We start from the raw sequence: 57,671 nt of genomic DNA, 5'->3' as shown, positions 1-57,671 counted from the left end.
CGTTTCGGTGAGGAGGTGAGAGGCACTGGCCATGCGCCGCGTTTAGCTCGCCTGTTCCGTCATTGCGAGCTTGGCAAAGCAATCGCAGCGCGCTTTCTGGATTGCGGCGCCGCTTAACCGCTCGCAATGACGAAGCATGGGAGACAACGGACTGTACCGGCGCGGCGTCGGGGTGATGCTGCTCAATGGCGAGGGCAAGGCGTGGGTCGGAGCGCGGATCGATAATCCCGCCGACGCCTGGCAGATGCCGCAGGGCGGGATCGATGACGGTGAAGATCCGTGGGCGGCTGCTTTGCGCGAGACCGAAGAGGAAACCGGGATCGCTCCGCACCTGATCGAACCCATTGCCACTGCGCCCGAGCGGCTGCGGTATGACTTGCCCGAGGAATGGCGGGCCAAGCTGTGGGGCGGCAAGTGGCTGGGGCAGGAGCAGGACTGGTACCTGTGCCGCTTCCTTGGCCGCGAGAGCGACGTGAACATCGCCACCAAGCACCCCGAGTTCCGCGAGTGGAAGTGGGTCGAGCCGGAGCGGCTCCCCGAGCTGATCGTGCCGTTCAAGCGCGAGCTTTACGTGGCTGTGCTGGAGGCGTTTGCTTCGTACCTGTGACGGTGTGGCGTTCGCGCTGACAGGCCGCTAGGAGCCTCCTGATGGGGGAATTGTCGTCCACTGAACGCGAGGCGGTCGAACGCATCGACGGCGCAGTCATGCTCGATCAGGTGCTTGCCTGGTCGGCGATCAACAGCGGCTCGCGCAACCTCGCGGGGCTGGAGCGGATCGGGACCAAGCTTGCCGACGCGTTCGCCGCGCTTCCGGGCGAACTGCGGTTCGAAGAGCCTGCAGCAGTCGAGAGCGTCGACAATTCGGGGCGCACGTTCGCGATCGAGCATGGCAAGCACCTTCACCTGACCGTCCGGGCGGACGCGCCTGTCCAGCTGCTTTTCACCGGCCACATGGACACGGTGTTCGGTGCCGATCACGCCTTCCAGCAAACCGAGTGGCTCGAAGATGGCGTGCTTGGCGGTCCGGGGGTTGCAGACATGAAGGGCGGCATCGCGGTCATGCTCGCGGCACTCCAGGCTGTCGAGGCAAGCTCGCTCGCCGAGCGCATCGGCTATGAAGTCGTGATCAACAGTGATGAGGAGGTTGGCTCGCCCGCGTCGGCGGACCTGTTGGCGCGAGCGGCTCAGGGCAAACGGGCCGCGCTGACCTACGAGCCGGCGGCGCTTCCCGACGGGACCCTTGCGGGTGCGCGGCCCGGCAGCGGCAATTTTTCGATCGTCGTACATGGACGATCCGCCCATGCAGGACGCAATCCCGAGGACGGGCGGAACGCATTGCTTGCGGCGGCGGAGATCGCGCTGCAACTCGCGGAAGCCAAGTACCCGGGCCTGAGCGTCAACCCTTCGAAGATCGACGGCGGCGGACCGACCAATGTCGTTCCGGACCTCGCCATCCTGCGCGTCAACATGCGGCCGCGCACGCCCGAGGACGAGGAGCGTGCCCGCGCGATCGTGCGCGACACGGTCGCCGAGGTCGCAAGCGCGCGCGACGTTCGGATCGAGGTGCATGGCGGTTTCGGACGCCCGCCCAAGCCACTGACCGCCGAAGCCGAAGCGCTGTTCGCACTCGTGAAGAACGCCGGCGCCGATCTCGGCCAGGCGATCGCATGGCAAGCGTCGGGCGGCGTTTGCGATGGTAACAACATCGCCGCCTGCGGCGTGCCTGTCGTCGACACGATGGGTGTGCGCGGCGGCAAGATCCACAGCATGGAGGAATTTCTGATCGTCGACAGCCTCAAGGAGCGCGCGGCCCTGTCCGCCGTCACGATCCTGCGGCTGGTGGGAGAAGCCGCATGAGCTTCCGCGTACGCGCCGCCGGGGCGGACGACTTCGCGGCGATCTACGAGATGGCCAAGCTCACGGGCGGTGGCTTCACCAACCTGCCTGCCGACCGCGGCACGCTGGTCGAGAAGCTCGCCAAATCGGACCGCTCCTTCAGCCGGACCGAGGAAACCCAGGCCGGCGAGCTTTACATGTTCGTGCTCGAGGACCCGAGGGCCGGCATCGTCCGCGGCACCTGCCAGGTGTTCGGGCAGGTCGGCACCGATCACGCCTTTTACAGCTATCACCTCAGCACGCTCACGCAGACGAGCCCGGAGCTCGGCAAGACCTTCCGCAACCAGATGCTCAGCCTGACCACCGACCTCGAAGGGTCATCGGAGGTCGGCGGGCTGTTCCTTCACCCGGCGGTCCGCGCCGGCGGCTGGGGCTCGCTGCTCGCGCGCAGCCGCTATCTCTTCATCAAGCAGCACCGCGCGCGCTTCGGCGACCGCACGCTCGCCGAACTGCGCGGCGTGATGGACCAGGGCGGCAACTCGCCCTTCTGGGACGGCCTCGCCGGCCGCTTCTTCGGGATGAGCTTCCCGGAGGCCGACGAGTTCAACGCGGTTCATGGCACCAAATTCATCGCCGACCTGATGCCGAGGACGCCCATCTATCTGTCGATGCTTGCCGAGCCCGCCCAGGCGGTGATCGGTCAGCCGCACCCCACCGGCCGCGCTGCGCTGCGCATGCTTGAGGAAGAGGGGTTCGTCTACGACCGCTACGTCGACATCTTCGATGGCGGACCGACCGTGACTGCACCGACCGACCGCATCCGCACCATTCGCGAGTCCACGACCGAGACGATCTGCGAGATCGGCAACGCCGGCCGCACCAAGATGCTGCTTGCCGCGGGCCGCCTCAAGGAATTCCGCGCCTGCTGCGCGTCGGTGAAGCGACTGCCGAAGAAGGGCCTCGGGATCGATGCCGCGACCGCCGAGCTGCTGGGCGTCGGCGTCGGTGACGAAGTGCTGGCGGTGGCGCGCTGATGCTCGGCGAGATCAACTTCGATGGCATCGTAGGGCCAAGCCACAATTACGCCGGACTGAGCTTCGGCAACTTGGCGTCGACGCGCAACGCCGGACAGGTATCGCAGCCACGCGCCGCAGCGCTGCAGGGCCTCGACAAGATGCGCGCCAACCTGGCGCTTGGCCTGGCTCAGGGCATCTTCCTTCCCCACCGCCGCCCGAACCGCGCCTGGCTGGACGAGCTTGGCACGACGATCGAGCAAGCCGACGCTGCACTCGCAGCCAATGCGATGTCCGCCTCCCCCATGTGGGCAGCCAATGCGGCCACGGTGTCACCGGCGCCCGACTCCGCCGACGGGCGCTGCCACCTGACGGTCGCGAACCTTCGCACCATGCCGCACCGGAGCCACGAATGGGCCGGGACACTGGACCAGCTGGAAGTCGCATTCGTGGATGCCGCCGCATTTGCCGTGCATGGCCCCGTGCCTCCGGCATTCGGTGACGAGGGCGCCGCGAACCACATGCGGCTGGCGCCGGCCCATGGCGAGCTAGGTATCGAGGTCTTCGTCTATGGCGTGACGGGCGGCGCCTTCCCGGCGCGGCAGCACGTCGAAGCATCCCGTGCGATCGCCCGGCGTCACGCCCTCGATCCCGCCCGGACGATCTTCGTCGAGCAGTCGGAAGAAGCGATCGCTGCCGGTGCCTTCCACAATGACGTTGTCGCGGTTGCAAACGAGCGGGTGCTGTTCGCCCACGAAAAGGCATTCGCCGAGCGCGAAGCGCTGGTTGCGCGGTGCGCGGAGCTGGTGCCAGGCTTCGAATATGTCGAGGTGAGCGACGCCGAGGTGCCGCTTGCCGATGCGATCAGGTCCTACCTGTTCAACGCGCAACTGGTGAGTCCTCCCGACGGGGCGATGACGCTGGTCGTGCCCGGCGAGTGCCGCGAGGCGCCGACCGTCTGGCGCTGGCTTGAGCGGCATGTGGAGGGCAACGGCCCGATCCGCCGCGTCGAGGTCGTCGACGTGCGGCAGTCGATGGCGAATGGCGGCGGCCCCGCTTGCCTTCGCCTTCGCGTGGTCGCCGATCCTGCGACTGTCGATCCACGCTTCATGGTGGACGCTACGAAGCTGGACCGGATCAGCGAAGTGGTTGCCGCAAGCTGGCCAGAGCAGATCCACACCGATGACCTGCAGAACGCCGCGCTGATCAGCGATGTCGAGCGCGCGCGGGCTGCCCTGCTGGATTTGTTAGATTTGAACGAACTTCTGTAAGGTTAATTTACGGTTTACCAGATTTCTTGACGCAAGAATGGCTCTAATCCGCCGCTGGCACGTTCCCTGCTTAAGGAATGACGATGCTAAAGCGCGTAGGACGCCTGTTCGTGATCAAGACCCGCACCGAGGCGTGGCTGGTCATCTATGCCATCGCGGTCGGCGCCATCGAGCGCGGCCGCCATTATCTTGAAATGTACCCGGGATACGGCGGCTGGATGCTTGCGGTCGCCTGCACCGGCGTGGTGTTCCTGGCGGGTGCGAGGCTTCTCGATTCCGTGCGCCCTCCCGCACCTACAGTGGTCGCCGGCCCGTTCGGAGCAGAGGCTCGCCGGCGCCTGCCGCTGAGCCGCAGCCGGCCGCGGCACCTTCCGGTCAGCCGCGCATCGGCGCGCTTCTCTTCAAGACGACGCGACTAGCCAGTCCGCGAGCGCGAGCCGCAAAAAACAAATGCGCGGGGCGTGAACCCCGCGCATTCGCTTACGCAGTACAACTCACAAACTAGGTCAGGCGGCGCTGAGCTCGCCGTAGTTGGGGCGGCTCCCACTCCAGAACACGCGCGTGGCGGCCGAACCGTGGGTGTAGGCTTCCTTGAGCGGCATGGCCGTCGAGCAGAACGCGCACTCGGCAGAGACGCGGCCGATCAGCCAGTGGGTACGGCCGCAGCCGGGGCAATGGTTGACTTCGCCCTCGTGATAAACAGCGTGATACCCACGGTCGCCAGGATTAAACGGTGCGCGGCGGGCGTTGGTCGAACTCAGCATGATCTTCGTCCTTCGAGCCTTAATTGCAGCTTCCAACGAGCCGCGAGTCGTTAGGTTTCCCTGGATATCCGCTTCACCCTCGCCCCTGTCACCCCGACGCAACAGGGGTGTGCCGTGCCGGGACAGTTCGTCCCGCCTGTGGATAGTAACCCTTCGTTAGCCAATGCCCTGCAAAGTCGATTCGGGGACAGCCTGAGTGGAAAGGGCCGGGGGACATGGAGTCGGACGCGCGTTACTACCGCCGCAGGGCCGTCGAGGAACGGATGGCCGCGCAACGGGCCGTTACCGACGCCGCCCGCGCCTGGCACGCCAAGCTTGCCGCCGAATATGCGCAACGCGCGACGATTTCACCGACGCCGATGGTTACGGCCTGACTGGCACGCCCTCGGGTTAGTCCGCCGTTTCGCTTTCCTTGATGGCGTCGAGCACCGCCTCGGGCGCGACCATCCGCTTCATCTCCTCAACCTCAGGTTGCCGCGCCGGCTCGATGTCCATGCGGGCGGCGATCTCGGAGACCAGCTGAATCAGCTTCGTGATCTCGGCCTCGGCAAGCAGGCTGATCTGCACGTCGAGCTCGGCACGGCGGTCTGCCGCCGCTGCCATCCGGTTCTGCGTGATCAGGATGAAGGTGGAGAGGAAGATCGCCTCGACCGAAGCAATCATCGCCAGGACCACGAAGCTCGGGTCCCAAGCGTGGACGCCGGGAATGGCGCCGACATTGGCGACGATCCAGAGCCCGTAGAGTGCCGCGTGAAGGTAGACGAAACCCATGGTGCCGCTGAAGCGCGTGATGGCGCTGGCCACCCGCTCCTGGACTCCAGCCCCGTCCTCCTCGTCGCGCCGCCGGCGCCGCATCGCTTCGATGTTGCGCAGGAGCGAGCTGTTGAGGTTTTCCGGGCCCGGCGGTGGAATGGTCGGCGCTTCGCTCATGCCGCGAAAGAACGTGCCGGCAACGAGCGGCGTTCCGGAACCACGAACGGAAAATGGCGCGCCCGGAACGATTCGAACGTCCGACCCTCAGATTCGTAGTCTGATGCTCTATCCAGCTGAGCTACGGGCGCGCACTGCCTTGAGGCAGGGGCGCGACATAAGGGCCGCCGCCGAAACGCGCAACCCGCGCAATTGCGACTTGGGCACGCGCTGCCTACAGGTTTCGAGCAATGCGCAAAGCCCCTGCCCTGCTCCTGCTCACGCTTCTCTCCGGCGGCTGCGCCGCGCCCGGAGGGCCCTTCCCGTCGCTGCAGCCACGGGCTGCTGAAGCGATCGATCCGCGCGTCCCCGTGGAACGGCCGATGAACCCGAGGCCCGCCGATGCTACTCTGGCCTCAAGGCTCGCAGCGCTGGTCAGCCAGGCACATTCGGGGGAGGCCGCCTTCGCGCCGCTGATGGCATCGGCCGAGCGGCTCGCAGGGAATGCCGGTGCATCGCAGAGCGAAGGCTGGATCGCCGCCGAGGAAGCGCTGAGCGCGGCGATCGCCGCTCGCGGCCCGACCACTCGCGCGCTCGCCGAGATCGACACCCTTGGCGGCGACGAACTGGAAACGCGCGGCGGAATGGCTCCGGCCGATGTCGCCGCCGTGGGGAGCGCCGCGGACGAGGTTGGCGCGATCGACCGCCGCCAGGCCGAGCGCGTTGACGCCGTGCAGGCGCGGCTCGGCAGCTAGGCGAGCGCGGCCGCTCGGGCTTCCGGCCAGTCGGCTGCGTCGATCCGGTAGACGATGTTCGGGTTCAGCTCCGGGCCGTAGCGTTCGTCGACGAAGTCGAGGTCTGCGCGCCGCACCATCCCGAGCCGCTTCATCAGGCCCCAGCTCGCTGCGTTCGCTTCGACGGTCAGCGCAACGACGTGCGGGGCGGCGAAGCGGCCGAACGCGAGGTCCAGGCTTGCGATCGCAGCCTCCTTGGCGATGCCCTTGCCCCAGGCTTGGGGCTGGAGCCGCCAGCCGATCTCATGCTGCCCCGTCAGGCTGCCAGCCCCCGGTGAGACGACCCGCTTGATCCCGCAGAAGCCGAGGATGTCGCCCGTCGTTCGATCCTCGACGATCCAGAAGGTGTGGCCAAAATCGCGCTGGTAACCGATGACGCGCTGATAGGCCGCTCGCCACTCTTCGGGGAGTTGGACACCGCCGAGGTGCTCCATGACCTCCGGCCGGTTCATGACCGCGTAGAAGCGCTGTTCGTCCTCCGCGTCCCACTCCCGCAATCGCAGGCGGGCAGTTTCCGCGACAATCTCAGCCACGGATGAGGCGCGCGGCGTCGAGTGCGTGATAGGTAAGGATGCCGCTTGCGCCAGCACGCTTGAACGCGAGGAGCGTCTCGAGGATCAGCGCGTCGCGGTCGGCGGCCCCGGCGGCCGCGGCATGCTCGATCATCGCGTACTCGCCGGAGACCTGGTAGACGAAGGTAGGCACGCCGAACGCGTCCCTCACCTGCGCGACGACGTCGAGATAAGGCAGGCCGGGCTTCACCATCACGAAGTCTGCGCCCTCGGCGAGGTCTAGTTCGACCTCGCGCAGCGCCTCGTCGATGTTCGCGGGATCCATCTGGTAGCCGCGCTTGTCGCCCTTCAGCCGACCGCGCGACCCGACCGCGTCGCGAAACGGCCCGTAAAAGGCCGACGCGTATTTGGCGGCATAGGCCATGATGGCGACGTTCTGGTGACCCGAGTCCTCCAGCGCGGTGCGGATCGCTGCGACGCGTCCGTCCATCATGTCCGAGGGCGCGACGATGTCTGCCCCCGCCTCTGCCTGAACCAGCGCCTGATCGACGAGGACCTGGACCGTGTCGTCGTTGATGACGTTGCCGGCGGTGTCGATCATGCCGTCGTGGCCGTGGCTGGTGTAAGGGTCGAGCGCGACATCGGTCAGCACGCCGACCTCCGGCGCAGCGTCCTTGATCGCCTTGATGGCGCGGCAGATCAGGTTGTCGCGATTGAGAGCCTCCCGGGCGTCATCCGTGCGCAGGTGCTCCGGCGTGTTGGGGAACAGAGCGACGCATGGAATTCCGAGTTCGGCGGCAAGCTTCGCCTGAGTCCCGATCCGGTCGATCGTCCAGCGCGAGACCCCCGGGAGTGAAGCGATCGGCTCCTCGCAATCGCGGCCATCGCAGACGAACAACGGCCAGATGAAGTCGCTCGGGTGCAGACGGTGCTCGGCGAGCATCTCGCGCATCCATGGCGCGACACGGCCACGGCGCATGCGAAGGGCGGGGAATGATGCGGACATGCCGGCGCTCTAGCCCGCACGGGTGGCGGAAAGAAAGACGGCGCTTGCGCATTCCATCCCTGTGGATCTCCCAAGACGCGCAATCCTGATCGTGAACACCGCCAGCCGCAGCGGAGCGGATGCCTTCGAGCAGGCGCGGGAAAAGTTGGTCGCTGCGGGCGTAGAACTGATCCAGGCGCGGCCGGTCAGCGAGCCGGAAAAGCTTTCCGAAGAAGTCCGCTCTGCAATCGAACGTGCGCCGATGGTGATCATGGGCGGCGGTGACGGGACGCTGTCGAAAGCGATCGACCATTTCCTCGGCAAGGAGACGATCTTCGCCCTGCTTCCGCTGGGCACGGCGAACAGCTTCGCGCGGACGCTCGGCATTCCGCTCGATCTCGACGGAGCGGTCGAGGTGATCGCCACCGGCGAGGCGCGGCGGATCGACCTTGCGGTGATCGACGGCGACTATTTCCTGAACAATGCGGCGCTGGGTCTCGCGCCCAAGATCGCCGAGACCGTGCCCGACGGGCTGAAGCGTCGGCTAGGCCGCTTCGGCTACCTGGTCTGGGCGGGCTGGTCGGCTGCGAACTTCAAAGCCTTCCGGCTCACCGTCGATGACGGCACACGCGCCCACCGCATGTGGGCGACCGAGGCACGCATCGCCAACGGCCGCTTCCACGGCGGAGTCGAGCTAATCGAAAGCGCCGACCTCGAAAGCGGGCAGATCGTCGTGCAAGCCGTCGAGGGACGAAGCCTTCTCAAGCTCGGCTGGAGCTATCTGGCAAGCGCGCTGAAGGCCCCGTCACGGCACGAGGCCGTCCGCGAGTTCAAGGGCCGCCGAATGCGGATCGATACAAAACCGCGGATGCGCGTTTCCATCGATGGGGAGATCGGCGCCCAAACGCCGTTCGAGGCCAGCGTCGCAGCCGAGGCAGTCCTCGTCGCCGCCCCTAGCCAGCGGGGTTGAGCGCTCCGCCGGGCTCCCGGGTCGCTTCCGCATACTCGCGGCAATCGTCCTCGCACGGGCGTTCCTCCGCCGTCATACGCGCGCGCCTCCACCCGCCGTGGAAGTAGAATGCTGCTGCGAGCGCGAGGTTGACGAATGAGCTGACGGGGAAGCTGGTCCAGAGGGCGTCGGCGTGGAGCCAGCCGTAGGTGCCGATGATCCAGCCGAAACGCACCGGCACGAGTCCGACGCACAGGATCAGCAACGGCCCCCAGACAGCGCCGTTCGCGCGGACGGTGCCGAACAGAACCATCGTCACTCCGAACATCAGGAAGTTCCAGGTGGCGAGGACGTGGATGTGACGGGCGATCGGCAGCGCCGGGCTGCCGGTGCCCATGAAGAGGCCCAGCACGGCGCGGTCGGCCAGTGTCATCAGGACAATCAGCACGCCCGTGATCAGGACGGTGTAGCCGACGCCCGAGCGTGTGATGCGGTTGACGCGATCCCAGCGCGAAGCCCCGATGTTTTGGGCCGTCATCGCGCTGACCGCGGCGCCGAGCGCCATCGCCGGCATCTGCACGTAGGTCCACAGCTGCATCGCGACGCCGAATGCTGCCGTGGTGTCGACGCCCTCGCGATTGACCAAGCCAACGAGGAACAGCGACGACATCGAAATGACGATCATCTGAATCCCCATGGGCAGCCCCTTCGAGATGATCGTCCCGAGAAGCTGTGGGTCTGGGATCAGGTAGCGCAGTTCGCGCCCGCGAAGGCGAAGCGGCAGGTCCTTGATGTACATGTAGGCCACCAGGCCGATCAGGGCCGCGTAATTGCCGACGAGCGTCGACATTGCCGAGCCGGCGATGCCCATCCGCGGCACGGGGCCGAGCCCCAGGATGAACACCGGGTTCAGGCCGCTGTCGAGGACAACCGCCACGATCATGAACCAGAGCGGGGTCATGCTATCGCCGGAGCCGCGCAGCGCCATCATCAGGAGCGTGAGAAGCAGCAGTGCCGGCATCGCAAGAAAGATGACGCGCAGGTAGGCCAGCGCCAGCGGCACAGCCGCCGCCGGAGTGCCGAGCAGGCTGAGGATTGCCGGCGCCAGGAACCAGCCGGCGATCGCGATGAGGATCGTGATCATCGCGAACGAACCTCCCGCCGTGCCGAAGACGCGGCGTGCGCCCTCGACGTCCTTGCGGCCCCAGAACTGGCCGATGAGGATGGTCGAGGCCATTCCGAACCCGAAGACGAAGGCGGTCAGCAGGAACATGACCATGTTCGCGTTGGACGTGGCAGCAAGCGCGCTTTCGCCCAGAAAGCGGCCGACCCAGATGGCGTTGATAGTCCCGTTCAGCGACTGCAGGATCGACGAGGCAAGGGTCGGCAGAGCGAAGGCGAGCAGGGTCGGCCCGATGCTGCCCTGCGTGAGGTCGCGGCCGCGTCCCTTTGGTGCTGCGTCTGCCATTCCGCTCCCTTGTGTCACCCTGAACTCGTTTCAGGGTCCGTTTCTCCACCCGCACCAAAGTCGCTGGATGGATGCTGAAACAAGTTCAGCATGACGAATGGACGATTACCCCAGCCGTTCCAAAGCGGCGCGGAGCCGTTCGGCTTCGGCGGACTTGGCGGCGTGGTCGGCGCGCGCCTTCTCGACCGCCTCGGGCTTGGCCCGCTCGCTAAAGTTGGCGTTGCCGAGGCGAGCGGCGAGGCTGTCGCGCTCCTTCTCGGCGGCGGCGGCGGCCTTCGAGAGCCGGTCTCGCTCCGCACCCAGGTCGATTATGCCTTCGAGCGGCAAAGAGTAGGTCGTCTCGTCGACGACGACCTGAGCCGCGCCCGAGCCGTCGAAAGCGCTCAGCTGAATGGACTCGAGACGCGCCAGCCTCGAGAGCGTCCCATGATTGCGGTCGAGCCGGCCAGCGGTGTCCTCTGACGCCTCGGCAGCGAAGAGATGCAGCTTGGCGCTCGGCGGAACATTGAGCTCGGTGCGCGCGGAACGCACCTCGCTGATCAGCCGGACCACCCAGTCGAGCTCGGCCTTGGCCTGGCCGTCGATCTGCGCTGCCGGCTCCGGCCATTTGGCGACGACCAAATCGTACGGCCGCTCGTTGGCGTTCCACAGTTCTTCGGTGATGAACGGCATCAGCGGGTGGAGCATCACCAGGATCTGGTCGAACGCCCAGGCGGCTACGGCCTTGGTCTCGGTGTCGAATGCGCCCTTCACCAGCTCTACGTACCAGTCGCAGAAGGTGCCCCACACGAAGTGATAGATGGCGTCGGCCATGCCGTCGTAGCGGAGCTCGTCGAAGGCGCGGTTTAGCTTCGCGAGCGTCTCGACCACCTCGCCGATGATCCAGCGGTTCACCGGAAGCTCCGCGCCCGGCGCGGCGATGCTGTCGCTCGCGCCGACGCCGTTCATCTGCAGGAAGCGGGCGGCATTCCAAAGCTTGGTCGCGAAGTTGCGGTAGCCCTCGACCCGCTTCTCATCGAGCTTGATGTCCCGGCCCTGGCTTTCCATCGCCGCCAGCGTGAAGCGCAGCGCGTCGGCGCCGTAGCGGTCGATCAGGCCGAGCGGGTCGACGGTGTTGCCCTTGGACTTGGACATCTTCTGCCCGTTGGCGTCACGGACGAGGCCGTGCAGGTAAAGCGTCTTCCAAGGGACCTCCCCCATGAACTCGATCCCCTGCATCGCCATGCGCGCATCCCAGAAGAACAGGATGTCGAAGCCGGAGATTAGGACGTCGTTGGGGTAGTGGCGGCCGAGATCTTCGCTCTGCTCGGGCCAACCCAGGGTGGCGAACGGCCAGAGGGCGGATGAGAACCAGGTGTCGAGGACGTCCTCGTCCTGGCGAAGCTCGACGCCGTTCCCAGCCTGCTGTTGTGCCTTCTCAACTGTTTCCGCCACGAAAACATTGCCGTCTGCATCGAACCACGCGGGGATTCGATGGCCCCACCACAGCTGCCGAGAGATGCACCAGGGCTGGATGTTCTCGAGCCAGTTGAACCAGGTCTTCGCCCAGGTCTCCGGCACGACCTTGATCCTGCCTGACCTGACCGCTTCGATCGCCGGCTGCGCGAGCTTCGCAGCATCGACGTACCATTGATCCGTGAGCCAGGGCTCGATGACCACTCCGGAGCGGTCGCCGTAGGGCGTCGGGATGGTGCGGCCTTCGACGGACATCAGCGCCGCTTCGGCGTCGAGCCGCGCGACGACCGCTTCCCGCGCCTCCTCCCGGCTCAATCCGAGCAGGTCCTCAGGGATGAGACCATCTGATGTTTGCACAACCCGCGCCTGGGCGTCGAACATGTTCAGCATCTCGCCCGGTTTGAACCCGGCGCGCTTGCCGACCTCATAGTCGTTGAAGTCATGGCCCGGCGTAATCTTCACCGCCCCGCTGCCAAGCTCGGGGTCGGCGTGCTCGTCGGCCACGATCGGGATGAGCCTTCCGGTGATCGGCAGCCGCACCTGCTGACCGACGAGCGACTTGTAGCGCCCGTCGTCGGGATGAACCGCCACTGCCATGTCGGCGAGCATCGTCTCCGGTCGCGTGGTCGAAACGTCGATTGTCCCGCCGCCCTCGGCAAGGGGGTAGCGCAGAGTCCAGAACTTGCCCTGGACGTCGCGGGTCTCGACCTCGAGGTCGCTGATCGCGGTCTGGAATTTCGGATCCCAATTGACGAGCCGCTTGTCGCGATAGGCGAGGCCCCGCTTGTAAAGCTCGACAAAGACGTGGGTTACGGCCCGGCTGAATCCCTCGTCCATCGTGAAGCGCTCATGCGCCCAGTCGCAAGATGCGCCGAGACGGCGGAGCTGGCGGGTGATCGCCCCTCCCGACTGCGCCTTCCACTCCCAAACGTGCTGCAGGAAGGCCTCGCGTCCGATCTCGACGCGCTTCACCCCCTGGCTCTCCAGGTTGCGCTCGACGACCATCTGGGTGGCAATCCCGGCGTGGTCGGTGCCGACCACCCACAGCGCGTCCTTGCCGAGCATCCGCTCGCGGCGGGTGAGAACGTCCTGCAGCGTGATGTCGAGCGCGTGGCCTATGTGCAGCGAGCCGGTGACGTTCGGCGGCGGCATGACGATGGTCCATGGCGTCGCGTCCGCGCGATCCGGGCGGAACAGCCCGCCAGCCTCCCAATGCGCGTACCAGCGCGCCTCGATGCTTTGCGGATCGAATGTCTTGGGAAGCTCGGTCATGCTCCAGCGCGGTTAGCGATGCCGCGCTGCAGCATCAACCGCTACGGACCTACGTCGTCGCTGCTTTCCGGCTGCTCGATCTTCTGCGGCGGACCAGGTGCGAGCTCCAGCGCCTTGGCGATATTCTCGTCCCAGCCGTAAACATCGGGGCGGTACTGCACCCGCGAGCCGTCCCAGAACGCGGTATGATAGAGCAGCCGGACGGGGATTTCCTGCGGCAGCTTCACGAACGTATTATCGTCGTCCTTCTGCATCGCCTTCTGGAACTGGTCGAGCACGCCTTCCTGCTGCGCGAGCGCGGTCGCAAACTGAAGGGCGTTCTCCACCCGCACGCAGCCGTGGCTGCGGTGACGGTCAGACAGGCCGAATACCGCCTTCGCCGGCGTGTCGTGAAGGTAGATCGCCTCGTCGTCACGCATGTCGAACTTGACCAAGCCGAGCGAGTTCTTCGGGCCCGACTTCTGGACCCACTGGTCCCCCTTCAGCTCGAACCCGTTCTCCTGAAGGTAGGACCGCGACTTGTCGGCGAGTTCCTTCTCGCCAATGCCCTTCGGAACGGTCCAGGTCGGCTTTGCGACCAGCTGGAAGATGGGCGCCTGCAGCTGAGGCGTCGGCTTGTCGCCCTCACCGTTGATCACCTTTCGGTGGTCGACGTGCTGCCCGTCGCGCCAATAATCGAGGAACGACGCCGCCGTGTTGACGTCGATCCGCGTGCCGGGTGGGGTGCGGGGCAACCAGCGGAGCCGCTCCATGGCGACGGCAAGCTGGCGAGCACGCTGAGCTGGACCAGTGCTCAAGGCGCCGATCGTTTCCTTCCCGAGAACTCCGTCGGGCTTGGTCCCGGAATCCGCCTGGAACTGCTTCACGGCAGCGACCAGCGCCGGCGTGTAGACTGTGGGCGCCGCGGCGGCCGCCGACTTTTGCTGGCCAGAGCCCCCGGCCTGCGATTGCGGCTGATCGTCCGACAGGTAACCCCCGGAGCGAAGCACGGCCACGATCGCCGGGATACGATTGTCGCTGGCGCCGGGCTTGATCGGTTTGTCGGCAGGAATCGGCTGCTGCCCGCCCTGGCCCGCCTGTTTGGCATAGCGCACGAACGCCTTGCTCAACGCCTTGTACTCGTCGGTCTGCGGCGCAAGCGAACTCAGCCATTCGCCGACATTACCCTGCTGTAACGCTTGCTGCAGACCGGCTCGAACGTCGACCTTCTGGTGCGGGAGCGTATAGACTTCGTGGAGCTTCGCGGGGTCGGAATACCCGTTCGCCAGGGCCGACGCGTATTTCAGCGTGGCTTCCGTCAGCGCGGGGCCGGTTTCGCCGCCCTTGAGGAACAGGTCCGTGCGCAGGCCGTGCTGCGGCGCCTGCGCGATCGCATCGCGCACCTGCTTCTCTGCGGACGAGTTCCAGTTGTACTGGGTGGTGTCTCCCGACGCATTGCCTTGGGATGACTGGTTGCCGTCACCGACCGAACAGGAAGGGAGAACGACGCTGCACAGGGCCAGGCCGAGGGCCGAGCCGATCCATTGATGTTTTTTCACGAGGGCCAGAACGCAAAGAGCGGTCGAACCGATCCATGGTTGTTCAAATCAGTCCTCAAGCATGTTGGGGTCGCGAAGCCCCTGCCCGATCGAACCGCGCATGCTGTCGGCCTCGTTGCTGGTCACCGGGTAGGCGCAATAGTCGGCAGCGTAGAACGCGCTCGGGCGATGGTTTCCGGACAGGCCAACGCCTCCGAAAGGTGCCGTCGAGGGCGCGCCGTTCGTCGGCTTGTTCCAGTTGATCACGCCGGCGCGAACGTTCGCCCAAAAGCGGTCGTAAAGCTCCGGACTGCCGCCGAGGAGGCTTGCGGCAAGCCCGTATCGAGTGGCGTTGGCCTCATCGATCGCCTGGTCGAAGTCCTTGACGCGGATCACCTGCAGCACAGGCCCGAAAATTTCCTCGTCCGGACGGTCCTTCACGTCGGTAACGTCGATGAGGCCAGGTGTGAGGTAGGGCCGATCGGTCAACGGACGGTCGAGCCGGCGGAGCGGCTTGCCGCCCTTCATCATGAGGTCCAGCCACTGTTCCTGCACCTGGTCCGCCGCGCCGAGGTCGATGACCGGCCCCATGAAGGGCTGCGGATCGGCGAAGGGCTCGTCGACGATGATGCGGTCGGTCAGCGCCTGTATCGCGGCGAGCAGTTCGCCTTCCTTGCCATCCTCGACGATGAGCCGCCGCGCGGCCGTGCAGCGCTGCCCCGCGGTGAGATAGGCGGACTGCACGATGATGGTGGCCGCCGCCTGCACGTCCTTCACGTTCCAGGCCACGACCGGGTTGTTACCGCCCAGCTCCAGCGCGAGGATCTTCTGCGGCATGTCCGCAAATTGCCGGTGGAGCGCCAAGCCGCCGCGGACGGATCCGGTGAACAGCAGGCCATCGATGCCGCGCTGCGACGCCAGGGCGCGACCCTGATCCGGGCCCCCGACGAGCAGACGCACGACTCCTTCGGGGATGCCCGCCTTGTGGAAACAGTCGACGAGGAAGGCGCCGCTCGCCGGAGTCTTCTCCGATGGTTTGAAGACGACTGAGTTGCCGGCGATCAACGCAGGCACGATGTGGCCGTTCGGAAGGTGCGCCGGGAAATTGTACGGGCCGAGCACCGCAAGCACGCCGTGCGGCTTGTGGCGAACCGCGACGCGGTTGCCGAGCGCTGCCTCAAGCTTCCGCTGCGGGGTGCGTTCGGCATAGGCGTCGATCGAGATATCAACCTTGTTGACGACGGCGCCGACCTCCGTCCGCGCTTCCCAGAAGGGTTTGCCGGTCTCGCGTGAGATCAACTCGGCGAACTCCGCTTCACGCTGGCGAACGACGTTCGCGAAACGGCGCAGCGCTTCCATTCGGTAAGCGAGCGAGACGGCTGCCCATTCGGGCCACGCGGCGCGCGCGGCCGCCACTTCGGCGGCGGCGTCGCCGATCGGAGCGCGCCAGACGATCTCGCCGGTCGCGGGGCTCGTCGAGACGAGCTCAGCCGATGCAGGCGACTGCTCCACGGCACCCTCGCTCTCGTCAACCTTACCGTGCATCGGACCTCATCGCTTCACCCATCCGCCGGATGGCATTAACCTTGTCCTCGAAGGGCCGCCAGTCGTCGCGCTCGGCGATCGCCGACCAGATCTCCTCGACCTCCTCGATGTGCATGGAGCATGGCTCCTCATCCGACCAATATGGGTGCGAAGGCGGTGCGCTGCGACCCTCGAGCGCGGCAGCAAGCGCGCGGAAGACGTCGGATTCGTACGGCGCCGGTCCGGGGTCGCGGCCGCCACGCCAGTCGAAGAATAGGCGGTCGATGGTGGCCGCGCGGGACTGAAGCGCTCGCAGCAGGAGGGCGGCAAGTTCCGCATCGCGTTCGGCCGTCGTCGGAGCGATGCCGAGCCGGCGCAGCAGATGACGAACGAGCGCCTGCTCAAAGCGCGTGCTCCACTCCGCCAGTGCTTCGGACAACGGCGGAGCTTCGGCGAGTAGAGTCAGCGAGCCGGCGAGCTGGGCGAGATCCCAGTGGATCGCCTCGGGCTGACGGCCGAAGGCGTAAAGCCCGTAATGATCGAAGTAGGCCGCGGTGAAGTCAGGATCCCAGTATGGCGTGAAGCGCCAGGGGCCGTAGTCGAAGCTTTCGCCCGTGACGTTGATGTTGTCGCTGTTGAGCACGCCATGCACGAAGCCTGCGGCCAGCAACGACGCGGTGAGGTCGGCGGTCGCTGCGGAGGCGAGATCGAACAGGCGCAGCGCATTGGTGGCATCATCGTCCGTCGGCGCTTCGCCGTAGAGCTGTTGCAGGCAGTAGCCGACCAGCCTGGCAATGTTCTCGGCTTCACCGAAGAACGCCAGGCGCTGGAAGGTGCCGATGCGGATGTGGCCGTGGCTCAGCCGCGTAAGGACAGCAGATCGGGTCGGTGACGGCTCGTCGCCACGGTCCAGCGCCTCTCCGGTCTCGAACAGCGCGAAGGTCTTGGACGTGTTCACTCCGAGAGCCTCAAGCATCTCGGTCGCAAGCACTTCGCGCACGCCGCCCTTCAGCGTGAGACGGCCATCGGCGTGGCGGCTGTACGGCGTCTGGCCCGAGCCCTTGGTGCCGAAGTCGAGCAGGCGGTCGCGGCCATCGCGGAGCTGGGCGAACAGGAACCCGCGGCCATCCCCGATCTCCGGATTGTACACGCGGAACTGATGGCCGTGATAGCGCAGCGCCAGCGGCTCCGGGAGATTGTGCGGAAGAGGCTCGAAGCGGCAGAAGTGGGCGGCCCGGGCCTTCTCGTCGAGATCGCCCAGGCCGACCGTCTCTGCCGCACGGACATTCAGGAAACGCGGGATACACTTGGGGAATCGGGCCGGCGCGACCGGATCGTAGTAGTCGGGGCCAAGCGTCAGGATTGCAGGATCGGGGCGGTACTCAACCATCGCTCATCAAGTCTGGGGGCGACGCGCGGTTCCGGCCGTCACGCCTGCGTAATGCGCTTGAGCTTGGCGGTGGCAGCGCTGTCCGGCTCGTCGGACGAGATGGTGCCGACGAACTTCCCGTCGCGATCGAACAGGAGAACGGTGCCGGTGTGATTGATCATCTTCATCGCGTGACCGTGCCCGGAATCAGGCTCAGGCTCGGCGAAGATGCCGAACTGCTTCTTGACGACCTCGATCTGCGCCGGCGAGCCCGTCAGGCCGGTGATCGGAGCGTTGAACAGGGTCGCGTACTGGCCGACTTCCTTGGGCCCGTCGTTGGCCGGATCGATGGTGATGAAGACGATGTTCATCGCGGTCGGACCGCCCGCATCCTGGCGTAGCTTGACCAGCCGCTGGAGCGTGATCGGACAGACGTCCCCGCACCGCGTGTAGCCGAAGTACAAAGCGTAGGGCTTGCCCTCGAGACGGCTGCTCGAGAACGGCTTGCCGTCCGCACCGGTCAAGGTGAACGGGCCGCCGAAGCTGGTCTGCACCGAGCTCGATTGCGCCTGCGGAGCATTCACCGGGGCACGCCGCATCAAGAACACGGCCGCGGTCGCGAGAAGCGCAACGGCGACCAGCGCCCAGAGCAGCAAACGGATGCGGCCGAAGCCGCTACGTGGAGGCGACGAGTCCGGGTTCATGGCGGCGCCTCTGCACCAGCTTGCGCTCAAAAACAAAGGCGGGGCCGTTGCGGCAGCGACGTGCGCCGCTAGGGTTGCGGCCATGAAACATTCGCTTGCCGCCACTCTGGCGCTCCTCTTTGCCTCGGCAACGGCCGCCCCTGCTAGCGCACAAGCGCTTGCGCCGACGGCAAACTTCGCGGCGCTGCCGAACGGCCTGCAGGTGAGCAACGGCGCTCTGTCACTCAACGTCACGGCGCTGAGCGATTCGATCCTGCGCGTGCGGATCGCCCCGAAAGGTGCGTGGCAGGGGGATGCAAGCTGGGCGGTGCCCGCGTCCGTTCGCCGCCAGAGGATCGCGGTCCGGCCCACGAGCGACGGCTTCGCCACGGCAGGGATGATCGTCCACGTCGATCCGTCGACCCTTCGGCTGACCGTGACCGACCCGGCCGGCAAGCTGCTCATCGATGATGCGGCGGCTCCGGTCAGCATCGAGGGCCAGCACTTCACCCTCCGCAAGGCTTTGCCGCTCGGCGAGCACATCTACGGGATGGGCGACAAGACCGGCAGCTTCGACCGCCGAGGCCAGAGCTTCGTCGACTGGAACACCGATGCCTGGGGTTTTCAGCGCGACACCGACCCGATCTACAAGTCGATCCCCTTCTATATCGGAGCGGGCGGCGCTGGCGGCGCCTACGGACTGTTCCTCGACAACAGCTGGCGCAGCTGGTTCGACTTCGGTCACCGCGAGGACGGCACGATTGCCATCGGCGCTGACGGCGGGCCCATCGACTATTACCTGATCGCCGGTCCGACCGTGCGGGACGTCGTCCGACGATACACTGACCTGACGGGCAAGGCGCCGCTGCCGCCGATGTGGGCACTCGGCTACCAGCAGTCGCGCTACAGCTACATGAGCGCCGACGAGGTCCGCTCGATCGTCAGCAAGCTGCGGACCGACCGCATACCGACGGACGTGATCTGGCTGGACATCGACTATCAGGACCGCAACCGGCCGTTCACCACCAACAAGACGACCTACCCCGACCTGAAAGGCCTCGCGCGCGATGTCGGCGCGAAGGGTATCAAGCTGGTCGCCATCACCGACCTTCATGTCGCCTATGCGCCGAACCAAGGCTACGCGCCTTTCGACAGCGGCGCGGCAGGCGGTCATTTCCTCAGGAACCCGGACGGCACGACCTATGTCGCGCCGGTCTGGCCGGGCCCGTCGGTGTTCCCGGACTTCACGCGCGCATCGAGCCGCGCCTGGTGGGGCAGGCTTTACCAGGGCCTCGCCGACGGCATCGCGGGTTTCTGGAACGACATGAACGAGCCGGCGATCTTCGACACGCCGACCAAGACGATGCCGCTCGGCACGGTGCACCGGATCGAGAGCGACGACTTCGCACCGCGCACGGCGACGCATGCCGAGGTGCATAACGTCTACGGGATGGAGAACGGCCGCGCGACACACGACGGCCTGCTGCAGCTGCGGCCGAATGTTCGTCCGTTTGTCATGACGCGTGCCAGCTTCGCCGGGGGACAGCGTTATGCCGTGACCTGGACAGGCGACAACAGCTCGAGCTGGGATCACCTGAAGCTCGCCGTGCAGCAGATGCTGAGCCTCGGGCTGTCCGGTTTCTCATGGTCCGGAGCGGACATTCCAGGCTTCACCGGCGGCGCGAGCCCCGATCTTGCCACGCGCTGGTTCGAGATCGGGGCCTTCACCCCGGTATTCCGCGGCCATTCGGCGAAGGACACGCCGCGCGCCGAGCCATGGGTGGACGGTCCCGCTCACCTTGCAATCCGCAGGCGCTTCATCGAGGCCCGCTACCGCCTGCTGCCTTACCTCTATGTAGTCGCCGACGAGAATGCCCGCACCGGCGACCCGGTCATGCGGCCGACGTTCTACGACTATCCGCACATGCAGAGCGCGTCCTGCGACCAGTCGATGGCGTTCACGGTCGGCAGCGACCTCCTGGTGGCCGCTTCGCCGAAGCCGGACTCGCTGCGGCCCTACGACATCTGCCTGCCGGGCAAGGGCTGGTACGATTATTGGACCGGGCACCAGCTTGCCTCGGACAAGACCAGCGAGACGCCGACGCTAGCTCGACTGCCGGTCTTCGTCCGCCCGGGCGCCATCGTGGCGCGCCAGCCGCTGGTGCAGAGCACTTCCGAGGCGCCGAAGGGGCCGCTGAGCCTCGACATTTATCCGGGCGACGACTGCCGGGGACAAATCTACCTCGACGACGGCGTGAGCATCAGCGGTCCAAGCCTGCGGCAGGCAGTCACCTGCACAATGACGCCGACCGGAGTGTCGCTTCAGTTCGGCGCCCGTGAGGGATCGTTCCGCCCATGGTGGAAGCAGATCGCGGTTACAGTGCATGGGAGTCGTCCGGCGCACATGCTGATCGCCGACCAGCCCCAGGCCGCGACGGTGCAGATCCGGAGCCGGTGACCGAACGGCCACCCCGGCTTCGGCTACTGCTGTTCGCCTTCGGGGACTTCGCCTTCAATCTCTACTGGCAGAGCGTCATGCTCTTCCTTCTCTTCTATTATACCGACGCGCTCGGCGTCCGGATCGGTATTGCAGCGACGACCTACATGGCCGCATCGATCTGGGACGGGGTTGCGAACTTCTGCGCGGGCGCCTTGCTGGACCGGTTCGGCGATCGGGTGCGGTACGGCGCATTGCTCGTCGCCGGTGCTGTTCCGTTGGGCGTGACGTTCATGCTCGCCTACATGCCGCCGATCACAAGCGGTGGCTGGGCAGTCGCAAGCATTTTCGCCGCACACCTGCTGTTCCGCACCGCCTACGCAGGGGTGAACGTGCCCTATCTCGCGATGACGGCGCGGATCAGCACGGATGGGCAGGACCGCGCGTTCGTCGCCGGCATGCGGATGTTGTTCGGAACTGCGGCTGCGGTAACGGTCGCACTCACGACGGTGCCGCTTGGAAGCTGGCTCGCGGGGAAGCGCCTCGCCGACGCCTATTTCTCCGCAGCGGCCGTCTTCGCCGGAGTCGGAGCACTGATCCTGGTCCTGGTCGGCGCGACATACCGCGAGATGGCTGCACCGCAGCGGCCGCCGCCCGGCAGCCTTCGCTCTGCCTTGGCCAGCCTCGCACGCAACCGCGCCTTCGTGGCGCTGAACGCCGGGATGATGGCGATGATCGTCGCCATCACCGTGCTCAACAAGTCGACGCTCTATTACTTCAAATATGTTCTGAACGATCCGTCTGGCGGTCAACTCGCCCTGGCGTCGATGGGCCTGGTCAGCGGCATATCCATCCCACTGTGGATGCTGCTCGGACGTTACGTCGGGTTACGGGTCCTGTGGCTGATTGCCGCCGGCATGGGCATCTCCGGATTGCTGCTATTTATTGCCGTCCAGTTCGATCACGCGCGGACCATGCAGGCGTTCCTGGTCGGAATGCAGGTGTCGAGCATCGGGTTGAACTTCGTGTTCTGGGCGATGCTTCCCAACACGATCGAGTACGGCGAGCAGACCACCGGCGTGCATGTGGAAGGGACCGTGTTCGGCCTCGCCGCATTGCTGCAGCGGATCGCGATCGGCATTGCGACGGCGATCCTGGGCTGGAGCTTCGAGAGCGCCGGCTATGTACCCAACATCCAGCAAAGCGCGGAGACGCTTGCCGGGATGCGCGCCACGGTGGCCATGGTGCCGTTGCTGTTCCTGGCGCTGTCCTGCGTTGCGATGATCCTGAACCCGCTGGGCCGTCGGCGCCCTTCAGTCGGCTAGGCAGTCAGTTCGAACGTACCCTGCACGCCCGGGCTTTCGGCTGACGGAGCGATCCAGACGTCAATCGTGCCGGGCTCCACCACCGGGCGATTGTTCGCGCCGAGGAACGCGAGATCGCTCGGCCGCAGCGTGAACTGCACGACTTCGGACTGTCCGGGCGCCAGCGCCAGCTTGCGGAAGGCCTTGAGCTGGCGAACCGGCTGAGTGACGCTTGCGGTGCGGTCGTGGACGTAGAGCTGCACCACCTCCTCGGCTGCGCGGCTGCCGCGGTTGGTGACTCGGGCCGCAACCCTGATCGTGCCGTTCATGCCGACGGAAGGCGCGCCGAGCAGAAGGCCGCTGTACTCGATCTTTCCGTAGGTCAAGCCGTGGCCGAACGGGTAGAGCGCGCTGTTGGGAATTCCGCGATAGTGCGCCTTGTACTCGGCAAGGGGCCCTTCCGGGTTCGGGCGACCGGTGGATTTGTGCGCGTAGTAGTAAGGCTCCTGCCCGGACGCGCGCGGGAAGCTTGCCGGCAACCGGCCCGACGGACTGTAAGCGCCAAACAGGACGTCGGCGATGGCGTTGCCGGTCTCCGTCCCCAGGAACCAGGTAGCGAGGATCGCCTCTGCATCGGCGACTGCGCCTTCGAGCGCCAGTGCGCGGCCGTGCTTGAGGACGACGACGACTGGCTTGCCGACCTTGGCGACCGCCTCGGCAAGGGCCTGCTGGGGTGCGGGGACGACGATGTCGGTGCGGGACTGCGCTTCGCCCGACATGTTCTGCGATTCGCCGATTGCGAGCACGACGATGTCGGCGGCGCGCGCCGCGGCGACGGCCTTGGCAATGCCCCCGGCAATCGGCTCCTCGGACTTGGAGCCCTCGGCGACGATCAGATCAGCCTTGTTGGCGAGCGCTCCGCGAACGCCGGTGGCGAGATCGACAGCCTTGGCGTCGTCGCCGTAGACGCACCACGGGCCGATGAGGTCGTGCTGGCCGCTCGCGAACGGACCGATGAGAGCGATCTTCGTGCCGGAGCGCGGCAACGGCAGGAGGTCGCCTTCGTTCTTCAGGAGAACGATCGACTTGCGCCCGGACTCGCGGGCCAGCGCGCGGGTCTGTGGCAGCAGCGATCGCGCCTGCTCGCGCTTCTCGTCGATGCGCCGGAAAGGGTCGTCGAACAGGCCGAGCATGGCCTTCAGCGCAAGCACCCGGCGAACGGATTGGTTAAGTTGCGCTTCCGGCACCGCGCCGCTGCGGACCAGGTCGGGCAGATGCTGGCGGTAAAGGCCGCTCTGCATACTCATGTCGACGCCGGCGAGGAATGCCAGGCGAGCCGCATCCCGGCCGTCCTTTGCGTAACCGGCGGCGATCATTTCCTCGTCGCCAGTGTAGTCGGAGACCACGAAGCCCTGGAAACCCCATTCGCCGCGGAGCAGTTCGGTCTGCAGCCAGTGGTTGCCCGTGGCGGGCACGCCGTTGATCTCGTTGAAGGAAGCCATTGCCGAGAGCGCGCCAGCGTCGAACGCCGCCTTGTAGGTCGGCAGGTAAATCTCGCGCAGCCGCCGCTCCGACATGTCGACGCTGTTGTAATCGAGACCGGATTCGCCGGCGCCGTATGCCGCGAAGTGCTTGACGCAGGCGAGCAGGTGGTCGGCCGAGCTCAGGTTCTCGCCCTGGAAACCGCGCACCCGCGCCGCCGCGAACAACTCCCCAAGCAGCACGTCTTCGCCGCCGCCCTCGACACCGCGGCCCCAGCGCTGGTCCCGAGCGACGTCGACCATCGGCGAGAAGGTCCAGTCGATGCCGGCACCCGCGGCCTCGAAAGCGGCTGCGGCGGCAGTCCGGCGCGCGAGGTCGGGCTCGAAGCTCGCGACTTCGGCGAGCGGCACGGGAAATACAGTCCGGTGGCCGTGGATAATGTCGGCAGCGAAGATCAACGGGATCTTGAGCCGCGATCCGCTCATGACCGCGCTCTGCATGATCCGCGCCATGCGGGCGCCATTGCCGTTGAATACGCCGGTGAGCTGACCCAGCCGGCCTTCTTCGACTTGCTGCTGGAAGTTGGGACCGTCGCTCGGCGGGTTGAGCGCGATGGCGGTGCCGCCGCCCCAGGCCGATGCCATCAGGCTGAGCTGCCCGGCTTTCTCCTCGAGCGTCATACGCGCGATCAGCGGGTCGATGAACCTGGGCGTGTCGACGCGACCGGCAGCCTGAAGCAATGCTCGTGCCGGCGTCGCCAGCCATGCAGCGATTGCCCCCGCGCCCATCAGCGCGGCGCGGCGCGAAATCCGCGTGTCCATCATCCGTCCCTCCTTGCGAACCGCCTTCCTTCTCTATGATCGGATGGTCAGGTTCGTGTAGCACTTGATTGTTCGTGTAACCGGTTACATGAGCCAGGCGGAAACCAATTGCAATCGGCTGAAGCAGTGGTTTTGGACGCAATTCCTGCGGTAAGGAGAAGCATGTCCGAAGCGACCATCCGCGACGTGGCACAGCGAGCGCAGGTCTCCGTTGCTTCCGTGTCACGCGTCCTCAACGGGCTCGAGAACGTCAGCGACCAGACTCGCACGCGCGTCACCGATGCCGTCCAGGCGCTCGGCTACGTCCCCCACGCCGGAGCGCGCAGCCTGAGCCTCTCACGATCGAACGCGATCGGCGTTGTGCTGCCGGACCTTCACGGCGAGTTCTTTTCCGAGATCATGCGCGGCATGGATCGGGAGGCGAGCGAGCGCGGGTACTTGCTGCTGCTGTCGAACATGCATGCTGGCAGCGACCAGGCAAATGGCGCTCTTCGTGCCATGCGCGGGCGCGTCGACGGACTGCTCGTCATGGCTCCGCATCTCAGCGAAGACGATCTTGCAGCAGCCTTGCCGGCCGGCATTCCGACCATCCTCATCAACACGCGGGGCCATCCCGGGGGACACCCGGGGATCCGGCTGGACAATGCGGCCGGCGTGCGCGCCGTGGTGGAGCATTTGGCAAGTGTCGGACGTCAGAAGCTGGTCCACATCTCCGGGCCTCGCGGCAACGTCGATGCGCAGGAACGGGCCGCCGCTTGCACCGAAGCGGCCAGGCAGTTCGGAATGGCGCTTGAGATCGTGCAGGGCGACTTCGGAGAACGATCCGGAGGCGCCGCAATTTCCGCATTGCTTGCGGGCGGGCACCAGTTCGACTGCGTCTTCGCAGCCAACGACATGATGGCGCTGGGTGCCATCCACGCACTCCAAACGGGAGGGCGCCGAGTGCCGGACGAGGTTGCGGTCGCAGGCTTCGACGACATTCCACTCGCGCGCCTGCTGGGACTAACCACAGTAAGCGTCCGCATCGCGGATCTCGGCGAACGGACGCTCAAACGGCTGATCGGGATGCTCGAAGGCGAAGACGCGATTGCCGACGAGTTCCACACGCCGGAGCTTGTCGTTCGCTCGACCACGGGCGGCGGAGCGACCTCATGAGGGTGGACCGCCGCGCTCTTCTCACTGGATCGTCCGCTCTGATTGCGGCGGGCGGTCTCCCAGCGTGCGCGACGATGCGGCCCAGCAGCCCGGCATTGGCGCTGCCAGGCATCTACACCGAGATCGAGGAGCGCACCTTCCGCTGGTTCTGGGACACGGTGAACCGCAAGAACGGGCTGGTCCCGGATCGGTGGCCCACGCCGAGCTTCTCGAGCATCGCCGCAGTGGGTTTCGGCCTGGTCGCGTACGCGATCGGGGCGGAGCGCGGCTGGTGCACGCGGGCGGAGGCACGAGACCTGACGCTGACGACGTTGCGCTTCTTCTGGCAGTCGCGGCAGGGGCCGGAGCCCGCAGGGACGACGGGATACAAGGGCTTCTACTACCACTTCCTCGACATGGAGACCGGCGAGCGGTTTCGCGATGTGGAGCTGTCGAGTGTCGACACCACCATCCTGCTGATGGGCGTCCTGTTCGCCGAACAATATTACGATGGCCAGGATGCCGGCGAGCGGGAGATCCGCAGGCTTGCCGACGCGCTCTACGAGCGCGCCGACTGGAACCACTTCCGCTCCGATGGCCGCGCAGCACTGTCGATGGGCTGGAAGCCCGGGGAAGGACTGATCGAGCGCAACTGGGATGGCTTCAACGAAGGCATGTTCGTCAACATCCTCGCCCTCGGCTCGAAGACGCACCCTGCTCCGGCCAACCTCTGGGAGCAGTGGATCGCCCCCTACCCTCGCTTCTGGCGCGGCGAAGGACCGACCCGGCGCGTGGCCTTCGCGCCGTTGTTCGGACACCAGTACAGCCACGTCTTCATCGACTTCCGCGGCATCCGCGATGCGCCTATGCGCGCGGCGGGGTTCGACTATTTCGAGAATAGCCGGCGGGAGACTTACGCGAACCGGGCCTACTGCATCGCCAATCCGATGAAGTGGGACGGCTATTCGGCTGACATTTGGGGGCTGACCGCATGTGACGGGCCGGGCGATTTTCCGCTTCCCTTCAAGGGCGAGCAGCGGCTTTTCTACGGTTATTCGGCACGAGGGCCGGTCGAGGAGCCGGACGGCCGCGACGACGGCACGCTAGCGCCGACGGCAGCACTCGGCTCGCTGCCGTTCGCGCCAGAAATCGTCGTTTCGTGCGCGCAGGCGCTGCTCCGTCAGCATGGCGCACGAATATTCGGCCGCTACGGCTTCCTGGACAGCTTCAATCCGAGCTTCCGCTACACCTCCGTGAACCTCGACACGGGAACCGTCGACCCGCGCTACGGATGGGTGGCGAAGGATCATCTCGGGATCGACCAGGGACCCATCTTGCTACAGGCGGCAAACTATCGCGACGATTTCGTCTGGCGCTACATGAGGCGGGTGCCGGCCATCCGTCGCGGGCTACAGCGGGCCGGCTTCACGGGCGGATGGCTCGCCTGATCAGCGGACAGGGACGACGCGGCTCAACTTCGACACGCCCGTTTCGTTGAACGCCTCGATTGCCATCCAATAAGACACGCCCTTGTTGAGCGAACGCAGTTCTTTTCGCAGCGTCGCTGAATTGCCGAGCTCGTCGGCCCACAGCTGGTGGGTCAGCGTCAGCCGCTCGGGGCGGATTCCGAACCGGATGTTGTAGCCTACCGCGCCCGGGACTCTGCTCCAGCGGATCGTCGCGTCGCGATCGTCAGTGTGACGCGCGGCAGTGACGACGGCAGGAACGGACGGAGCCGAGCCGTCGGCGTTGCCGAACACGCGGATGTCGCTGATCGCGAGATTGGCTGCGCCGACATGGCCGTGGACGTAGCGGATGAAGCGCGCCCGGACTGGTCGGGGCAGTTCGAGATAGGCGTTGGGCCGGTCGCGCCGCGGCGGCTCGGTGCGGGCGATCTCCTGCCAATGCTGCCCGTCGTTCGACGCCTGCAGCGCGAACTCCGTGTAGATGTCGGGACCATCAGCGAAGCGGCCGGACTGGAAGTCGGCGAAGTTCACCTGCACGGCCCGGACGGTCTCCGGGGCGCCGAGGTTCATGGTCAGCGTCTGGCCCGGCGCGTTCGTAGCCGCCACCCAGAAGGTGCGTGGATCCTCGTCGCTAACCGCCCCTGTTCCGAAGCCTTTGCGGACTGAGGAGGCAACCACCGGCTTGCGGTAGGACAGGAGCATCCAGCCTGCGAAGAGGCTGTCTGGATCGCTCACCTTTGCCGTTGGTGCAAAGTGCGGGAAGTCGCCGAAGCGGGTCGAGACCGCCATCTGGCCGTCAGGGTAGAATTTGGCCGGGTGGATAACGATCCGGCGCTCCATGCCCCAGTTGTATCCGATCCAGCTTGTCCCGCTGCTCCACCAATTTCCGTGATTGTCCTCGAACGTGGACCCGTGGCCCGCTCCCTCGGCAAAGCCGCCGGGCCGGTAAGCGACCGGATTGTAGGGCGCATAAGTGAACGGCCCAAGCGGCGAGTCCGAGACGTAGGCGCCGTTTGCGTAGACGTTGAACTCGGTGCCGGGCGCTCCGTACTGCAGGTAGTAGCGACCGCCGTGCTTCGTCATCCAGGCGCCCTCCATGTACGAGGGACTTGGGTTGCCCGGCATCCAGCAGGCGCAATGGTCCTGCCCGAACCGCTCCCAGCCGTGCTGGTCGGGATGGAGCGACAGCATCGGCTTGGGCTTGGTGTCGTACGACATCTTGCCGTCCGCGAAGCCGATCTTCTGGCCGTACATAGGGAAGATGTTCGATGAGCCCCAGTAGAGGTACCACTGCCCGTCGTCGTCCTTGAACAGGCCGGGGTCCCAAGGGCCGGTCGGCACCTCGTCCGGCTTCATCTCTGCCGGGTCCTTGTCGACGGAGCCGGGCAGCGGCGGCATACGGCGCACCCAGAAGTCGAGCTTGCCCGTGTCCGGCGCAGTGCTCGACAGGATTGAGCCCGGCTCCATCATCGACGGCTCGATGATGATGCGGGTGCCGTCGGACCAGACCGCGGGGGCGACGATGCTGTTCATCGGCCAGCGGCTCGGCGTCACGAAGGTCCAGTTGATGAGGTCCGTCGAGCGCCAGTAGCCATCGGCAAGCGTCAGGAAGAGGTAGTAAACGCCGTGGTGATTAACGATCGCCGGGTCGGCGCCCGTGCGATACGACGCACCCTCGTTGATCTGCTCGAAATTGTAGCGGTAATCGACATCGATCGGGTTTATGTACGTGCGCCTGCCAGGCTCCCCGTGTGCGTACCCGGAGACGCAAAGCGCGAGCATCGGCAAGGCGATCTTGAGCAGCTTGCGCATTGTTCAGTTCCTCGAATGGCCACGGACGAAAAGGTTGGCGGTCAGGCGCCCAGTGCGCGGGTCGGCGCTAAAGGTCATCTGCTCTGGGATGATGCCTGAGTGAAGCAGACTACCCTGATAGATCACCAGCCGATCCGCGATTCCGTCAACGGCGCCGATCTGTTCGTAGAACTCGTCTGAGCCGCGAATGTAGCCGGCGTCGGGCGGCAGCCGCGCTGCGTCGCGGGCCGCCGTGGCAACGAAGCTGTCGAGATTGTCCTCGTTCACCCGCTCGATGCCGGTCGAGCGCTGCCGGTAGAATGCCGTGCCGGTGCCGGCCGGCACGCGGAGATAGTGCAGCAGTGCGAAATAGTTCTGATCGGTGGAGTCGAAGTGCGGTGCGCGTTGCGCGGGCCGGAGATCGTGGGGGCGTGCAGTTACCATGGAGAAGCTCGCTTCGACGAGATCGAACGAGTCCACGTCGAAGGCTCCGGCAATAAACTGCGCGGCGGCCTGGCAAGTCCGCTCGACATAGATATCGGCGTTTGTGTCGGCGCGGCCGATGATGCGACGGACGCCCGGATAGTATCCGCCGGTCACGTCAGGGAACGGCACCAACGCGTCCGCGAGTTCAGCCACCGCGCCGGCATTACCACTGAAGTCATCGATGACGACGACACGGCTCTGACTTTGGCCAACGCGGCGGAGCTCGGGTTTCACGCTAATCCCGTTGAGTGAGGAGAGGTGCCACGCCGCACCCCTCCCCTTCTACTCGATCAGAAGCTGAAGCGCAGGCCTGCCTGGAAGCTGCGCTGATCGTTGCCGACCTGGCTGTCTTCGACGAACGTCGGGTTCGTCCCGCTGCCCGCACCCCACGAGGAGTAGTTGCGGTTCAGCCAGTTGAACACGTTGAACGCCTGGAAGTCTGCCGTCAGCTCGGTTCCGCCCAGCTTGAAGGTCTTGGCAACCCGCATGTCGAGACGACGGTAGCCGAAGGTCTTATGCGGGAAGAAGACACCGCCCATGTTGGCATAGCAGCAGGCACCGTCGGGCGCGTTGCCGAAGATGATGTTGCCGAACGAGGGGCCGGAAGACAGAGTCAGGATGCCCGACAGCGTGATGCCCCACGGCGCGCGAACGGCGCCCGAGGTTACCGAGCGCCACTTCTCGACGCCGTTCACATAGTTGGTCCCGTACGCGTTCAGCGCCGGACCATTGTAGAACTCATCGCTGTTGAGCTCCTGCGCGACATTGCTCCTGGCACGCTGAAGCGTGAGTGCTTCGACGAAGCCCCAGGTGCTGTTGTCGGTGAACGGCTTTTCGACCTTCAGGAAGAGCGCGTCGTAACGGGCGCGCCCGTTGTCGGCACCGCGGTTGAGCTTGCCCGAGAAGCCGGTCAGCTGACCGTTCATCGCCGGGCAGGCCGCGTAGTTTTCGCCCGGCGTGAAGTCCTGAATGAAGGTGTCGCCGCCGTTCGTGCAGCCGATCACGTTGCCGCCGGCGTCCCGCTGGAGCACCCGCGTGTACCAGCCGTTTGAGTAGAAGTTCGCCCGCTCGAACATGAAGATGTGGTGCGATTGAACGTGGCTGTAGATGACCTCGGCGGTGATCTCACCGAAGCGCTTGCGAACACCGAGGTCGAACTGATCCGAGAACGGCGCACGGATCTTGTTCGGCAGTACGAACACGTCGCCGCCGAGACCGCCCTGCGCCGCCGCAAGTGTGCGCAAAGCCTCAGGGTCGCGAAGCGCGTCCGTGAACTGAGCGCAGTTTGCGACGTCGATGCCGCTGCCGGTGCCCTGTGCAGGCCCACCGTTGGGGCAAAAATTGACCGTACGAAGCTTGTTGGAATTCGTGAGCGTTTCAATCACGCCTTCGATGAAGAGCGGACGATCGTAGTAGCGGCCAGCGCCCCCGAACACGACGAGGCTCTTGTCGCCGTAAACGTCGTACGAAACGCCGAGACGCGGCTGGAATTGCTTCCAGTCGCCGTGCCGATTGCTGCCGGTCGAAATGTAGTCCTCGGCATCGATCCCGCGCGCTTGCCAGCCCTCATAATTGCGGAGGGCGTTTGCGATAGCGTCCGGAGTTACGTACTTATTGTTGTTGGCGTTGGTTTCGAAGTCCCATCGGATGCCGGCATTGACTGTCCAATGTTCGTCCGGCCGCCATTCGTCTTGCACGTACAGTCCGACCTGCGTGTTTTTCGCGTCGAGCGTCGGCGACGGCTGGACGTTGATGCGCGCACCGTACGGTGTATCGGTCAGCGGATCGACGGAGCCCGTCGGGCCGGGGTTCAGGTAGTAATACCGCCCTTCGAACGCATTCGCGACGGTGCGGTTCAGGTTCATGAAGTTGAGCTGCCCGCCGGCCCGGACCGTGTTCTTGCCGAGGCGCCAGGTGGCATCGTCCTTGAAGGTGATGAAGCGCTGCTTGTCGCCCTGCTCGAAGAAGTGCGCGCCGGTCAGGATGCCTTCGGAGAAGTCGGTTTGTCCGACGCCTGCTGCAGCGTCGAAGTTGGAGATGACGTACTCCGGACCAGTCGTAAGCCGCGGCGTCGACTGTTCGCCCTTGTCGTAAGCAGCATTGAACTGGTTGTAGAAAATCCCGCCGTTGTGGGTCCATTGGAACTGGCCACGGGTCTGGTGGGTGAGGATGCGGCGGCCGTGGCTCGCAGTGACGTTGCAGCACTGATCCGTCACGTTGCTCTCGCGGCGGACGTAGCCGATGAGGTTAAACGTGTCCTGATCGTTTGCGTAGAAGGTCAGCTTGCCGAAGTAGAGCCCCTGGTGGAAGTCGCCGGCATGCGAGATGTTGACCTGCGAAACCAGATCGCTTGGAAACAGCTGCGGGTTGACGTTGCCGGTTGCACTCGGAAGCTTCTGCGTGAGTCCTTCGGCAGCCACGTAGAAGTGCAGCTTGCCCGGGATGATCGGCCCGCCAAAGTCGCCGCCGAACTGCTTGCGATCGTATGGCGGCTTCTTGAGGTTGTTCTTCTTGTCGAAATAAGGTTGCTCAATGAAGCTCTTCGGCTGCCATTCGATGAAGGCCGAGCCGTGGAAATCCTTACCGCCTGTCTTCGTCACGGCAGTGATCACCGCCGAGCCCGCCTGGCCGGTTTCGGCGCCGAAGTTCTGGGTCTGGACCTGATATTCCTGGATTGCGATCTGCGGGAAGGGATTACCGAGACCGAAGTTCTGACCGAACACGCCACCGTGGTTGATCGGGTTTTTGAAGCTCATGCCGTCCAGCAGGACGTTCGTGTTCGATGACGAGAGCGCGCCAGCCTGAATCTGAGCGTTGCCGCCGCGGGTCACCGCGATACCGGGAGCAAGCGCGGCGAAGCTCAGGAAGTTGCGCTGGTTCTGCGGCAGGTTCTCGATCTGTGCGGTTGTGATGTTGGTCGCGACTGTCTGCGCCTGCGTCGGTTGCGCGCGGCGACGGCCGGTGACGACGATCGCACCGCCGCGCGATGCGGTAGCGGTCGCGGCGGGCGCGCCCGTGTCGAAGTCGACGTTCACGGTCTGGCCGAGCAGAACCTGTGTGGTCTGCGCCGGCTGGCCGGGCGCCGTGACCGTATAGGTCGACGGGCGAAGACCGAAGATCGAGTAATTGCCCGTCGCGTCGACGTTGCCGGTGACGCGCTGGCCCGTGCGGTTGTCGACCGCGACGACCTGGCCACCCGGAGCGACCCCATTGACGTGGCCCTGGATGCCGCCGGTCTGTTCCTGTGCGCGAGCGGGCGCAGCAAAGCCGAGCGTGACCGCAACGGCAATCGACGAAATCCCCGACGCAAGCCGGCGCTTGTTGATGTTGATGTGCACTTGGCCCCTCTCCCATTAGCGGCGCTGTAACCGGTTACATGTAATTCCAGGGCCATTTGGCTCTTTGGCGCGGATGAAACGCCTTCGCCTGAGCTAAGTCAATGAGGCTGCCCGCCGTCCGTTACAGCTGATTGAAAGCCTGTGGCTTTCAAGTCACGGTCCTCAAACGCGGCCGCCCGCGCCAAGTCCGAAGTCGACAGCCCCCGGGGTCGCCGCGCGCTCGGGCGTACTCTTCGGAAGCCGCCGCACGAACTCCGCGTGATCGGGCATCCCATCAGCAACCTCCACCATCACCTCGGCGATGTCGTTGAGGAAGCCGGTGATTTCCTCCGTCGGCACAAACTGCGTGACCGGGTCAGCGCGCATCTCAAACCCCTGGCCCAGCAGCACCTGGACCCAGCTTTCTTCGGCAAACAGCTCCTGCGCGCCCTGCTTGAAGAAGCGCCCCGACGCACGGAACAGCTCGAGTCGCTCGGTAAGGGTATCGGGCACGTCCATGGTCCGCACATGATCCCAGAACGGCTCGCCGGAGCGCCGGGTCACCTTGTAGTGCGCAATGACGAAGTCGCGGACGTCTTCATATTCGAACCGCGACTGGCGGTTGAACTCGGCGATGTCGGCCGCCGAGAAGCCGCGCGACGGGAACATGGCGAGCAGCCGATGAATGGCCGTCTGGATGAGGTGGATACTGGTCGACTCCAGGGGCTCGAGGAATCCGGAGGACAGGCCGACCGCAACGACGTTCTTCTCCCACGCCTTCAGCCGCCGCCCCGGCGCGAAACGCACCAGCCGCGGATCCGCGAGCGGCTCCGCGTCGAGGTCGCCAAGCAGAATCTCCGCCGCTTCCTCATCGCTCATCAGCGCCGACGAATAGACATGACCGTTGCCGATGCGGTGCTGCAGCGGAATACGCCATTGCCAGCCCGCGCGGCGCGCCGTCGAACGCGTGTACGGCGTCAACGGCGACACGCTCGCGCACGGGACAGCTTGCGCCCGGTCGCACAGCAGCCACTGATTCCAGTCCTCGTAGCCAACACCCAGCGCGCCGCCGATCAGCAGCGCTCGCATCCCCGAGCAGTCGATGAACAGTTCGCCATCGACCTCCCGCCGGTCACTCAGGCGAACGCGCTCGATATAGCCTGTCTCGGCGTCCTGGACGACGTCAACGATGCGGCCCTCGATGCGCTCAACACCGCGCGCCTCGCACTCGGCACGGAGGTAGCGGGCGAACAGCGACGCATCGAAATGGTAGGCATATTCGAAATCGCCGGCCGGCGAGCCCGTCTGCCGCGTATCCGGGAACGCAAAGCGGTTCTTGAGCGCGGCGACGCAGCTAAGCGAATAGTCGTCGAACGGCCGCACCGAGCCGGGCGACCGCTCGCGCGCGGCAAGCCAAAGCTGGTGCGTGTGCAGCCACAGCATGTCGCGTCCGACCTTGCCGAAGCCGTGCACGTAGCGCTCGCCCGGAGCACCCCAGTTGACGAACTCAATGCCCAGCTTGAACGTCGCCTGCGTCTCCGAGATCATCTTGAGCGGGTCGAGCCCGGCGAGCGGCATGTAGGTGCGGATGTGCGGGATCGTCGCTTCGCCGACGCCGATGATGCCGATCTCGTCGGATTCGATGAGCCGGATTTCAACCTGGCTGAGCCAGCGCGAAAGGATGCCCGCCGTCATCCAGCCGGCGGTTCCGCCGCCAACGATGGTGACCTTCCTTACCGGCTGATCAGCTTGCGCCATGTTCACGCACCTTCAGCGGCAAGGCAGGCGCGTCAAGACCCGAAGCTCGCGTCGCCCGGTACCTACCGGTGGCGGGGCGCGGCGGCGGGCGGGCGCTCCACCCGCATCATATCATAAACCGTGAGGCCGTCCGCGGAATGGATATGGTGCGTTCCGTCGAGATCAGGGAAGAAGTTCGGCTCGACCTGTTTCACCAGGGTCTCGCGGTAGGTGTCGGGCGTAAGCTCGTCGATGCGATAGACTGCGGAGCCGGCGCCGTAGAATGTGAAGCCGGACACCTGTGCGACGCGGCACGGCGTGCCGTCGGGCTGTCGCACGAACCCGCCGTTCCTGCCCCTGGCAGCGTCCATGACGATCGGATTGGCCGCGTGCGGAGTCCATTCTCCGAGAGGATCGGCCGCGTGGAAGGCGTGAAGCTCTGCGTTGTTGAGCCCGGGCCCGTCGCCCTGAATCGAGGTGAACATCCACCAGCGCCCCTCGTGCTCGAAGACGATGGTATCGACCGCCGGCACATCGGCCATGAGGACCTTTACCTCGGCCCATTCCGTCGGGAAGTTCGTGGCCTTGTAGAGCTTGACGAACCGGCCTGCCCCACCCTCCGGGACCATGTAGATGCCTCCGGCATGCCGGAACAGGAACGGAAACGACAGGTGGTAAGGTTCCTCGAGAACGACCCCGATCCGCTCCGGCCTGTCACCGTCCAGCTTGTACGCGGCGATCACGCCCTTTCGGCCTTGGTAGGGGAACTCTTCGACGAAGATGTAGTGAACGCCGTCCACCGCGATCGTGAACGGGTCGGCCATGAAAGAGCCCGGGGGGCTAGGGACGATGATGCCTTCTTGGAATGAGGACTCCTGCCAGGACTGGCGGGTGAACGCGACGCTCCAGTTGAACTCCTTGCCCGAGTAGCGCCGGACCGCCTTCCCCAGCATTCTCCCGGCTGTCCGGCCGGCGTAAAGGATTGGGTCGAATAGCCGCGCCTGGTTTGCCCCGTCCCCTGGGCGTGCCGGTACCCGGGGTAACGTGCCTGCCGCGAGCCGCTCCAGGGTGAGCTGGAGGTACTGGAAAGCGCGGGTCTGAAGCGCGATCTCGTTCCAGGTCGCAAGCAGAGCTGTCGCGACGCTGCCCCTGAACAGCGTCTCCTTGGCCCCTGAGCGATCCAGTCGTTCAATGCTGAACCGAGTTTCGGGGTGACCTCGCAGCACCTCGCTAAACCCGGTCCGGCCCGCACCCGTGCTGATCCAGATGACGCCATCTTTGGCCGCCCCTGCGATCGATGGTGGGGGGAAGCCCGCGCTGCATTGCACGATGGCGTCCAACTCAAGCCTGCGGATTTCCGCAGCATCCGATTGCACAACATCGCGCTCATTCAGCAGCACTGGAGCGCAAGCGCTGATCGAGTAGGACTTGGCGAATGACGAATAGGTCTGGCTCTTGAGCGCGGCCCTCCGCTCAAGGTTCAGAAGTCCGCCCAGCAGGCGCTCACCCAGGGAGCGTGTTCGCTTAGCAGGCGCTGCAACGATCAGTGCAACCAGGTCCACCGCAGCGCTGTCTTCGGCCCCGCGCGCAAAGTCGTGGACCCACTTGGGAACCTCGAGAGCGTCGACGAAAAGTGCGATCCGGTACTTGCGTGCCATCTCAGGCGGGCTGCCCCGTTACCGCATTGTAAATGCTGAGCGTCTTCGACGTGATGTGATCCCAGTCGAAGCCGGCAAACATCCCGGGGCTGACGGCGTACTGCTGCGCCGGCATCTGAAGAGCCGCGCTCAGGCTCTCCACGTCTTCGGACCGGAAGTAATGCGTCTCTGGCAGTGCGAGGTCGCGGTTGCCGGGGATGTCGCTGAGCAACACGGGGCAGCCGGCGGACCCGGCCTCAAGCGCGCAGATCGGCAATCCCTCGTGGAAAGACGGAAGGACGAACAGCGAGGCGGCGCGATAGAGGTGAAAGAGGACCCCACGCGGCTGCACGCCGGCGAAAATGACCCGATCGTCCGCGCGCTTGAGCAGCTCCGACGCGAACTCGCTTTCATGCTGGGCGCCGCCGACGATGAGGAGCTTCCGCTTGTCGCCACTGCGGCGGACAGCATCGATCAGCAGCTCGAACCCCTTGCCTTGCTCGACCCGGCCGACGGCGAGGATGAATTTGCCCCGGGTCAGGCCGAAACGCTGGAGGACGTCCTGTTCGTCGCCCTTCCCGGTGAGCGGTGGCGCACCGTTCGGGACATAGTGGATGCGGGTCGAGCTTCCCGGATATTTCGCCTGAAGTCCCTTCGTGAGCGACGGCGCGACGCAGATCACCGCGTCCGCAGTCCGGACTCCCATCCGCTCGCCGAGCCGAAGCACCGTGCGCGCCACCGTGCCCCACTTGGCGCGCTGGTAGTCAGCGCCGTGGATGGTCAGGATAACTTTCATGCCGAGCATGCGGGCAAGCGGCGCCATCGTGCCGGATGCGACGCCGTGGATGTGAACCGTGTTGGCCCGGATGCGCCGGGCGTAGAGGACGCCGAGGAAACTTGAGACCAGCGTTTCGGTGCTCTGGCTTTGCGGGGATGGCAGAGGAACGACCTTGACGTCGCCGAAAGTGCTCGCGTCATTGCCGATGTACGGCTTGCGCCCGATCGCGACGATGCCAAGGTGCGGCGCGCGCTCCGCAATGCGCGGCAGCAACTCCTCGCAGTGAGATTCGACGCCGCCCATGACGCCCGGAATCCCTCTCATCCCCAGCACGCAAACGATCGCCGGCTGAGGTGAAAGGCCCGAACTAGGCTGCGTGGTGCGGGATCGCTGCAGACAAGCCTCCCTGCTTGCTGTTCCTCAACCAGGACTGGAACATCAGGATCGCCCAAATCGCGCTCGCCGAATCGCGCCGCCTGGCGAGGTGCTCCTGCCATCGCTGCTGGACGCGCGTCGTGTCGAAATAGCCCTGCTGACGCATCGCCGAGGGGTCGAGCAGGTCTTCGGCCCAGTCACGCAAGTCACCGCGGAGCCATTCGCCCACCGGCATTGCGAAGCCGGTTTTCGGGCGGTCGACGAGCTCCGTCGGCAAGTGGCGGCCAAGCAGCTCGCGCAGGATCCACTTGCCCCGCTTGCCGCGCATCTTCATCGACATCGGGATGCGGGCGGCGACTTCGGCAACCCTGTGATCGAGGAAGGGAACGCGGCTTTCGAGGCTGACCGCCATCGAGGCGCGGTCCACCTTGCATAGGATGTCGTCAGGCAAATAGGCGCTGGCGTCGCAGTAGCCCATCTTGATCGCGTTGGAGGCCTGGAACCCGGGATCGAGCGGGAACGGCGTTGCACGCCCGCCGGGGTTCACGAGCGGCGGCTCCTCGAAGGCCCATTGTTCGAGAAAGCTCGAGTAGAGGTCATCGAAGCTGCCGACGGACGCCCCTACCTTCAAGCCCTTCTGGATCTTGCCGGACAGCGGCCGGCGCCGGGAAGCGCCAAGGATCGAGGCCGTTGTGGTCCATGCCTGTTGCGGAATGCGTCCAAGCGTACGCGCTGCGGCGGCGCGGACGCCGACCGGGATCAGGCGCAGCGTATTCCACAGCGCCAATGCTTCGGTGTGGCGAAGATAACCGGCGAAGAGTTCGTCGCCGCCGTCGCCGCTTAGCGCGACCGTCACGCGCTGGCGAGCGAACTTGCTGACGAGATACGTCGGGATTTGCGAGGAGTCGCCAAACGGCTCGTCGAACATGTTTGGCAGGAGCGGAATGACGTCGGCCGCCTCCCTGGCAGTCACGTACCGCTCCTCATGCACGGTGCCGAGGTGCTGCGCGACGGCTCGCGCATTCTCGGCCTCGTTGAAGTGCTCGTCCTCAAAGCCGATGGTGAAGGTGCGCACAGGCACGCTGGAATGCTTCTGGTACAGCGCGACAATCGTGGAGCTGTCGGTCCCGCCGGACAGGAATGCGCCGACCGGAACGTCCGCAAGCGACTGCCCCTTGATGGATTGGGCAAGCGCGCCCTCGAGGGCGCCGATCGCCGCCTCTTCGTCGTCGATCGGATCGGCCAGTCCGCGGGAGAGGACATCGCCGTAGGACCAGTAGCGGGTAAGGCGGACGCCCCCCTGCGACATGCCTTCAACAGGGCTGCTCTCCAGCGGAGTCGCCGGCGCTCCGTGGCCGACGCGCAAGATGCAGCCCGGCTGCAGCTTGAATAAGCGGCGGTAGATCGAGAGCGGTGCCGGGACGTGGGTGCGCGAGACGAAGGCCTGCAGCGCGTCGGCGCTTACATCGTTGTCGAACCTTGTGTGCGCGGTGAGCGACTTGAGCTCCGACGCAAAAACGAAGTCACCGCCGACCCAACCGTAATAAAGCGGCTTCTCGCCGAACCGATCTCGCGCCAGATGCAGCTCGCGTTCCTTGCGGTCCCACAGGCCGAACGCGAACATCCCCGTGGCACGGGCCAGTGCTGCCTCCAGCCCCCAGTTTGCGATCGCTTCGATCAGCGTTTCCGGGTCGGAGTGGCCGCGCCAGCCGCCGGGCGGCGCCTTGCCCGCCTGCTCCAGCTCCAAACGAAGCTCGCGGTGATTATAGATTTCGCCGTTGTAAGTGATCACCCAGCGGCCGTCGGCGGAGTGCATCGGCTGATGACCGTGCGGTGAAAGGTCGATGATGGCGAGGCGGCGGTGGCCGAAGGCGACGCCGGCCTGCCGCCCGATCCAGGTGCCGCGATCGTCCGGGCCCCGGTGCGTGAGCGGGTCGACCATGCGCTCGATCTGGTCGGGACTCCCTTCCGGGCCACTGATCAAGCCAACGATACCGCACATCAGGAAAAAGCCCCGCGCAAAGCGTACACGTGATGGCCACAAGAGGAGCGGTTTCGCAAAGGTTCTTTTCGATTCTGTGTTCGTGGCGCTTGTTGGTGCCGCGTGAAGGCGCATCTTTCGGGGTCTCACGCCCCGCGATCAAATCGTAAGAGCGAGGTGTCTTGAGTTGATACAGGGCCACGTCGAAACTTGATTGCTGCGCGTAGAGTGGCACGGTTGCGAAGGCCCGGGACTAAACCCGCCGGCGTTGAAACAAGGCAGGTCACACAGCAGTGTACGCTTCGACGGGCGATCTTGCGGGTCCATCCCTTCCGATGTGGTTCCTGCTGCCGGCCACAGGCATTTTCGCCATCCTCACGCTCTACTGGATTCTCCGCACGCGGGGCCGCGCCGCCCGCTTCCTGATGTTCGCGTGCTGGCTTCGCTACACGCTGAGTTCGCTTCACGAATTCACCTACAACGAGGCAGTGCCCGGCCTGAAGTGGGTGGCGCTGGGATCGCTCGCCATCGTCGGAACGGGCGTGCTGGTTCTTGAGAAGCGGCGCTTCATCTCGCGCCAGTTCTTCCCGGTGTACCTCATCTGCGGGCTGATGCTCGTGAGCTCGATACTCAACCACTCGATCATGGCCGCAATTGAGCCGATCGTCCGATTCGCAATCTTCGTACTGATCGGCGTTGCACTCTGGCAGGCGTTGGAGACCGGCGGCGCGACGATCCTGCGGCGCCTGCTCCTGATCTTCATCCAGCCGCTGACGTACCAGATCGCCTCGATAGCGCTTGGCGTGCCGAAGTCGGGTGAGCTCGACGGCTCCCTCAGCTACATCGGCGGCTACTTCCACGAGGAGCTGTTCTCGCTAATCGCGGCGACGGCGTTCCTGGTCGTGATGTTCGCACCGAAGCTGGGCAAGTTCAGCCGCTTCACCATCGCTTTGACGAGCCTCGCCGCCATCTACCTGGCCAATTACCGGACGACCATGCTCGGCATTCTGCCGATGGCGCTGGTCGCGATGTACACGATGGTGCCGCGCGCGATCGAACCGTCTCAGCGCGCCTTTGCCCGGCTCGTGGTGGTGCTTGGCGGTATAACCCTGATGGGGGCGGCACTAACGATCGAGCAGGACCGCTTCTCGGACCTTGGCGCAATGTCGCACCTGTCGTCGCTGATCAAAGCGCCCGAGACCTTCACCAGCGCCGAGAAGCGGGAGCTTTCCTCACGGCCGTTCATCTGGAGCACGTACCTCTACGCCTACGCTGACGACGCTTCCCCGCTCCAGAAGGTCATCGGCTTCGGGCCGGACGCGTGGGAAGGCAAGATGCCGAACTACGCGCACAATACGGTCATCTCATTCCTGTACGAGCTCGGCATGGCTGGCGCCGTTGCCATCATCCTGCTCTGGGTCGCGATGTTTCGACTGGCATTGCGGGCCGACAAGCGCTCGCGGCCGCTGCTGATCTCGGCCCATGCGAGCTTCCTGGTCCTCAATCTCGCGACGATGGCGCACTGGCAGGTCGAGGGGAACATCTTCTACGGACTGCTTTCGGGCTACACGATCGCCAAGGCGCGGCACGGGCGGATGACGAAAGCGATAGCGAAGCAATTTGCCGAACGGCAGCGTGCTGTCAGGTACGAGGCGCCGCCGACGCTTTCTCCAGCTCTCGCTCAATAACGGCCCAGTAGCGCGCTGCGGCGCCAGGCGCGGAATAGTCCATCGCCCGTCGCGGCCCCGCATTCATCAGCTGGCTGCGAACGCGCTCATCGAAGGCAAGCTGAAGGGCACGCGCATAGCTCTGGACGTCACGGACCGGAGCGAGGATGCCGGCCTCGGCAACGGTTACTCCGGCCACCGACTCAACTGTACTCCCCGCCAGGATTTCCGCCGGGCCATCGTTGCAGTTGGTCGCGACCGCCGGGATCCCGAGTGCCAGCGCCTCGACCAGCGCATTCGGGAAGCCCTCGACGTTCGAGCTCAAGGCGAACACACTCGCGTGCCGAAGCGCCGGATAGGGGTTCGTCAGCCACCCTGGAAAGATCACGCGATCGGCGACGCCGAGCTGTGCCGCGAACACCTTCAGAGCGTCGCGCTCCGGCCCGTCGCCTGCGATGACGAGGCGGCAGGTCAGGCCGGAGACCGCGAATGCGTGGATCAGGAGCGCGTAATTCTTGACGCTCACAAGCCGGCCAATGGCGAGGATATACGGTTCGCCTTCGGAGATGTCGTTGGGCGCCTGGGCAGCCGCCGCGATCGCCGCCATGTCGACCGGGTTGGAAATGATTTCCACCCTGTCCGGCCGTACACCGTAGCTGCTGCAGAGCTTCGCCGCGACGCCTGCAGAGACCGCAATCACGCGCGACGCCCGCGGATAGATAAAGCGGATGAGCGCCTTGGTGACGAGCTGCCGCCCCCCGTTGCCGAGATGGGCGCTGGTACTGGTGCGCTCACTGATGATCCACGGGCGGCGGCGCCTCATCATGACAAGCCCGCTGGCGATATTCGAGCGCGTCAGGAAGCTGACCGTGACATCGGGATCAAAGTCGCTGACCACTCGTGCGACTGCTGAAATGCTCGCCCACGTGCCGTGCCGGCAATCGAGCTGACGGACGTCGAGCCAGTCTGGCAAGGTAAAGCTGCGGGCGTCGTCGTCGAGAACCGCCAGCGCGACCTGATGGCGCTCAACCCACTCCCGAGAATTGGTCAGCAGGGTGGCCATGACCCGTTCGGCTCCCCCTCCCGCAAGTGAGTTGACGAGGAACAGGACCTTCTTGCGTCCGACCGTTCCGGGCTCGTCCATCATTGACGGGAGGGTTGCCCGGGCACTGGATGACCGAAATGCTCCCTGAACTTCCTCACGTCGATTCGCCGCAGATAGGCCGCAAGTCCCGACGGCAGGGAGCGCAGCGAAAGTGCGCGCTCCAGGTCCAGGAATACCGGCCGGTCCGTTCCCGCCTCGAGAATGATGTTCCCGAACTTCACGTCCTCCAGCACGAAACCGGCGGCGTGGATGGAATTCAGCCCCTCGGCGAGCGACCAGACTTGCTCGCCCGACATGACCTTCGGCACGAACTCGCGTCCGTTGCGAACGCGGGCGTTGTCACGGGCCTGGCGGTCGGAGTCCTTCACATCCTTGTCCCGAACCGCCGCGCCCGCGAGGGCGAGCAGTTCGCGGACGACTACGCCGGGCACAAAGGACGACGTGATCGTGTGCGCGTCCCAGTCGACGTTCATCAGTTGAGGAGTCGGACACCCGCCAGCCTCGAGCTGGACCATCGCTTCGAGCTCCTGGACGAACCTGCCGCGATTGGCGGCGAATTCCTTGCGGACGCCGAGCCGGCCGTTGAGATCTACCAGCCGGACAGAGCAGCCGGTTCTGGGCAGGTATTCGGCAGGGCTGATCGTTGGGACGCCCGCGATCTCGCCGAACTTCGGAAGGATGCCGCCATCCTGGTCGAAGTCGCCGATGACAAGTTCCCGGTCACGTTCACGCAATGGCGCGAGGCGCGAGTCGAGTGATTGGTCGAGGTCCTTCAAGGCCGGTCCGACACCTTGGCGGGGAAGAGCGTTTAGGTGGGCCTGGAGCTTGCGGAAGCGCTCGGCGACCCGGACGTTGGTCACGCTCCAGCGGTACAGTCGGCGGGAGATCTCGTAGGCGACGAGCCCCGGCAACCTCGCAGCGCTGAACGCGGAATGGCCGCCGCCAATTGATGGCGACGGCCTGACTTTTCCGTGCACGATCAGGTCGCTGCGAGCTGTCCGGCCCGGAACTCTTCGTCTTCCGAATCGCCGTACGAATAATAGTCGATCATGTAGCTCGCGCCGGCATCGGCCTTTTTCGGATCGAACTTGACGAGAACGGCGCCGATCATGCGGGCACGGGCCGAGTTGAGGCGCCGCATCGCAGCAGTGATTGCGCCGCGGTGCGAACGATTGGCTTCCATCACCATGACCGTGCCGTCGACCGCTGCCGCAATGCGTGGAGCGTCGGCGAGGCCGAGGACGGGTGGGCTGTCGATGATGATCTGGTCGTATTCGTCGCGCAGGTAGGCGAGAAGCGTCCGGAACGCCGCGCCGGAGAGAAGCTCGGCGGGGCTCGGCGGCTTCGGGCCGGCCGGCATGACGAACAGACCTTCGGTATCGGTCGAGTGGATGACGGAGTTGGCGGGAAGCTGCTGGGTCAGCATATTCGCCAGGCCGGGAATCCGCGGCACGTCGAGCAGCTTGTGAACCGAAGGACGGCGCATGTCGGCGTCGATCAGGAGCACCTTGCGTCCGCCGGCAGCCGCGTCCCGCGCCATAGCCAGAGCGGTCGTCGATTTGCCTTCGCCGGCGCGGCTGCTCGTCACCAGGATGGTGCGCGGCGGGCCGTTTTCAGACGAGAGCTCAACTGCCGCGCGGACCGACTGGTAGGCCTCCGAGATGTTCGAAGAGCGATCGAGCAGTTCGGCTGCGGCAGCTCCGCCCTTCAAGCGCGGAATGACGCCGAGAAGTGCCACTCCGAACCGCTCCTCGACCTCGTCCGGGGCCCGGACGCCGTCGTGGAAGACTTCCAGTGCAGCAACCGTCGCGAACGCGATCACGATTCCGGCCAGCAACGACAGGGCGATGTTGACGATCGGATTGGGCGAGACAGGGATCAGCGGTGGCTCGGCACGGTCGACAACGGAGATGTTGTTCGACGTTACGCCGGCTTCGGCGCTGACTTCCTTATAGCGCTGCAGAAGGCCGTTGTAGAGCTCGCGGTTGGTGTCGACCTCGCGCTTCAGGATATTGTAGCGGATGCCCAGCCCCTGCTCGGCAAGGGTCGCGCTCTTCAGGTGATTGACCGTTCCGGCAAGCTGCGACTCCTGCCTCTGGGCGGTCTGGTACTGGTTGCGGATCGAGTTGCGGATGCTGGTCGCAAGACTGGAGGTCTGGCGATCGAGCGACTTGATCGCCGCCAGCTCCTGCTGGACGATCGGGTGGTCCGGTTTGCGATGCTGCAGATCCTGTTCGTACTGCGCCTCGAGCTCCGCCCGGCGCTGCGCCATCTGCTGGATGGCGGGGTTGGCGAGCACGTCGGGAAGGCTCATCAGCGGCGTCGCCTGGGCCTGGCTCCAGCGGCCTTCGGCCTGAATGCGCGTCGACCTCGCGGCAGCGAGAGACTGGTTGAGCTCAATGAGGTTCGCGCTGGTGAGCGAATGCGGCGCGTTGCTGTTGGCGTCGCTAGGATCGCCCCCGCCGGCGCTCGGGTCGACGAGGCCGACCGAGCGCGCATAGGACAGCAGCGCCTTCTCGGACTGTTCGAGGCGGCCCTTGGTCAGGGTCAGCTGGTTCTCGAGGAAATCCTTCGAATAATTCGAAGTCTCGTAGTGCCGCTGCAGATTGCCAGCGATAAGGTTCTCTGCATAGCTATTGGCGATCGTCGCGGCCAACGCCGGGCTTGCGCTCTCGAACTCGACCGGCACGACACGCGAATTTCGCGGAAGCGAGACAACGACGTGGTCGCGAAGGGCCTGGACGACCTGCTCGCGCTTGATGGCCTCCTTCGGCTTCACGCCTTCCGCGAGAAGGAAGCGGTTGTCGGCGCCGAGGTTGAGGCCATCGGCGACCCGCTCGGCAAGCGCCCGGCTCTTGAGGATGTCGATCTGCGTCTGGAGGAGCCGGTCGGTTTCCTGGCCGCCGCTCATCGGCTGCACGTCCTCGGTGCCGAGGACCTTCACGGCCTGGTCTTCAATTTCGACGCTCGCGGTCGCGCGGTAGGTCGGGTGAACCAGGAAGAGCGCGAGGACGCCGAGCGCCAGGGTGCTGGCGACGATCGACATGACCAGCAGCCGGTGGCGCCACAGCGCCGACCAGATCTGGCGGAGGTCCAGCAAGTCGGAGCTTTCCGGCTCGTACAGGAACTCGGGACGGAGGACCGTCACATCGTTCGCAAGCATCGGCAGGTTGCCGCCGCCGCGCGGATCATAGGCCTCGAACCGCCTGTTAGACATCGTTATTCTCCCGAAAGGCGCATTAGAGGACGGGCCGGAAAATGCTGAAGAGCGGTGACGCCGTGACCACGTTCTTCCAGAACCGCTTGGCCGACGAGTAGCCGACGACGACGAGGTCGTTTGCCTGGATCACCGGATCGGCCGCCTGGCCGCGGCGAATGCTCGCGATGTCGAAGACCGCGCCCATGCGCTGGCCGTTGATCGTTCTGAACACGACGACCTGGTTCAGCGTCGCGACCTCGGTTTCGCCCTTCGCCATGGAAATGACGTCGAGCAAGGTGGTTGGGCCGGTCATCGGGTAGACCCCGGGCTCGGTTACTTCGCCCTGCACCGATACCTTCTGCGACACCGATGCAGCGACGCTGACGGTCACTTGCGGGTTGCGCAGGTAACGGTCGCCGAGCCGCGCTTCGATTTCCTTGGAGAGTTCGGCCGGGGTTTTGCCCTTCGCCTTCATCTCGCCCATCAGCGGCAGCGCGATGTTGCCGCCGGCATCGACCTGGAGGGCCTTCGCGGAGAGATCGGGCTCCTGATAGACGCTGACGTCGAGCGTATCGAGCGGACCGATGCGGTAGTCGGCAGTCGCCGTCTGCGTCGCGGGCGTTGCCGAGATCACCGAATAGGCAGCGGCGCCGGCCGGCAGGTGGGTGGCGGACTGGCCAGCCGCGCAGGCCGACAGCATCGCCGTCAGGAAGATGGCACCGACATAGCGCATTGGAGAGCCCTCATGACTGGCGGGGTACGGGAGCGTATCTGTAAACCCTTGATTCCTCAACGTTGGTTAACCCCGTTAATTGGTCGGCTTTGACAGTGTGACATCGTCGACCCAGATTTCCCGAGCGTTGATACCATTGGGGCGCTGCAGAGCGAGCGTCTGGATTGGGCAGTCCTGAACTGGGACATGGAGATTTGCGGTAAAAGCTTGCCAAGCCGAACTGCTTGCCGGCGCCGCCTCCCAGTCCTCGTTGGCGTCCGAGCCGGAGCAGCGCAGCTCCCACCGCAAGACCATGCCCTGACCAGCGCCGCTGCGCGCGCGGTAGCTCAACACGTAGGTGCCGGGCGCAAGCATCAGCCGCTGCGACAGCAGCGGGCCAGTGCGTGCGGCGGAGGATATCCGAAGCGCGCGTCCATGCCCGGCGAAGTCCGGCTTCTGGATGGCGATAGTCGCCATGTCCTCGTCGCTGATGTCCCAGTCGGTCGGCACATCCGCGCCGCTGCGGCCGCTGACCTGTTCGAAGGCCCCGTTCGCAACGAGCGCGCGGCCGTGAACTTGCGACCACAGGGCGCGTGCGCCGTCGATTTGGTTGGCGGCGACGAGTCGCTCCATCAGCGGCTTGGCTTCCTCCACCGACAAGGGCGCCGGCCCGGCGTTGAGCTTCGCGACGAACAGCCTGAGCTTCTCCACGCTCGGTGCAGGCAGCTGGGCAGTCGCCTTGACGAAATTGGCACGCCACAGCGGCCGTTCGGCAAGGGTCCGAGCCAGCGCGCGAGCCGTCGGTCCGTCCGGCGCGTCCTGCAGCAGCAGTACGATCGAGGACGGGAGCATGATCTCCTGCTGGTAGAGTGCCTCGGCACGCTCGATCGCCTTGTCCGGCTCGTGTGTCCGCTCGCTTGCCTCGATCGCCCACAGCTGGGTGAACGGGTCGCGCCAGCCGAGCGTGACTGCCATCTGCATCAGCCGCTCGCCCTGCGCGGTGGAGCCCTGGAGCGTGCGGACGACGGCAGCGGTCCGCACGGCGCCGACATCGATCGGCGAGAGGCTCGCAGTCTTCAGCGCTTCGTCCATTGCGCCCACGGGTTGGGACCGCGCGAGCAATTCCGTCGCGGCGGCATCGTGCGCCGCAGTCGACCACGGCGCCCAGCCGTAAGCGCTCTCGTGATCGTCGTTGGCCAGGGCTGCCGACGAAGCGCCCGCCTGGACCGTAAAGACGCCAGCGACGGTTATGGCCGCCAACGCTCCGCCGGTCCGCGCGTATGATCGCGCGCGAGCGATGCCGTGTGTGCTGCCGCGCCGGGTAACCACAGCGCTCCCCTGCCCTTCGGACCGGCCGGGCAGAAGGCACGCGCAGAGGACCGCAAACACGCAACTGATCGCCGGCATCCGCAGCGGATAGTCGACCAGCGAGAAGATCAGGATGAGGACGATTCCAAGCACTGCCGACAGCGTCAGAAGTGCGCGTCCGAGCTCCACTCGCTTGCGGACCAGTCGCACTGTGGCGACGGTGAGGATTGCGAAAAACCCGACCAGCAGCGCGACACCCAGCAGCCCGCCCTCAAGCAGGATCTCGATGTAATCGTTGTGGGCGTGATTGAGGATCGCCGGCGAGATCCCCGCGAGGCTCTCGGCGGTCTGGTAAACGGGCACGAACGTCCCGAAACCGGTGCCGGCGAGGCCATAATGGTGCAGCGCCCAATAGACGTCGTCCCAATAATCGAAACGGGAGTCGTGCAGGGAGGAGAAGCGGGCGAGGTTGCGGTTGAAGCCACCCACCCAGGATATCGTCGCTCCAAGCGCCGCCAAAGCGAGGGTCGACGGCACCGCGATCCGCCAGATCGACTGGCGGAAGAACAGCACGAGAAGCGAGCCGGCGAGCGCCAGGGGGAGCAAGAGCAGCGCCATCCGTGACGTTGTCGCAATCACGACGACGGCCAGGATCGTAAGCGCGGCAATGGTCGCCGCGATGTAGGGCAGCTTGGACGATGACCGCTGTGCGCGCGCTGCTCCAAGTCCCGCGAAGATCGGCATGGAGAGCAGCAGGAAGACAGCGGTGTGGTTGCGGTTGACGAAGAGGCCGATCGGGTAACCGATGTGCGACGACGGATAGGGCGTCATCGATCCGCCAGTCGCAAGCTGCATGACCCCGAGGATCGCGTTCACGACCGCGAACCCGCCGATGATCGGCAGCAGCCTGGCTCGTTCGGCAGATGAGAGGCGCAGGCAACCGAGAAACAGCACAGCCGCCGGGATCAGGCTCAGCACCGCGCGGATCGTACCCTCGACGTCGAGCGTCAGCGGGCGCCAGATGCTGATGCCGAGACCCGCGTCGATCTGCGCCGGAAGCTCTCGCCCCGGGAGTGACTGCCACAGTGAAGGAGGAAGCGGGACAAGCTGCAGCAGCGGGAGAATGAAGGCGGCAGCAACGAGCGCGACCGCGCAACGGCTCAGTGCGGGCAGCCGTTGACCCTGCGGGTACCAGGCGAATGCGCCGGCGACAGCCAAGGCGGCAAGATCGAGGATCATCTCGAGGATCGGGAAGCTCGCACCTGCTCCTCCGACTGCCAGTGCAAGCACCAGCAGCGCGGCAATGACTGCGAAATTCGTCCTCTTGTCCATCGATGTTCCTGATGCGCCTGGAGAGCTTTGCACGATGGCATGTACTCCAACGAAAGCTAGTAGCCGGTTCGGGAGTGCGCCTAACGCATTGGTAACCACCGCGAGCGCAACCTGCTGCCCACCCCTGGAGCAGCACCATGAGCAAGCGCAATTCGAGAAGCCTGGCCTGCACGGCCGTCCTGGTCGGCTCCGCACTTTGGAGCGCCAGTGCTGGCGCAGCCGGACTGTCGATCCGACAATTGGGGGCCGAGCAGCTTCGGCTGAGGACCATCGGCTATCGCATCGCGGCTGCAAGCAGTGGCACGTGCCGCAAGCCCCAGATGCTCACGGGCCTGGTCACGCACGACCTCACGCAATATCAGCCGGCGCTTCGCACGTCGGTTTCCCAGGCCTTCTCGCTTCGGTCCGGGTTCGGCGTCCTGCAGGTCGTCGCCGGCAGCGTTGCCGAACAAGCCGGCTTCAAGGTGGACGACGAGATCGTGGCCGTCGACGGCCGCTCGGTCGAGGACTCCGCCGCAGTCGCCAAATCGGCGCCATCCTACCAGCGGATGGAGCGATTCTCGGCGCTCTTAACTGCGGCGCTCAGCGATGGTCCTGCCGATGTCCTGCTCCGCCGGGGCGGCGGCCTGCTTCACGTCAGGCTCAAGGGGCAGCCCGGATGCGGCGGCGAGACGCTGCTGGTCCGGTCGTCCGACCTGAACGCCTGGTCGGACGGTGCCCACGTCTACGTCAGCAGCGCGATGATGCGGCTCACCGGCAGCGACGAGCAACTCGCGTTCGTCGTCGCCCACGAACTCGCGCACAATATCCTTGGCCATTCCTCAGAAAAGGAGACGCATGGCTTGCTGGGAGCTTTCGGGATCGGCGCGATGAAGATCCGCCGCGAGGAAGTTCAGGCCGACAGCACGGCCGTGCCGCTGATGAGCGCGGCCGGCTACGCGCCGCTTGGTGCAGTTCGCTTCCTCGAGAGCGCGAGGAGCGTTCTGTGGTGGAATTTCTCGCTCGACCACCCGGGGTTCGGCCAGCGCATCCGGACCGTCGACGGAGCCATTGCGAGGCTGGCGGCGGGCAGCCGAGTAGCGGCAGTGACGCGGTTCGCCTCGAAAGCTTAGCGCGTCTTACGGCCGGCCGATGACTAGCGGGCGACTGTATCCTGCCGGCGCGATCACCTCGCAATTCTCGAACCCCGCAGTCTTGAGAATCTCGATTGCGAACTCGACGGACGCCTTGCGATAGGTGTCCTGGCTGCTGCGATCGATCAGCCGGTCCGTGTTGCACTGAAGCACGAGCACGTTGGTCAGCGAACGGATGTAACGCACCGTCTCCCGCATTTCCGCCTCGCTCACATAATAGAGCGTGCAGAGCGCGGTCACGACGTCGAAGCGCGGCAGGCCGAAGCTCGGCAGGTCGGCGTGCGAGCCCTCGATCGAGCGGAAGTCGTACGCGCGGTTGTCGAGCCATTCATAGGCCGACTTCACCAGCGCGGCTTCGCGGATCGCCTGCGCGTCGAGCTCGATACCGATCGCCGAACGGGCGCCCGAGCGGAGCATTTGCAGCGGGTTGAAGCCATTGTTGCTGCCGAGATCGAGGACAGTGCCGCCCAGCGGGATCGGCAGGTGCTCCTTCATGATGTAGTTCCAGCGGCCGATCCCGACGTCCGGGTTCCACAGCTTGCCCCAGTGGACGTCCTCGCGGATCAGGATCGGCGCATAAACCTGATCGCCGTCCGAGAAAGCCGCGCTTTCCGATGCCGACTGCGGGCTGCGCAGGGAAGCCGCGGTGATCAGCCGCGTGCCGAACCGCTCATTGAACTGCTGTCTGTCCTTGTCGCGAAGGTACACCGACATGTCGCGCGAGAGCCCCGCCAAAGGAAGGGCCTGGTCGAGCGCGACAAACACGGCCTGGCTATCGTCGCTGAGCAGGACGTCGCCTTCGCCGATGTGACCCAGGACGTAACCCGCCCGGTGAATTTCGAGCAGCTTGCCGGCGACGGCATCAAGGATTTGCCGGCGCGCGGGCTCAGCGCAGCGCGCAAGTGCCTGCCGCAGTGGCACCCCAGACACGGCGGAAAAGGTGATCGCGCTGGCGTTCCAGTCGACGCCCGCAATGGAAGGAACCGCACAGCCGCCCGTGGTGAGATCGAGGACAGCTTCAAGGACTTGCACGAAGCGGCCGCGATCAGTGGCGAATGTCTTCGTGCATCCGGCTGCCTTGCCATCGCCGAGTTCGCGAACCCGCTCCTTGAGCCGATCGGTTCGCGGCGCGAGCGCACGGCTCAGGACTTTGCGCCGGTGGAGCCGGACGGCAATTTCTCGGGCTGGGTCGGTCAGCGAGTAAACCGCCCGGCCAAGCATCGCCACGTAGGCAGTGTGCGCCAGACCCGTCGGGCCGAGCCTGCGCAGCTGACCGACGCGCTTGATGACTTTCGCCGGCAGCTTCCGTTCGAACCGCATAACGAGTGGCCTTCCCGAATTCACGCGACCTTCCGACATTGAACAGATCCTGCGGAGACAATCCTGGGCGATCTCATCTGCCTGACAACGGCACGCGTCGAGTCCTCACAACATTAAATCCGTCCTGAAATGAGACTGGGCGTTCGGCGAGATTCCCGCGGTCGGCCGGAACCCCAGCAACCCCCGCTATGGATTTGATAATCCTTCGTGCTCTATCCTTCCGGCGATTTGGGCATCCATGAAACCTCGGAGGCAACTGCAGAGCTGCAGGTTGCAGCGCTCGACGAGCAGCTAAAGCGCCGAACCGGCCGGTCGATCTTCTGGACGATGGGCCAGGCGGCGGGAGACCAGCTGTTCTCGTTTGCCGTTTTCGTGATGCTGGCGCGGGTCCTCGACAAGTCGGCGATCGGCACCTTCGCCATCGCGTTCGTCTTCATGGACATCGGTCGCAACCTGGCCACCGCGGGAGTCAGTCAGCGGATCGCGCGCGCCAAAACACTGACGCCAACCGAACTCGACACGATCTTCTGGACCAACATGTTCCTGGCCGCCGCCTACTCTGCGGTCATCATCATCGCCGCGCCGGCAGCCGAGCGCATCTTCGGTGCCCCGCAGCTTGCGGCGACCCTCGTGTGGCTGACGATACCGATCATCCTGAGCGCGGGCGGCAACACTCACATGGCGCTTCGGCTGCGGGAATTTGGGCACAGGACCTTGGCCGTCCGGTCCGTACTCGGCGGGCTGATCGGCGGCAGTTGCGCAGTGATCGCTGCATTGATGGGCTACGGCATCTGGGCGCTGGTTCTGCAGCGGATCGTCCGCGAGCTGGTGTGCACGGTCCTCGCCTGGACCGCTTACCGTTGGCGTCCGGGCTTCGACTTCGACCGCGCGGAAGGCGCAAGGTACCTGCGCAACACCGTCGATCTCGGCTTCGCGCAGGTGGTGACCCTGCTCAGTCTGCGCGCTCAAGACCTCGGCGTCGCGCGGGTTTTGGGCCCGGCTGTGCTGAGCTCGTATCGCGTCGCCTGGCGTTGCGCCGAATTGATTGGGCCGCAGATTGTCGGGCCGTTCGCCACTGTGGCGCTGCAGACCTTTTCACGGCTCCAGGACCATGCAGCTGAACTCCGAACCGCATACCTCTCGATGCTTCAGCAATGCGCTCTGGTCTCCGTCCCGGCGCTTGTTGGATATGCCGTGGCCGGTCCGTGGCTGGTGCCGGCGCTGTTCGGTCCGCAGTGGCACGACGCCGGCGCGATCGCGCCGATGCTTCTGCCGCTTGCCCTCCCTTACACCGTCAACGGCTTCGTGCTCGCGGTGCTTGCCGCGCAGGGCCAAATCAGCTGGCAGCGCTACCTGTCGCTGCTCGACCTCGCGTCCACGGTGCTGGTGACGGTGCTGACCGTCAGTCACGGGCTGAAGTGGCTTGCGCTCGCCTACAGCATCCGGGCCGTGCTGCTGATCCCATTGCAGGTTCAGCTCGTCAGGCGAGCAACGGGCATCGGATTTCGCGACCACGCCAGAGCGCTTGTCGGGCCGACGGTCGCCGCAGGCGCAATGGGCGTGCTTACCGCAGCGCTCTTCTATGCGGTCGACCCGCGCAGGCTGTTGGTGATCGTCGGGATGTGCGGCGTTGCAGCAATCGCCTACGGCGCGATCGCGGCAGTGATCCTGCCGGACGCGCGCAAGACATTCCTCAAGCTGGTGGCATCCGGGCGCGAGCGCTTCGCGAAGGACGCCGGATAGATGCAAGGCCCCCCGCGGCTCAGGAGCCGGAAGAATTTAAGCCGGGCTCACCGTATCGCGATGATGGTGATGATGGCCGCCCGTCAGGACGACGATACCGCCCACGGCGATCAGAGGAATGAGGTACGCCACGCCGAAGAAGCGGCGCCTGGCGACCGGCGCCGGACCTTCCTGGATCGCGACCACGTCAGGCTGAACGACAGCGGCGACCTGGTCGATGACGGGGAACACGGGCCGGCAATCCTGCGGCCGTACCTGGGCTACTGCCTCAAAACTGAGCAGCGCCAGCGAGGCGGAGACGAATACCAACTTCCTCATCGAAACAGCTCCTTCGCCGCTTTTGTACTTAATTGTGCGTTAATGGAAAAGGGGAAACCGAGTCCCCCATTGGGACATCGGCACTCCTGCCGGCATCGCCCGAGCGCTCATCCAATCGCGGTTGTTCGGTGACCCTCGAGCGGATCTCCGCAAGCAGCGCGGCAAGCACCATGTGCTTGAGGCTCTCGAGCCGGTATCCGCCAGAGTCGCCCACCGCTGCGAGCGCATCGCGGTGCCGGACTCGGACATTCGGGCCATCGAAATAGGGAGACCCGGATGTCGGGTCCTGAACCGTCTGGTTCCAGTCGAGGTAAGCGTCGTCGAAGACGATGCACTTCTCTGTGCGCGCAAGACTGCGTTGCTCGCGCGCGGCCTCGAAGCACCGTCGGCTCCTCGCAAGTGCCTCATCCGGCGCGGCGCCCATCGCGAGGCGGATCTCGCTACGGAGCTCGGCGTAGCTCAACGGCGCCTCGTTGCGCGCCGCGCGTGTCTGAACATCGACCGCCGATGCCTCGGTCGTGAACGCGTCGCCGATCGAGGAGCGTGGGAGCAGGACGCCTGCCGCCGCGGTTAGTGCGACCACACAGGCCAATGCTGCCGTCGCGATCGAAGATCCGCTCCAGCCGCGCTGTCGTCGGCGGTGCTTCGCGCCCGTAAGCAGGGGCCGTTGCCGCACCTGGTCCTTGCCGAACGCGTGCGCCTCCAGCCGGAGGAAGGCGTCGTATGCAGCCCGCTTCCCGCTATCCTTGAGGATGTCGTACGAGCGGTTGACCTGGGCTGCGAAATGGGAGGCGCGCCGCTTGTCCGCAGCATCGGTCAGATCGGGGTGATAGCGCTTCATCAAGCGGAGATATGCGGAGCGGATCTGCTCGGGTGAGGCGGACTGCTTGAGGCCGAGCACGTCGTAATAGGTCGGTCCTGGCGACATCCGTTTGCAGCCTCACAACCCGGTCGCGAGTTTGTGAGGGCTCGCTTTCGAGCACAACTTGAGATCAGCCGGCACGATCAATCGTCCTGTTTCAGAAGCGTGCAGCCCGGGCCGAGCTGCACGTCACCCGCGCCCTTGTCGAACTCGATCATCTGTGTGCCGCGCGGCGCACGGATGTCGCATCGATCGATCCGGATATCTGCGGGACCGGTCTCGACCTCGATGATCGTCCCGGGCCGCTTCATCCTTACGACGAGCCTGCGGATATGCAGCTGTGGCCGCGCACCCGTAAGCGAGCCGTTGAGCCAGATCCCCGAGCAGGAGCTGATCCCCCCGCGCTTGAGCGAGTCACCTGTGGTCAGGGTGCCGGCATCGGCCCCCGACCAGAAGCGGAAGTTGCGGCAATTGTCGGCCGCGGAGACGTCCGACAGCAACGCGAACGGACGCACGTCGAAGCCAGCATCGCTGTTACCGTTTGCCTGCACGCCTCGAAACTGCACTCCCGCAACATCCTTTTCTATCGTGATGCCGTCACCGTTCCAGTAGCGGTTGGCCGGAGCCTGCCAGCGAAATCCTTCGAAACTGCTATTTTCGACCAGCACTGTCTTGGCGGCCGTAATCTGCAGGCCGAATGGCATGTTGACTCCGCCGCTCTGCGGCCCCCCCGTCATCACGCAATGCGTGTCGCGTACGACGACAACGTCGGCATGAGCGCGAATGCAGGCATCGAGAACCTGCGCCTGAAGCCCGCGAACGGTCATGTTGGTGACCGCCGCGGAGCGGCTGACGTAGACGACCCGATACGCATTGCGGACATCGGCGGGGCCGATCAGCGCAGTCGCAACCCTGCCACGCAGCGTAACGGCTTCGCCGCCGCCCGCGTCGAGGGACACGATGCGAGCAGCGCCGGGCCAGTCCACGTCGCCGGTGAGGAAGACGGAGGCCGACAGCTGGGGAACGGTCGCTCCGGTCAGGAGCAGACATCCGATGAAGAGGGCCGGTAGTCGAGCCATTGGCCGCCGCGCCTGGTCCGGCGCTTAGAAAGCGTTCGGGTGGAAGATCACTCCGAATGTCGCCGCGATGATCCGGAGGTCGCGCCAGATCGTCCAGTCGCAGAGATATTCCAGGTCCGACTGCAGCCGGTTCGTGAGGTCATGGCGGCAGACTGTTGCCCCGCGATAGCCGCGGATTTGCGCGAGACCCGTCATTCCCGGCTTGACGACATGCCGGTGGAAATAGCGCGGGTCGATCTTCCAGAAGAGCGCGTCCTCGGCGGTCGAGCCAAGCGCGTGGGGGCGCGGGCCGACGATGCTCATGTCGCCCGCAAGCACGTTGAAGAGCTGCGGCAGCTCATCAATGCTGGTCCGGCGGATGAACTTGCCCACCCTCGTCATCCGCTCGTCGACGCGGCTCACCGAGCAGTCGCCGCGCGGATCTGCGCAAGCGTGCGAGAAGCTGCGGAACTTGAGCAGGTTGAACAAGCGGTTGTTCCTGCCTACCCGCTGCTGGCGGAACAGCACCGGACCGCCGCTATCGGCGGCAATCGCGATGGCCGTGAAGATCATCAGCGGCCCAAGCAGCACGAGCGCCGCACTGGCGATGACGACGTCGAGGGCACGCTTGAGGACGCGGTCACGGATGTTGAGCGGTCGTGCGCTAACCTTCAGCGTCCTGTGGCCGCCGAACTGGCCGATGCCGATCGCCTGGAAGTCGTCGAGCTCGGGCGTAAGGATTTCGACGTCCACGGCAGCCGCCTTCAAGGCATGGGACCACTTGCCCCGGCGCGCGGACGAACATGCGATCACGACCGAGTCGCAGCCCTCAAGCGCGTGGCCGAAACGGTCGAGCAGCACCGGATTGTCGTCGCCCGGAGCGATGCCCAGTTCACCTGCGGAGACCACGACCTCGCCGCCTTGAGTTGGTGCGAAGAAGCCGTCCAGGATGACGAGGCGGTTGACGAAGGATCCGCCATACTTGCGGTTGATGTAGGCACCGGCGGCAAAGCGACCGGCAATTCCGAAGGCCATCGCAAGCACCGTACCCATCGCGAAGATCTGGCGCGAGAACTGGACGCTGGCCTTCATATAGAAGAGCAGCGCGATGGCGACGGCGATCGCGTATCCGAGCGCTTCGGCGACTTTCGCCGCGCCGCGGCTCGGACGCTGAAGCGCTCCGATCGAGTAAGCGCGATTGTGAATGGCGATGGCGGTGAACGTCGGGATCATGACCGCCAGGGTCCTCAGCGACTGCTGCTCGAACGGGGATCCCAGGCGAATGTCACCAGCGGCGAGAAAGGCGAACGTCATCAGCAAAACGTCGATGCCGAACAGCATCGCGTAGAGCCGGATCCTCAGCTTCTCCTTGGAGATCGGGAAGAGCCGGTTGGGCAGCGAATTCGCGCAGGGGCCAGCGTTCGAGCCTCGGCCCAGCAGGAATGCCGGTGATCCATCGATCCTGGTCCGGGCGGTTACGCTGCTCATGTGCCCTCGTTAGGTTCTGCTATGCCTCAATCAATAACTCACAGGTTAACTGGGGCATAGGGACGAGTGGGCACCGAGAGTCCCGCCTTGGCACATTGAGCCCGGCGCGCAGCTTGACTCCAGACGGCCGCGTTAACAAGACAGTTAACAGGAAGAAAAGCTCGTTTGTCTCTGGAGGCACCAATGATCGTACGAACTTTAGTTGCCCTCGCTGCCCTCGGTGCGGCCTCGGCGGCGTCAGCTCAGTGGAGGCCCGGTTCGGAGATCATGGGCCAGCAGGTCCAGGTCCAGACGAACGGCGTCCTCAACACCGTCTATTTCGATCGCGGCGGAATCGCCCAGATCACGTCGCCGTCGGGCGCCAAAATCGTCCAGGCAACCTGGACCGCCGACGCCGGCAAGCTGTGCCTGCAAACGGAAGAAACCTTCGATTGTTATCCGTATCGCGCTCCGTTCACGGCGCACATGCCGGTGGACCTGCTGAGCGACTGCGGCGTGCTGTCGCGCTGGATCCCGCTCAGCACCTTCGTCGCGCCGTTCGAGCGCGGCTAACGAGATCATGCTGGCCGGTTCGCGCGCGAAAGCGCCGAGCTGGCCACCAAATGCCTGATGCGAATGTGCATGGGGCGTAGCTTCGGTCTACGCACCATGCCATTGTCGCGTTCAGCGCAAGAACAGCCCGTCGGATCCTGTGCGCAGCCGTTTCGCGTGGAGGGAGTAAGCGATCTCAAATTCCCGCTCGCTCGGCCGAGGCGTGTCGGCGCCCTCTCACGATCCTGATCAGACCGCTGCGACATTCGCGGTTGCTCGCACGATAGATGAGCTCGTTGCGCTCCGCTCCGATTGGGAGGCGCTGTATCAGCTGGGTTCGCCTCGCAATCCGTTCCTCAGCTACGATTGGACCTACGCCTGCTCGGGCGCTCGCGAGCGCCCGGCGGAGCCATTCGTCCTCACGATGCGGATGAAGGGCCAGCTCGTCGGCGTAGCCCCGATGTGCATCGAGCGAGCGTCCGGTTTCCGTGTGCTCCGCTTCATTGCCGACAACCGCTCCGACTACCTGGGGTTTCTTCGGGCTGAGGGAAGTCCGGAAGTCGAGCAGATCCTGCTCAAGCAGCTGATGAGCTACCAGCGGGAGTGGGATCTCGTACTGCTTCAGCAACTCACCGATTCCTATACCGGCCTGCATCGCGACTCGCTGCCCGGCGGATTTACATGGCACCGGACAGAGTGGACGATCGCCCCCTATTGCGCTGGCGAGGGCGACTGGGACTCCTTCCACAAGACGGGGCCCAGCTGGCTTCGCGAGATGCGCAAGCGGCGGCGGCGGTTCGCGAAGGAGGGTGGCCGCACGAAATGCCT

At 65.4% G+C, this 57,671-nt stretch carries 46 protein-coding genes and 1 tRNA gene (2 of these 47 running past the window's edge); 17 read left to right on the top strand and 30 right to left on the bottom strand.

What is annotated here, in order from left to right:
- Positions 1–33, bottom strand: partial view of a 2-oxoacid:acceptor oxidoreductase subunit alpha gene (locus ACUXST_RS01340; RefSeq protein ID WP_458388156.1) — the start only. 1,848 nt of this gene lie to the left of the window's left edge; only the first 33 of its 1,881 coding nucleotides appear in the window; it begins with the start codon at positions 31–33; the stop codon falls past the left edge of the window.
- A 103-nt stretch (positions 34–136) separates the two neighbouring features.
- Here ACUXST_RS01340 and ACUXST_RS01335 point away from each other — a divergent pair, with 103 nt between their 5' ends.
- The 5 genes from ACUXST_RS01335 to ACUXST_RS01315 all read left to right on the top strand — a co-directional run bounded on the left by ACUXST_RS01335 (position 137) and on the right by ACUXST_RS01315 (position 4,539).
- On the top strand, positions 137–607 hold the full coding sequence (locus ACUXST_RS01335) for an RNA pyrophosphohydrolase (RefSeq protein ID WP_458388155.1): 471 nt from the start codon (positions 137–139) through the stop codon (positions 605–607).
- Between the two features lie 41 nt (positions 608–648).
- On the top strand, positions 649–1,857 hold the full coding sequence (locus ACUXST_RS01330; protein ID WP_458388154.1) for a hydrolase: 1,209 nt from the start codon (positions 649–651) through the stop codon (positions 1,855–1,857).
- Positions 1,854–2,870 (top strand): arginine N-succinyltransferase, encoded by a 1,017-nt coding sequence (locus ACUXST_RS01325; protein ID WP_458388153.1) that lies wholly within the window; start codon positions 1,854–1,856, stop codon positions 2,868–2,870. The genes ACUXST_RS01330 and ACUXST_RS01325 overlap by 4 nt, the downstream gene beginning before the upstream one ends.
- Positions 2,867–4,120, top strand: a complete 1,254-nt coding sequence (locus tag ACUXST_RS01320; protein ID WP_458388983.1) for an N-succinylarginine dihydrolase — start codon at positions 2,867–2,869, stop codon at positions 4,118–4,120. The genes ACUXST_RS01325 and ACUXST_RS01320 overlap by 4 nt, the downstream gene beginning before the upstream one ends.
- Before the next feature lie 83 nt (positions 4,121–4,203).
- The gene (locus tag ACUXST_RS01315) at positions 4,204–4,539 is read left to right on the top strand and encodes a hypothetical protein (protein ID WP_458388152.1); all 336 of its coding nucleotides are present in this window, start codon (positions 4,204–4,206) and stop codon (positions 4,537–4,539) included.
- A gap of 87 nt (positions 4,540–4,626) precedes the next feature.
- Here ACUXST_RS01315 and ACUXST_RS01310 read toward each other — a convergent pair whose 3' ends face one another.
- Positions 4,627–4,884, bottom strand: coding sequence for a hypothetical protein (locus ACUXST_RS01310; RefSeq protein ID WP_458388151.1), 258 nt, complete (start codon positions 4,882–4,884; stop codon positions 4,627–4,629).
- Between the two features lie 215 nt (positions 4,885–5,099).
- On the opposite strand from ACUXST_RS01310, the gene ACUXST_RS01305 reads away from it, so the two are divergent.
- Positions 5,100–5,258 carry a hypothetical protein gene (locus tag ACUXST_RS01305; protein ID WP_458388150.1) on the top strand — a complete coding sequence of 53 codons (159 nt, stop codon included), beginning with the start codon at positions 5,100–5,102 and terminating at the stop codon, positions 5,256–5,258.
- Between the two features lie 16 nt (positions 5,259–5,274).
- On the opposite strand, the gene ACUXST_RS01300 is transcribed toward ACUXST_RS01305, so the two are convergent.
- The gene (locus tag ACUXST_RS01300; protein WP_458388149.1) at positions 5,275–5,814 is read right to left on the bottom strand and encodes a DUF1003 domain-containing protein; all 540 of its coding nucleotides are present in this window, start codon (positions 5,812–5,814) and stop codon (positions 5,275–5,277) included.
- Positions 5,815–5,868: 54 nt separating this feature from the next.
- Positions 5,869–5,945: transfer RNA gene (locus ACUXST_RS01295), tRNA-Arg, on the bottom strand.
- A gap of 99 nt (positions 5,946–6,044) precedes the next feature.
- Here ACUXST_RS01295 and ACUXST_RS01290 point away from each other — a divergent pair.
- On the top strand, positions 6,045–6,548 hold the full coding sequence (locus ACUXST_RS01290) for a hypothetical protein (RefSeq protein ID WP_458388148.1): 504 nt from the start codon (positions 6,045–6,047) through the stop codon (positions 6,546–6,548).
- Here ACUXST_RS01290 and ACUXST_RS01285 read toward each other — a convergent pair.
- Together ACUXST_RS01285 and hemB are read right to left on the bottom strand one after the other, a co-directional pair.
- A complete protein-coding gene (locus ACUXST_RS01285) occupies positions 6,545–7,120 on the bottom strand; it encodes a GNAT family N-acetyltransferase (RefSeq protein ID WP_458388147.1) in 576 nt (191 codons plus the stop codon). The two genes, ACUXST_RS01290 and ACUXST_RS01285, sit on opposite strands and share 4 nt — an antisense overlap.
- A complete protein-coding gene (hemB, locus tag ACUXST_RS01280) occupies positions 7,113–8,105 on the bottom strand; it encodes a porphobilinogen synthase (RefSeq protein ID WP_458388146.1) in 993 nt (330 codons plus the stop codon). Before hemB ends, ACUXST_RS01285 begins: the two co-directional genes overlap by 8 nt.
- Positions 8,106–8,166: 61 nt before the next feature.
- Between hemB and ACUXST_RS01275 the strand changes: the two genes are divergently transcribed.
- Entirely contained in the window at positions 8,167–9,054 is an 888-nt protein-coding gene (locus tag ACUXST_RS01275; RefSeq protein WP_458388145.1) for a diacylglycerol/lipid kinase family protein, read from the top strand.
- Here the strand turns inward: ACUXST_RS01275 and ACUXST_RS01270 are convergent.
- From ACUXST_RS01270 to ACUXST_RS01245, 6 genes are all read right to left on the bottom strand, one after another.
- Complete coding sequence (locus tag ACUXST_RS01270; protein WP_458388144.1) at positions 9,038–10,501, bottom strand: MATE family efflux transporter; 1,464 nt, start codon at positions 10,499–10,501, stop codon at positions 9,038–9,040. The genes ACUXST_RS01275 and ACUXST_RS01270 overlap by 17 nt on opposite strands.
- Before the next feature lie 105 nt (positions 10,502–10,606).
- Positions 10,607–13,228, bottom strand: a complete 2,622-nt coding sequence (locus ACUXST_RS01265) for a valine--tRNA ligase (protein ID WP_458388143.1) — start codon at positions 13,226–13,228, stop codon at positions 10,607–10,609.
- 41 nt (positions 13,229–13,269) lie between these two features.
- The gene (locus ACUXST_RS01260) at positions 13,270–14,766 is read right to left on the bottom strand and encodes a L,D-transpeptidase family protein (RefSeq protein WP_458388142.1); all 1,497 of its coding nucleotides are present in this window, start codon (positions 14,764–14,766) and stop codon (positions 13,270–13,272) included.
- Between the two features lie 48 nt (positions 14,767–14,814).
- Positions 14,815–16,290 (bottom strand): succinylglutamate-semialdehyde dehydrogenase, encoded by a 1,476-nt coding sequence (gene astD / locus ACUXST_RS01255; protein ID WP_458388141.1) that lies wholly within the window; start codon positions 16,288–16,290, stop codon positions 14,815–14,817.
- Positions 16,280–17,659 carry a protein adenylyltransferase SelO family protein gene (locus tag ACUXST_RS01250; RefSeq protein WP_458388140.1) on the bottom strand — a complete coding sequence of 460 codons (1,380 nt, stop codon included), beginning with the start codon at positions 17,657–17,659 and terminating at the stop codon, positions 16,280–16,282. Before ACUXST_RS01250 ends, astD begins: the two co-directional genes overlap by 11 nt.
- Before the next feature lie 38 nt (positions 17,660–17,697).
- Positions 17,698–18,342 (bottom strand): SCO family protein, encoded by a 645-nt coding sequence (locus ACUXST_RS01245; RefSeq protein ID WP_458388139.1) that lies wholly within the window; start codon positions 18,340–18,342, stop codon positions 17,698–17,700.
- An 82-nt stretch (positions 18,343–18,424) separates the two neighbouring features.
- Here ACUXST_RS01245 and ACUXST_RS01240 point away from each other — a divergent pair, with 82 nt between their 5' ends.
- Positions 18,425–20,779 carry a glycoside hydrolase family 31 protein gene (locus tag ACUXST_RS01240; RefSeq protein ID WP_458388138.1) on the top strand — a complete coding sequence of 785 codons (2,355 nt, stop codon included), beginning with the start codon at positions 18,425–18,427 and terminating at the stop codon, positions 20,777–20,779.
- Entirely contained in the window at positions 20,776–22,083 is a 1,308-nt protein-coding gene (locus tag ACUXST_RS01235; RefSeq protein WP_458388137.1) for an MFS transporter, read from the top strand. The genes ACUXST_RS01240 and ACUXST_RS01235 overlap by 4 nt, the downstream gene beginning before the upstream one ends.
- Here ACUXST_RS01235 and ACUXST_RS01230 read toward each other — a convergent pair.
- Positions 22,080–24,368 (bottom strand): glycoside hydrolase family 3 N-terminal domain-containing protein, encoded by a 2,289-nt coding sequence (locus tag ACUXST_RS01230; RefSeq protein ID WP_458388136.1) that lies wholly within the window; start codon positions 24,366–24,368, stop codon positions 22,080–22,082. The genes ACUXST_RS01235 and ACUXST_RS01230 overlap by 4 nt on opposite strands.
- Positions 24,369–24,527: 159 nt before the next feature.
- Between ACUXST_RS01230 and ACUXST_RS01225 the strand changes: the two genes are divergently transcribed.
- Together ACUXST_RS01225 and ACUXST_RS01220 are read left to right on the top strand one after the other, a co-directional pair.
- On the top strand, positions 24,528–25,520 hold the full coding sequence (locus ACUXST_RS01225) for a LacI family DNA-binding transcriptional regulator (protein WP_458388135.1): 993 nt from the start codon (positions 24,528–24,530) through the stop codon (positions 25,518–25,520).
- 74 nt (positions 25,521–25,594) lie between these two features.
- Positions 25,595–26,947, top strand: coding sequence for a glucoamylase family protein (locus tag ACUXST_RS01220; protein ID WP_458388134.1), 1,353 nt, complete (start codon positions 25,595–25,597; stop codon positions 26,945–26,947).
- On the opposite strand, the gene ACUXST_RS01215 is transcribed toward ACUXST_RS01220, so the two are convergent.
- The 7 genes from ACUXST_RS01215 to asnB all read right to left on the bottom strand — a co-directional run bounded on the left by ACUXST_RS01215 (position 26,948) and on the right by asnB (position 39,088).
- On the bottom strand, positions 26,948–28,777 hold the full coding sequence (locus ACUXST_RS01215) for a family 43 glycosylhydrolase (RefSeq protein ID WP_458388133.1): 1,830 nt from the start codon (positions 28,775–28,777) through the stop codon (positions 26,948–26,950).
- Positions 28,778–28,780: 3 nt separating this feature from the next.
- Positions 28,781–29,476, bottom strand: a complete 696-nt coding sequence (locus tag ACUXST_RS01210) for a DUF6445 family protein (RefSeq protein ID WP_458388132.1) — start codon at positions 29,474–29,476, stop codon at positions 28,781–28,783.
- A 56-nt stretch (positions 29,477–29,532) separates the two neighbouring features.
- Entirely contained in the window at positions 29,533–32,580 is a 3,048-nt protein-coding gene (locus ACUXST_RS01205) for a TonB-dependent receptor (protein WP_458388131.1), read from the bottom strand.
- A gap of 162 nt (positions 32,581–32,742) precedes the next feature.
- The gene (locus tag ACUXST_RS01200; RefSeq protein ID WP_458388130.1) at positions 32,743–34,317 is read right to left on the bottom strand and encodes a tryptophan halogenase family protein; all 1,575 of its coding nucleotides are present in this window, start codon (positions 34,315–34,317) and stop codon (positions 32,743–32,745) included.
- A gap of 62 nt (positions 34,318–34,379) precedes the next feature.
- Positions 34,380–35,954, bottom strand: a complete 1,575-nt coding sequence (locus ACUXST_RS01195) for a glucosamine inositolphosphorylceramide transferase family protein (RefSeq protein WP_458388129.1) — start codon at positions 35,952–35,954, stop codon at positions 34,380–34,382.
- A 1-nt stretch (position 35,955) separates the two neighbouring features.
- Entirely contained in the window at positions 35,956–37,044 is a 1,089-nt protein-coding gene (locus tag ACUXST_RS01190; protein ID WP_458388128.1) for a glycosyltransferase family 4 protein, read from the bottom strand.
- Between the two features lie 34 nt (positions 37,045–37,078).
- Positions 37,079–39,088: an asparagine synthase (glutamine-hydrolyzing) gene (gene asnB, locus ACUXST_RS01185; protein ID WP_458388127.1), complete on the bottom strand. Its 2,010-nt coding sequence runs from the start codon at positions 39,086–39,088 to the stop codon at positions 37,079–37,081.
- 272 nt (positions 39,089–39,360) lie between these two features.
- Here asnB and ACUXST_RS01180 point away from each other — a divergent pair, with 272 nt between their 5' ends.
- Positions 39,361–40,755, top strand: coding sequence for an O-antigen ligase family protein (locus ACUXST_RS01180; protein WP_458388126.1), 1,395 nt, complete (start codon positions 39,361–39,363; stop codon positions 40,753–40,755).
- On the opposite strand, the gene ACUXST_RS01175 is transcribed toward ACUXST_RS01180, so the two are convergent.
- From ACUXST_RS01175 to ACUXST_RS01155, 5 genes are all read right to left on the bottom strand, one after another.
- Positions 40,709–41,881, bottom strand: a complete 1,173-nt coding sequence (locus tag ACUXST_RS01175; RefSeq protein ID WP_458388125.1) for a glycosyltransferase — start codon at positions 41,879–41,881, stop codon at positions 40,709–40,711. The genes ACUXST_RS01180 and ACUXST_RS01175 overlap by 47 nt on opposite strands.
- Positions 41,878–42,750, bottom strand: a complete 873-nt coding sequence (locus ACUXST_RS01170) for a hypothetical protein (protein WP_458388124.1) — start codon at positions 42,748–42,750, stop codon at positions 41,878–41,880. Before ACUXST_RS01170 ends, ACUXST_RS01175 begins: the two co-directional genes overlap by 4 nt.
- Positions 42,751–42,818: 68 nt before the next feature.
- Positions 42,819–45,056 carry a GumC family protein gene (locus tag ACUXST_RS01165; protein ID WP_458388123.1) on the bottom strand — a complete coding sequence of 746 codons (2,238 nt, stop codon included), beginning with the start codon at positions 45,054–45,056 and terminating at the stop codon, positions 42,819–42,821.
- A 22-nt stretch (positions 45,057–45,078) separates the two neighbouring features.
- Positions 45,079–45,771, bottom strand: a complete 693-nt coding sequence (locus ACUXST_RS01160; protein ID WP_458388122.1) for a polysaccharide biosynthesis/export family protein — start codon at positions 45,769–45,771, stop codon at positions 45,079–45,081.
- Positions 45,772–45,846: 75 nt separating this feature from the next.
- Complete coding sequence (locus ACUXST_RS01155; RefSeq protein ID WP_458388121.1) at positions 45,847–48,390, bottom strand: O-antigen ligase family protein; 2,544 nt, start codon at positions 48,388–48,390, stop codon at positions 45,847–45,849.
- 137 nt (positions 48,391–48,527) lie between these two features.
- Here ACUXST_RS01155 and ACUXST_RS01150 point away from each other — a divergent pair, with 137 nt between their 5' ends.
- Positions 48,528–49,502, top strand: coding sequence for a M48 family metalloprotease (locus ACUXST_RS01150; protein WP_458388120.1), 975 nt, complete (start codon positions 48,528–48,530; stop codon positions 49,500–49,502).
- A gap of 6 nt (positions 49,503–49,508) precedes the next feature.
- On the opposite strand, the gene ACUXST_RS01145 is transcribed toward ACUXST_RS01150, so the two are convergent.
- On the bottom strand, positions 49,509–50,843 hold the full coding sequence (locus ACUXST_RS01145) for a hypothetical protein (protein ID WP_458388119.1): 1,335 nt from the start codon (positions 50,841–50,843) through the stop codon (positions 49,509–49,511).
- Between the two features lie 228 nt (positions 50,844–51,071).
- On the opposite strand from ACUXST_RS01145, the gene ACUXST_RS01140 reads away from it, so the two are divergent.
- Positions 51,072–52,586, top strand: a complete 1,515-nt coding sequence (locus ACUXST_RS01140; RefSeq protein ID WP_458388118.1) for a lipopolysaccharide biosynthesis protein — start codon at positions 51,072–51,074, stop codon at positions 52,584–52,586.
- Between the two features lie 36 nt (positions 52,587–52,622).
- Here ACUXST_RS01140 and ACUXST_RS01135 read toward each other — a convergent pair whose 3' ends face one another.
- From ACUXST_RS01135 to ACUXST_RS01120, 4 genes are all read right to left on the bottom strand, one after another.
- Positions 52,623–52,904 carry a hypothetical protein gene (locus ACUXST_RS01135; RefSeq protein ID WP_458388117.1) on the bottom strand — a complete coding sequence of 94 codons (282 nt, stop codon included), beginning with the start codon at positions 52,902–52,904 and terminating at the stop codon, positions 52,623–52,625.
- Positions 52,905–52,932: 28 nt separating this feature from the next.
- Positions 52,933–53,832, bottom strand: coding sequence for a J domain-containing protein (locus ACUXST_RS01130; RefSeq protein WP_458388116.1), 900 nt, complete (start codon positions 53,830–53,832; stop codon positions 52,933–52,935).
- 77 nt (positions 53,833–53,909) lie between these two features.
- Positions 53,910–54,845 carry a hypothetical protein gene (locus tag ACUXST_RS01125; RefSeq protein ID WP_458388115.1) on the bottom strand — a complete coding sequence of 312 codons (936 nt, stop codon included), beginning with the start codon at positions 54,843–54,845 and terminating at the stop codon, positions 53,910–53,912.
- Positions 54,846–54,869: 24 nt separating this feature from the next.
- Positions 54,870–56,312 (bottom strand): sugar transferase, encoded by a 1,443-nt coding sequence (locus ACUXST_RS01120; protein WP_458388114.1) that lies wholly within the window; start codon positions 56,310–56,312, stop codon positions 54,870–54,872.
- Positions 56,313–56,495: 183 nt separating this feature from the next.
- Between ACUXST_RS01120 and ACUXST_RS01115 the strand changes: the two genes are divergently transcribed.
- The gene (locus ACUXST_RS01115) at positions 56,496–56,864 is read left to right on the top strand and encodes a hypothetical protein (protein WP_458388113.1); all 369 of its coding nucleotides are present in this window, start codon (positions 56,496–56,498) and stop codon (positions 56,862–56,864) included.
- Positions 56,865–57,066: 202 nt separating this feature from the next.
- Positions 57,067–57,671, top strand: partial view of a GNAT family N-acetyltransferase gene (locus ACUXST_RS01110; protein WP_458388112.1) — the 5' portion only. 544 nt of this gene lie beyond the right edge of the window; 605 of the gene's 1,149 nt are visible here — the first part of the coding sequence; the start codon lies at positions 57,067–57,069; its stop codon lies off the right edge, out of view.

It is taken from the genome of Sphingomonas sp. F9_3S_D5_B_2, from assembly GCF_054263715.1.
Note: the sequence above shows the minus strand (reverse complement) of the source record. Positions and strands in the feature narration are given on the sequence as shown.

Excerpts from the sequence above, each read along its gene's own strand:
- ACUXST_RS01335 (WP_458388155.1), top strand. The coding sequence starts at position 137 with ATGGGAGACAACGGACTGTACCGGCGCGGCGTCGGGGTGATGCTGCTC.
- ACUXST_RS01330 (WP_458388154.1), top strand. The coding sequence starts at position 649 with ATGGGGGAATTGTCGTCCACTGAACGCGAGGCGGTCGAACGCATCGAC.
- ACUXST_RS01325 (WP_458388153.1), top strand. The coding sequence starts at position 1,854 with ATGAGCTTCCGCGTACGCGCCGCCGGGGCGGACGACTTCGCGGCGATC.
- ACUXST_RS01315 (WP_458388152.1), top strand. The coding sequence starts at position 4,204 with ATGCTAAAGCGCGTAGGACGCCTGTTCGTGATCAAGACCCGCACCGAG.
- ACUXST_RS01310 (WP_458388151.1), bottom strand. The coding sequence starts at position 4,884 with ATGCTGAGTTCGACCAACGCCCGCCGCGCACCGTTTAATCCTGGCGAC.
- ACUXST_RS01305 (WP_458388150.1), top strand. The coding sequence starts at position 5,100 with ATGGAGTCGGACGCGCGTTACTACCGCCGCAGGGCCGTCGAGGAACGG.
- ACUXST_RS01300 (WP_458388149.1), bottom strand. The coding sequence starts at position 5,814 with ATGAGCGAAGCGCCGACCATTCCACCGCCGGGCCCGGAAAACCTCAAC.
- ACUXST_RS01290 (WP_458388148.1), top strand. The coding sequence starts at position 6,045 with ATGCGCAAAGCCCCTGCCCTGCTCCTGCTCACGCTTCTCTCCGGCGGC.
- hemB (WP_458388146.1), bottom strand. The coding sequence starts at position 8,105 with ATGTCCGCATCATTCCCCGCCCTTCGCATGCGCCGTGGCCGTGTCGCG.
- ACUXST_RS01270 (WP_458388144.1), bottom strand. The coding sequence starts at position 10,501 with ATGGCAGACGCAGCACCAAAGGGACGCGGCCGCGACCTCACGCAGGGC.
- ACUXST_RS01265 (WP_458388143.1), bottom strand. The coding sequence starts at position 13,228 with ATGACCGAGCTTCCCAAGACATTCGATCCGCAAAGCATCGAGGCGCGC.
- astD (WP_458388141.1), bottom strand. The coding sequence starts at position 16,290 with ATGCACGGTAAGGTTGACGAGAGCGAGGGTGCCGTGGAGCAGTCGCCT.
- ACUXST_RS01250 (WP_458388140.1), bottom strand. The coding sequence starts at position 17,659 with ATGGTTGAGTACCGCCCCGATCCTGCAATCCTGACGCTTGGCCCCGAC.
- ACUXST_RS01245 (WP_458388139.1), bottom strand. The coding sequence starts at position 18,342 with ATGAACCCGGACTCGTCGCCTCCACGTAGCGGCTTCGGCCGCATCCGT.
- ACUXST_RS01240 (WP_458388138.1), top strand. The coding sequence starts at position 18,425 with ATGAAACATTCGCTTGCCGCCACTCTGGCGCTCCTCTTTGCCTCGGCA.
- ACUXST_RS01230 (WP_458388136.1), bottom strand. The coding sequence starts at position 24,368 with ATGATGGACACGCGGATTTCGCGCCGCGCCGCGCTGATGGGCGCGGGG.
- ACUXST_RS01225 (WP_458388135.1), top strand. The coding sequence starts at position 24,528 with ATGTCCGAAGCGACCATCCGCGACGTGGCACAGCGAGCGCAGGTCTCC.
- ACUXST_RS01220 (WP_458388134.1), top strand. The coding sequence starts at position 25,595 with ATGCGGCCCAGCAGCCCGGCATTGGCGCTGCCAGGCATCTACACCGAG.
- ACUXST_RS01215 (WP_458388133.1), bottom strand. The coding sequence starts at position 28,777 with ATGCGCAAGCTGCTCAAGATCGCCTTGCCGATGCTCGCGCTTTGCGTC.
- ACUXST_RS01200 (WP_458388130.1), bottom strand. The coding sequence starts at position 34,317 with ATGGCGCAAGCTGATCAGCCGGTAAGGAAGGTCACCATCGTTGGCGGC.
- ACUXST_RS01195 (WP_458388129.1), bottom strand. The coding sequence starts at position 35,954 with ATGGCACGCAAGTACCGGATCGCACTTTTCGTCGACGCTCTCGAGGTT.
- asnB (WP_458388127.1), bottom strand. The coding sequence starts at position 39,088 with ATGTGCGGTATCGTTGGCTTGATCAGTGGCCCGGAAGGGAGTCCCGAC.
- ACUXST_RS01175 (WP_458388125.1), bottom strand. The coding sequence starts at position 41,881 with ATGATGGACGAGCCCGGAACGGTCGGACGCAAGAAGGTCCTGTTCCTC.
- ACUXST_RS01165 (WP_458388123.1), bottom strand. The coding sequence starts at position 45,056 with ATGTCTAACAGGCGGTTCGAGGCCTATGATCCGCGCGGCGGCGGCAAC.
- ACUXST_RS01160 (WP_458388122.1), bottom strand. The coding sequence starts at position 45,771 with ATGCGCTATGTCGGTGCCATCTTCCTGACGGCGATGCTGTCGGCCTGC.
- ACUXST_RS01155 (WP_458388121.1), bottom strand. The coding sequence starts at position 48,390 with ATGGACAAGAGGACGAATTTCGCAGTCATTGCCGCGCTGCTGGTGCTT.
- ACUXST_RS01150 (WP_458388120.1), top strand. The coding sequence starts at position 48,528 with ATGAGCAAGCGCAATTCGAGAAGCCTGGCCTGCACGGCCGTCCTGGTC.
- ACUXST_RS01145 (WP_458388119.1), bottom strand. The coding sequence starts at position 50,843 with ATGCGGTTCGAACGGAAGCTGCCGGCGAAAGTCATCAAGCGCGTCGGT.
- ACUXST_RS01135 (WP_458388117.1), bottom strand. The coding sequence starts at position 52,904 with ATGAGGAAGTTGGTATTCGTCTCCGCCTCGCTGGCGCTGCTCAGTTTT.
- ACUXST_RS01130 (WP_458388116.1), bottom strand. The coding sequence starts at position 53,832 with ATGTCGCCAGGACCGACCTATTACGACGTGCTCGGCCTCAAGCAGTCC.
- ACUXST_RS01125 (WP_458388115.1), bottom strand. The coding sequence starts at position 54,845 with ATGGCTCGACTACCGGCCCTCTTCATCGGATGTCTGCTCCTGACCGGA.
- ACUXST_RS01120 (WP_458388114.1), bottom strand. The coding sequence starts at position 56,312 with ATGAGCAGCGTAACCGCCCGGACCAGGATCGATGGATCACCGGCATTC.
- ACUXST_RS01115 (WP_458388113.1), top strand. The coding sequence starts at position 56,496 with ATGATCGTACGAACTTTAGTTGCCCTCGCTGCCCTCGGTGCGGCCTCG.